The 57,671-nt window shown below is 54.5% G+C and carries 53 protein-coding genes and 2 pseudogenes (1 of these 55 cut by a window edge); 39 read left to right on the top strand and 16 right to left on the bottom strand.

Annotated elements, in window-relative coordinates:
• Positions 1-66: 66 nt before the first annotated feature.
• Entirely contained in the window at positions 67-513 is a 447-nt protein-coding gene (locus tag VE23_RS16375) for a GlcG/HbpS family heme-binding protein (RefSeq protein WP_048748741.1), read from the bottom strand.
• A gap of 286 nt (positions 514-799) precedes the next feature.
• Between VE23_RS16375 and VE23_RS16370 the strand changes: the two genes are divergently transcribed.
• The gene (locus VE23_RS16370; protein WP_048748742.1) at positions 800-1,594 is read left to right on the top strand and encodes an SDR family NAD(P)-dependent oxidoreductase; all 795 of its coding nucleotides are present in this window, start codon (positions 800-802) and stop codon (positions 1,592-1,594) included.
• A gap of 196 nt (positions 1,595-1,790) precedes the next feature.
• On the opposite strand, the gene VE23_RS16365 is transcribed toward VE23_RS16370, so the two are convergent.
• The 5 genes from VE23_RS16365 to VE23_RS16345 all read right to left on the bottom strand — a co-directional run bounded on the left by VE23_RS16365 (position 1,791) and on the right by VE23_RS16345 (position 6,514).
• Positions 1,791-2,819, bottom strand: a complete 1,029-nt coding sequence (locus tag VE23_RS16365) for a zinc-binding alcohol dehydrogenase family protein (RefSeq protein WP_048748744.1) — start codon at positions 2,817-2,819, stop codon at positions 1,791-1,793.
• A gap of 216 nt (positions 2,820-3,035) precedes the next feature.
• Positions 3,036-4,058: an LLM class flavin-dependent oxidoreductase gene (locus VE23_RS16360; RefSeq protein WP_049868582.1), complete on the bottom strand. Its 1,023-nt coding sequence runs from the start codon at positions 4,056-4,058 to the stop codon at positions 3,036-3,038.
• Between the two features lie 108 nt (positions 4,059-4,166).
• Positions 4,167-5,174: an LLM class flavin-dependent oxidoreductase gene (locus VE23_RS16355; RefSeq protein ID WP_049868581.1), complete on the bottom strand. Its 1,008-nt coding sequence runs from the start codon at positions 5,172-5,174 to the stop codon at positions 4,167-4,169.
• Positions 5,175-5,204: 30 nt separating this feature from the next.
• Positions 5,205-6,170 (bottom strand): TIGR03571 family LLM class oxidoreductase, encoded by a 966-nt coding sequence (locus tag VE23_RS16350; RefSeq protein ID WP_084781548.1) that lies wholly within the window; start codon positions 6,168-6,170, stop codon positions 5,205-5,207.
• A gap of 20 nt (positions 6,171-6,190) precedes the next feature.
• Complete coding sequence (locus VE23_RS16345; RefSeq protein ID WP_048745102.1) at positions 6,191-6,514, bottom strand: ArsR/SmtB family transcription factor; 324 nt, start codon at positions 6,512-6,514, stop codon at positions 6,191-6,193.
• Between the two features lie 869 nt (positions 6,515-7,383).
• Between VE23_RS16345 and VE23_RS16340 the strand changes: the two genes are divergently transcribed.
• The 3 genes and pseudogenes from VE23_RS16340 to VE23_RS27865 all read left to right on the top strand — a co-directional run.
• Positions 7,384-8,331, top strand: coding sequence for a helix-turn-helix transcriptional regulator (locus VE23_RS16340; protein WP_049868580.1), 948 nt, complete (start codon positions 7,384-7,386; stop codon positions 8,329-8,331).
• Positions 8,332-8,397: 66 nt separating this feature from the next.
• A complete protein-coding gene (locus VE23_RS16335; protein ID WP_049868579.1) occupies positions 8,398-8,982 on the top strand; it encodes a DinB family protein in 585 nt (194 codons plus the stop codon).
• A pseudogene (locus tag VE23_RS27865) lies at positions 8,979-9,107 on the top strand (EVE domain-containing protein); the annotation flags it as partial. The gene VE23_RS16335 and the pseudogene VE23_RS27865, both read left to right, overlap by 4 nt.
• Before the next feature lie 403 nt (positions 9,108-9,510).
• Here the strand turns inward: VE23_RS27865 and VE23_RS16330 are convergent.
• Positions 9,511-9,915, bottom strand: a complete 405-nt coding sequence (locus VE23_RS16330) for a VOC family protein (protein WP_021877668.1) — start codon at positions 9,913-9,915, stop codon at positions 9,511-9,513.
• Between the two features lie 209 nt (positions 9,916-10,124).
• Between VE23_RS16330 and VE23_RS16325 the strand changes: the two genes are divergently transcribed.
• Together VE23_RS16325 and VE23_RS16320 are read left to right on the top strand one after the other, a co-directional pair.
• On the top strand, positions 10,125-10,721 hold the full coding sequence (locus VE23_RS16325) for a TetR/AcrR family transcriptional regulator (protein WP_049868578.1): 597 nt from the start codon (positions 10,125-10,127) through the stop codon (positions 10,719-10,721).
• 375 nt (positions 10,722-11,096) lie between these two features.
• Positions 11,097-14,189: an ATP-binding protein gene (locus tag VE23_RS16320; protein WP_232316980.1), complete on the top strand. Its 3,093-nt coding sequence runs from the start codon at positions 11,097-11,099 to the stop codon at positions 14,187-14,189.
• Between the two features lie 27 nt (positions 14,190-14,216).
• Here the strand turns inward: VE23_RS16320 and VE23_RS16315 are convergent, their stop codons facing one another.
• Positions 14,217-15,380 (bottom strand): response regulator, encoded by a 1,164-nt coding sequence (locus tag VE23_RS16315; protein ID WP_049868577.1) that lies wholly within the window; start codon positions 15,378-15,380, stop codon positions 14,217-14,219.
• Between the two features lie 298 nt (positions 15,381-15,678).
• Between VE23_RS16315 and VE23_RS16310 the strand changes: the two genes are divergently transcribed.
• The 4 genes from VE23_RS16310 to VE23_RS16295 all read left to right on the top strand — a co-directional run bounded on the left by VE23_RS16310 (position 15,679) and on the right by VE23_RS16295 (position 21,826).
• On the top strand, positions 15,679-19,647 hold the full coding sequence (locus tag VE23_RS16310) for an S-layer homology domain-containing protein (RefSeq protein ID WP_049868576.1): 3,969 nt from the start codon (positions 15,679-15,681) through the stop codon (positions 19,645-19,647).
• 327 nt (positions 19,648-19,974) lie between these two features.
• A complete protein-coding gene (locus VE23_RS16305; RefSeq protein WP_049868575.1) occupies positions 19,975-20,814 on the top strand; it encodes an alpha/beta fold hydrolase in 840 nt (279 codons plus the stop codon).
• Between the two features lies 1 nt (position 20,815).
• Positions 20,816-21,289, top strand: coding sequence for a PAS domain S-box protein (locus VE23_RS16300; RefSeq protein ID WP_069202488.1), 474 nt, complete (start codon positions 20,816-20,818; stop codon positions 21,287-21,289).
• A gap of 189 nt (positions 21,290-21,478) precedes the next feature.
• Positions 21,479-21,826 carry a VOC family protein gene (locus tag VE23_RS16295; RefSeq protein ID WP_048745108.1) on the top strand — a complete coding sequence of 116 codons (348 nt, stop codon included), beginning with the start codon at positions 21,479-21,481 and terminating at the stop codon, positions 21,824-21,826.
• A gap of 81 nt (positions 21,827-21,907) precedes the next feature.
• Here VE23_RS16295 and VE23_RS16290 read toward each other — a convergent pair whose 3' ends face one another.
• On the bottom strand, positions 21,908-23,260 hold the full coding sequence (locus tag VE23_RS16290) for an MATE family efflux transporter (protein WP_048745114.1): 1,353 nt from the start codon (positions 23,258-23,260) through the stop codon (positions 21,908-21,910).
• Between the two features lie 138 nt (positions 23,261-23,398).
• On the opposite strand from VE23_RS16290, the gene VE23_RS16285 reads away from it, so the two are divergent.
• From VE23_RS16285 to VE23_RS16275, 3 genes are all read left to right on the top strand, one after another.
• Positions 23,399-24,079: a TetR/AcrR family transcriptional regulator gene (locus VE23_RS16285; protein WP_048745109.1), complete on the top strand. Its 681-nt coding sequence runs from the start codon at positions 23,399-23,401 to the stop codon at positions 24,077-24,079.
• A gap of 89 nt (positions 24,080-24,168) precedes the next feature.
• Positions 24,169-24,771, top strand: a complete 603-nt coding sequence (locus tag VE23_RS16280) for a class I SAM-dependent methyltransferase (protein WP_049868573.1) — start codon at positions 24,169-24,171, stop codon at positions 24,769-24,771.
• 83 nt (positions 24,772-24,854) lie between these two features.
• The gene (locus VE23_RS16275; RefSeq protein ID WP_048745110.1) at positions 24,855-25,319 is read left to right on the top strand and encodes a hypothetical protein; all 465 of its coding nucleotides are present in this window, start codon (positions 24,855-24,857) and stop codon (positions 25,317-25,319) included.
• A 166-nt stretch (positions 25,320-25,485) separates the two neighbouring features.
• On the opposite strand, the gene VE23_RS16270 is transcribed toward VE23_RS16275, so the two are convergent.
• Positions 25,486-26,574 (bottom strand): MBL fold metallo-hydrolase, encoded by a 1,089-nt coding sequence (locus tag VE23_RS16270; protein ID WP_049868572.1) that lies wholly within the window; start codon positions 26,572-26,574, stop codon positions 25,486-25,488.
• Positions 26,575-27,042: 468 nt separating this feature from the next.
• Here VE23_RS16270 and VE23_RS16265 point away from each other — a divergent pair, with 468 nt between their 5' ends.
• The 4 genes and pseudogenes from VE23_RS16265 to VE23_RS16250 all read left to right on the top strand — a co-directional run bounded on the left by VE23_RS16265 (position 27,043) and on the right by VE23_RS16250 (position 29,675).
• Positions 27,043-27,531 (top strand): MerR family transcriptional regulator, encoded by a 489-nt coding sequence (locus VE23_RS16265; RefSeq protein ID WP_049868571.1) that lies wholly within the window; start codon positions 27,043-27,045, stop codon positions 27,529-27,531.
• A 12-nt stretch (positions 27,532-27,543) separates the two neighbouring features.
• Positions 27,544-27,987, top strand: coding sequence for an SRPBCC family protein (locus VE23_RS16260; RefSeq protein WP_021878138.1), 444 nt, complete (start codon positions 27,544-27,546; stop codon positions 27,985-27,987).
• A 119-nt stretch (positions 27,988-28,106) separates the two neighbouring features.
• Positions 28,107-28,523: pseudogene (locus tag VE23_RS16255) on the top strand (TMEM175 family protein); the annotation flags it as partial.
• Positions 28,524-28,811: 288 nt separating this feature from the next.
• Positions 28,812-29,675 (top strand): type II CAAX endopeptidase family protein, encoded by an 864-nt coding sequence (locus VE23_RS16250; RefSeq protein WP_069202487.1) that lies wholly within the window; start codon positions 28,812-28,814, stop codon positions 29,673-29,675.
• Positions 29,676-29,821: 146 nt separating this feature from the next.
• Here VE23_RS16250 and VE23_RS16245 read toward each other — a convergent pair whose 3' ends face one another.
• Positions 29,822-30,805 (bottom strand): nucleoside hydrolase, encoded by a 984-nt coding sequence (locus tag VE23_RS16245; protein ID WP_048743552.1) that lies wholly within the window; start codon positions 30,803-30,805, stop codon positions 29,822-29,824.
• 150 nt (positions 30,806-30,955) lie between these two features.
• Here VE23_RS16245 and VE23_RS16240 point away from each other — a divergent pair, with 150 nt between their 5' ends.
• Both VE23_RS16240 and VE23_RS16235 read left to right on the top strand, forming a co-directional pair.
• The gene (locus tag VE23_RS16240; protein ID WP_049868570.1) at positions 30,956-31,225 is read left to right on the top strand and encodes a hypothetical protein; all 270 of its coding nucleotides are present in this window, start codon (positions 30,956-30,958) and stop codon (positions 31,223-31,225) included.
• A gap of 135 nt (positions 31,226-31,360) precedes the next feature.
• Positions 31,361-32,368, top strand: a complete 1,008-nt coding sequence (locus VE23_RS16235; protein WP_048743551.1) for an SDR family NAD(P)-dependent oxidoreductase — start codon at positions 31,361-31,363, stop codon at positions 32,366-32,368.
• 133 nt (positions 32,369-32,501) lie between these two features.
• On the opposite strand, the gene VE23_RS16230 is transcribed toward VE23_RS16235, so the two are convergent.
• Positions 32,502-33,362, bottom strand: coding sequence for a hypothetical protein (locus VE23_RS16230; protein WP_049868569.1), 861 nt, complete (start codon positions 33,360-33,362; stop codon positions 32,502-32,504).
• Positions 33,363-33,614: 252 nt separating this feature from the next.
• On the opposite strand from VE23_RS16230, the gene VE23_RS16225 reads away from it, so the two are divergent.
• The 3 genes from VE23_RS16225 to VE23_RS16215 all read left to right on the top strand — a co-directional run bounded on the left by VE23_RS16225 (position 33,615) and on the right by VE23_RS16215 (position 35,537).
• Positions 33,615-34,112 carry an RNA polymerase sigma factor gene (locus tag VE23_RS16225; protein ID WP_048743549.1) on the top strand — a complete coding sequence of 166 codons (498 nt, stop codon included), beginning with the start codon at positions 33,615-33,617 and terminating at the stop codon, positions 34,110-34,112.
• Complete coding sequence (locus VE23_RS16220; RefSeq protein ID WP_049868568.1) at positions 34,093-34,647, top strand: hypothetical protein; 555 nt, start codon at positions 34,093-34,095, stop codon at positions 34,645-34,647. The genes VE23_RS16225 and VE23_RS16220 overlap by 20 nt, the downstream gene beginning before the upstream one ends.
• A 146-nt stretch (positions 34,648-34,793) precedes the next feature.
• The gene (locus VE23_RS16215; RefSeq protein WP_198156184.1) at positions 34,794-35,537 is read left to right on the top strand and encodes a FlxA-like family protein; all 744 of its coding nucleotides are present in this window, start codon (positions 34,794-34,796) and stop codon (positions 35,535-35,537) included.
• A 90-nt stretch (positions 35,538-35,627) separates the two neighbouring features.
• Here VE23_RS16215 and VE23_RS16210 read toward each other — a convergent pair whose 3' ends face one another.
• The 3 genes from VE23_RS16210 to VE23_RS16200 all read right to left on the bottom strand — a co-directional run bounded on the left by VE23_RS16210 (position 35,628) and on the right by VE23_RS16200 (position 38,529).
• Positions 35,628-36,857 carry an MFS transporter gene (locus VE23_RS16210; protein ID WP_049868566.1) on the bottom strand — a complete coding sequence of 410 codons (1,230 nt, stop codon included), beginning with the start codon at positions 36,855-36,857 and terminating at the stop codon, positions 35,628-35,630.
• A 72-nt stretch (positions 36,858-36,929) separates the two neighbouring features.
• Positions 36,930-37,529: a TetR/AcrR family transcriptional regulator gene (locus VE23_RS16205; RefSeq protein WP_048743543.1), complete on the bottom strand. Its 600-nt coding sequence runs from the start codon at positions 37,527-37,529 to the stop codon at positions 36,930-36,932.
• A gap of 244 nt (positions 37,530-37,773) precedes the next feature.
• Positions 37,774-38,529 carry an SDR family NAD(P)-dependent oxidoreductase gene (locus VE23_RS16200; RefSeq protein WP_021878151.1) on the bottom strand — a complete coding sequence of 252 codons (756 nt, stop codon included), beginning with the start codon at positions 38,527-38,529 and terminating at the stop codon, positions 37,774-37,776.
• Positions 38,530-38,677: 148 nt separating this feature from the next.
• Here VE23_RS16200 and VE23_RS16195 point away from each other — a divergent pair, with 148 nt between their 5' ends.
• The 8 genes from VE23_RS16195 (at position 38,678) to VE23_RS16160 (ending at position 46,183) form a co-directional block, all read left to right on the top strand.
• The gene (locus tag VE23_RS16195) at positions 38,678-39,928 is read left to right on the top strand and encodes a helix-turn-helix domain-containing protein (protein WP_049868564.1); all 1,251 of its coding nucleotides are present in this window, start codon (positions 38,678-38,680) and stop codon (positions 39,926-39,928) included.
• 107 nt (positions 39,929-40,035) lie between these two features.
• Complete coding sequence (locus tag VE23_RS27760) at positions 40,036-41,250, top strand: isochorismatase family protein (protein ID WP_198156183.1); 1,215 nt, start codon at positions 40,036-40,038, stop codon at positions 41,248-41,250.
• Between the two features lie 328 nt (positions 41,251-41,578).
• Positions 41,579-42,388 (top strand): SDR family NAD(P)-dependent oxidoreductase, encoded by an 810-nt coding sequence (locus VE23_RS16185; protein WP_049868563.1) that lies wholly within the window; start codon positions 41,579-41,581, stop codon positions 42,386-42,388.
• A 43-nt stretch (positions 42,389-42,431) separates the two neighbouring features.
• Positions 42,432-43,697 carry an MFS transporter gene (locus VE23_RS16180; protein WP_049868562.1) on the top strand — a complete coding sequence of 422 codons (1,266 nt, stop codon included), beginning with the start codon at positions 42,432-42,434 and terminating at the stop codon, positions 43,695-43,697.
• 24 nt (positions 43,698-43,721) lie between these two features.
• Positions 43,722-44,471: an SDR family NAD(P)-dependent oxidoreductase gene (locus VE23_RS16175; RefSeq protein ID WP_049868560.1), complete on the top strand. Its 750-nt coding sequence runs from the start codon at positions 43,722-43,724 to the stop codon at positions 44,469-44,471.
• Between the two features lie 11 nt (positions 44,472-44,482).
• Positions 44,483-45,217 (top strand): SDR family NAD(P)-dependent oxidoreductase, encoded by a 735-nt coding sequence (locus VE23_RS16170; protein WP_049868558.1) that lies wholly within the window; start codon positions 44,483-44,485, stop codon positions 45,215-45,217.
• 66 nt (positions 45,218-45,283) lie between these two features.
• Positions 45,284-45,703 carry a MarR family winged helix-turn-helix transcriptional regulator gene (locus tag VE23_RS16165; RefSeq protein ID WP_048743559.1) on the top strand — a complete coding sequence of 140 codons (420 nt, stop codon included), beginning with the start codon at positions 45,284-45,286 and terminating at the stop codon, positions 45,701-45,703.
• An 84-nt stretch (positions 45,704-45,787) separates the two neighbouring features.
• Positions 45,788-46,183, top strand: a complete 396-nt coding sequence (locus VE23_RS16160; protein WP_049868557.1) for a VOC family protein — start codon at positions 45,788-45,790, stop codon at positions 46,181-46,183.
• A gap of 142 nt (positions 46,184-46,325) precedes the next feature.
• Here VE23_RS16160 and VE23_RS16155 read toward each other — a convergent pair whose 3' ends face one another.
• Positions 46,326-46,922 carry a TetR/AcrR family transcriptional regulator gene (locus VE23_RS16155; RefSeq protein ID WP_048743530.1) on the bottom strand — a complete coding sequence of 199 codons (597 nt, stop codon included), beginning with the start codon at positions 46,920-46,922 and terminating at the stop codon, positions 46,326-46,328.
• Between the two features lie 201 nt (positions 46,923-47,123).
• Between VE23_RS16155 and VE23_RS16150 the strand changes: the two genes are divergently transcribed.
• From VE23_RS16150 to VE23_RS16110, 9 genes are all read left to right on the top strand, one after another.
• Positions 47,124-47,885 carry an SDR family oxidoreductase gene (locus tag VE23_RS16150; protein ID WP_049868554.1) on the top strand — a complete coding sequence of 254 codons (762 nt, stop codon included), beginning with the start codon at positions 47,124-47,126 and terminating at the stop codon, positions 47,883-47,885.
• Between the two features lie 532 nt (positions 47,886-48,417).
• Positions 48,418-49,917, top strand: coding sequence for a malate:quinone oxidoreductase (locus VE23_RS16145; RefSeq protein WP_232312966.1), 1,500 nt, complete (start codon positions 48,418-48,420; stop codon positions 49,915-49,917).
• Between the two features lie 227 nt (positions 49,918-50,144).
• On the top strand, positions 50,145-51,263 hold the full coding sequence (locus VE23_RS16140; RefSeq protein ID WP_084781545.1) for an SGNH/GDSL hydrolase family protein: 1,119 nt from the start codon (positions 50,145-50,147) through the stop codon (positions 51,261-51,263).
• Between the two features lie 171 nt (positions 51,264-51,434).
• Positions 51,435-53,255 (top strand): adenine deaminase, encoded by a 1,821-nt coding sequence (gene ade / locus VE23_RS16135; protein WP_049868550.1) that lies wholly within the window; start codon positions 51,435-51,437, stop codon positions 53,253-53,255.
• 332 nt (positions 53,256-53,587) lie between these two features.
• Positions 53,588-54,583 carry a beta-ketoacyl-ACP synthase III gene (locus tag VE23_RS16130; RefSeq protein ID WP_049868549.1) on the top strand — a complete coding sequence of 332 codons (996 nt, stop codon included), beginning with the start codon at positions 53,588-53,590 and terminating at the stop codon, positions 54,581-54,583.
• A complete protein-coding gene (locus VE23_RS16125; protein WP_157053980.1) occupies positions 54,573-55,793 on the top strand; it encodes a hypothetical protein in 1,221 nt (406 codons plus the stop codon). The genes VE23_RS16130 and VE23_RS16125 overlap by 11 nt, the downstream gene beginning before the upstream one ends.
• Positions 55,790-56,788, top strand: coding sequence for an NAD-dependent epimerase/dehydratase family protein (locus tag VE23_RS16120; protein WP_049868545.1), 999 nt, complete (start codon positions 55,790-55,792; stop codon positions 56,786-56,788). The genes VE23_RS16125 and VE23_RS16120 overlap by 4 nt, the downstream gene beginning before the upstream one ends.
• Positions 56,778-57,644: an MBL fold metallo-hydrolase gene (locus VE23_RS16115; protein WP_049868544.1), complete on the top strand. Its 867-nt coding sequence runs from the start codon at positions 56,778-56,780 to the stop codon at positions 57,642-57,644. The genes VE23_RS16120 and VE23_RS16115 overlap by 11 nt, the downstream gene beginning before the upstream one ends.
• A protein-coding gene (locus tag VE23_RS16110; RefSeq protein ID WP_049868543.1) for a F390 synthetase-related protein crosses the window boundary here: on the top strand, positions 57,641-57,671 show its start. It continues 1,325 nt past the right edge of the window; only the first 31 of its 1,356 coding nucleotides appear in the window; it begins with the start codon at positions 57,641-57,643; the stop codon falls past the right edge of the window. The genes VE23_RS16115 and VE23_RS16110 overlap by 4 nt, the downstream gene beginning before the upstream one ends.

Raw genomic sequence — 57,671 nt, 5'->3', positions numbered from 1 at the left:
TGTTTAGCCGATCTTTCGTCAATATTGGCGGGACCTAGTTTCGTTATAGGGCTAAAACCGCCAGGTTTACAGCAAGCCCCCGGAAGACCCGATCCGCGCCTTTGGATAGGTTGCGTAAGCCCGCACCGCCGCTTTCGCAACCTCCATGTCGTTTGCGACCGTACTGCCGCTTGCGCCGACCGCTCCGACGATTCTTCCTTCGTACGCCAACGGAATCCCCCCTCCAAACACGACCACGCGTCCGTGGTTGGTCGTATTGATCCCGTACAGCTCCCCGTTCGGGACCGCCAACGGAGCAAGGTTCGCCGTGGGCATTTTTAGCGCTACCGCCGTCCATGCCTTATTAAGGGCGATGTCGACACTGGCCAGCCAGGCATGGTCCATCCGATGAGAAGCAACGAAATTCCCGCCATCGTCTACGATGGCGATCACTTCCGCGATCCCGAGCTCCCTTGCCCGGAGTTCCGCTGCGTGAATCAACACTTTGGCGACTTCCAGTGTGATTTTCAACATCTGTGTCCTCTCCCTCTCGACTGATTCGATACATGATATGAATCATGCGCTTTAGGTATGCTTTCGATCCCGTCATCATAGCATTCGTACATCCATGAATGGAGCGGGTAAATTTCCGCTTCTTTTCTTGCTCTCATGCGAAGATGTCGGGTTTCCTTTTTTTGGTAACCTGGGCATCTATGTCGGCGAGCAGTCCGGAAAAACGAAATTGGCTCTTTCGAAATCAATGCGAACTTTTTGAAATTGTTCCACGGAAAGAAAGCACTCTAACGAATGAGGTGAAAGAATGGTAAAAGCATTGGAGAATGTCCATGTTATCATTACCGGTGCCTCCGACGGCTTAGGTTATGCCATGGCAGAAGCCCTTCTTGATAAAGGGGCAAAAGTAGCAGTAGCATCCCGTCCAGGGCCAAAATTAACTGAAGCCGTAAAAAAACTTAAAGAAAAGGGATATGCGACTGTTTTTGAACTTCCACTGGATGTGAGATCAGAGGGATCGGTAGAAGATGCGGTGAAATGGGTAAAAACGGAATGGGGGAAAATGGATGTCCTTGTAAACAATGCCGGCATCGGGATGCGAACGGTCAACCCGCGTTTTCTGGCGGATCCGCAACCCTTTTACAAGGTAACGCCGGCAGGCTTCCGGGATCTTATCGAAACCAATCTCACCGGTTATTTTCTGGTAGCGCGAGGATTCACCCCACTCATGATCGAACAAGGAAAAGGGCGAATCATCAACATTTCCATGAATCATGAGACCATGAAAAGAAAGGGTTTTGTTCCGTACGGTCCGTCGCGCGCCGCAACAGAATCGCTGTCGGCGATCATGGCGGAGGATCTGAGGGAAGTTGGAATTTCGGTCAACCTGTTGCTTCCGGGCGGAGCAACGGCGACAGGAATGATTCCGGATGATCTGCGCAGCGAGATCGAGGCGAAATTCCGGCTGATGCAGCCGGAGGTTATGGCGGAGCCTATTGTCTTTTTGGCTTCACCGGAAGCGGAGGGCATTACGGGGGAACGCATTGTGGCCTCCGAATTTGAAAGCTGGTTAAAGGATAAAAGTGAAAAATCAACTCATTGAAATAATCGCCTCTCAGCATCAAGTCATTGGAATCGAAAAAGTGCAATTAACGCACGTCGCTCGTGCGGTTAACCTATATGGAACCCTTTCAAGGGTACTCAGAAATGTATTGAAGCCGACTACAACCAGCAGTCGGCTTATTTCTTCTCTTATTGGGCAATGGAATTCTATTCTGTGCTTTTCCAAGAACAGATGTTCAAACAAAATTCTCTAGAACAACCTTGCCAATCGTCCTATTGCTCTCCAATAGCTTGTGGGCTTGGCGAAGATGCTCTGCTGAGATCGGTCCAAGCACTTCGGAGAGCGTCGTCTTCAATTGTTGATGATCCACAGCATCAGCTATCAGATTGAGCAGCAAGTGTTGCTCGATCATATCATCCGTTTCATAAAGCGAGCGAGTAAACATAAACTCCCACACGAAGGTGGCGCTTTTTTGCTTAAGCAAATTGAGGTTGAGCGGAGAGGCAGGATCATCAATTGCGCAAACGACTCCTTGGGGAGAAACGGCTTCGCTGATGCCGGCCCAGTGTTTTTCCAAAGCATTCAGGCAGAAAATATACGGCACGCTTGAAAACCCAATCGCTTCAAGCTGCGGAAGGAGCGGCTCATGGTGGTTAATGGTATAGTCGGCGCCCATTGATTTAACCCAATCGACGGTTTCCGGCCGGGAAGCAGTCCCGATTACAATGAGCCCCGCTTGTTTTGCAAGCTGGATGGCAATGGACCCTACACCCCCAGCTGCCCCGATGATAAGCAGGGATTTTCCTTTGTTGGCGTCCGAATCCGGAGAGATCGACATTCGGGTAAATAATGCTTCCCAAGCTGTGATAGAGGTTAAAGGAAGAGCCGCCGCTTCCGCGAAATTCAATGAAGCTGGCTTGCGCCCTACAATCCGCTCATCAACGAGATGGTATTCACTGTTTCCGCCTTGTCTTGCAATGCTGCCCGCATAAAAAACTTCATCCCCCGGACGGAACAAAGAGCAGTCCGGTCCGACCTCTTCAACAATTCCTGCAACATCCCAACCTAGAATTTTAGGAACTTCTTCAACTCTGTCTTTAGGCGCACGTACCTTCGTGTCAACCGGATTGACCGATATGGCGATGACTTTGACCAAGATGTCACGGCCCATCGCTCTCGGTTTCTCCACAACTACATCTACTAAGCTAGCTGGATTTTCAATTGGAAGGTATCGAGTTAGTCCTACCGCCTTCATTGTAGCCATAATAAACCACATCCTTTCGTTCCTAGTATACCCTTTGCAAGGTAATGACTAAAACACGGTTCGCCGTTACAAACAGCGCGGGGAACCATACCAAGAAGAGAAAATATCACATTCTTATTTTTAACCTTTAATAGGACCGTAATTAATTGTGTGCCGCCGTATTGCCTTAAGGGAAGCTGTAAACATAAGGAGAAAAAAGGATCGGCCGGTTTTGACCTATTTTAGCGGAGTAATTTCTGCCAATAGTTCATAGGAATGAAGGCGGGCCTTATGATCGTAGATCTGGGCGATTGCCATGATTTCATCGGCTTGACTTTCTTCCAGAAACTTTTCCAGCTTTTCTTTTACGATTTGAGGACTGCCGACAATCGAAGTTCCTAATTGATTCTGAAGGGCAGCGATTTCATTGCCGCTCGCTATATCATTCATATTGTCCACTGGCGGCTGCAAGGGGACTTCCTTCCCGCGCATCAAATTCAAGAATTGCTGCTGCAATGTTGTAGCGAGCCGCTCAGCTTCTTGATCGGTGTCGGCCGCAATGATGTTTAGCCCTACCATTGCATGCGGCTTGTCCAGTACTTTAGAAGGCTTGAACGAACGGCGGTACAGCTGGATAGCCGGCAGTGTGTTATGCGGGGAGAAATGGCTCGCAAATGCAAACGGCAGTCCAAGCTCTCCTGCCAGCTGGGCGCTGAATCCGCTTGAACCCAACAGCCAGACAGGTATGTTTAATCCCTCACCCGGAATTGCTTTGACATGACTATATTGTGCCGGGGAAGGGTCAAAGTAATTCCGGAGCTCGGCCAGCTGCTCAGGAAAATCATCGCCTGAACTTCTCAAGTCGCGTCTTAATGCACGTGCGGTAAGCTGATCAGTGCCTGGCGCACGGCCCAAGCCAAGATCAATACGTCCTGGATATAAGGATTCCAGAGTACCGAATTGCTCAGCAATAACAAGAGGTGCATGATTCGGCAGCATAATGCCGCCTGAACCTACCCGGATTTTTGATGTTCCTGCGGCAACATGGGAAATGACTACCGATGTTGCAGAGCTGGCGATAAATGGCATATTGTGATGCTCAGCGAGCCAGTATCGGTTATACCCCAGCTTTTCGGCGAGGCGGGCCAGCTCCAAAGTATGGCGAAAGGAATCAGCCGGCGTACTTCCAGCTGCAATTGGAGACAGATCCAGGACCGAGAATGGAATATCCGTAAGTTGTTTTCTATTATTTTCAGGCATATGCTCATCTTCTTTCTTTGTCTTCTTATACGGCTTCAATTTAAATCACATGAACTCAACTGATTTAATATCTGCTGAAAATACATCCTTTATTAAACTAGACCCTGTTTAATTTACGGCAGCCTGAGCCAAAATTTCATAAGAGCGCAGCCTTGCCTTATGATCAAAAATCTCAGTATGAGCCATGATTTCATCAGCGCCAGTCTTTTCTATCAACTCATGGAGCTGCTGCTTCACACCTGCAGGGTCCCCGATGATGGAGGTGAATAGCTGTTCTTCAACAGCCCTGCGTTCATTATCGTTCCAAAGCTCGTCCATATGATCAACAGGAGGCAAGATGGGCGAGGGCTGTCCGCGGGTCAACAAAAGAAATTTTTGATACATCGAAGTGGCAAGCCTTTGTGCCTCCTGTTTCTCATCAGCAGCCACCGCCTGAACGGATAACAGTACATAAGGCTCTTCCCAAAATGGAGACGGACGGAAAGAATCACGGTACAGTTGGATGGCCTCCATCATGTTGCCTGGAGCAAAATGTCCCGCGAAAGAGAAAGGCAACCCGAGTAATCCAGCCAATTGGGCACTATAGGACCCGGAACCTAACAGCCAAATCGGCACATTTGTTTTTTCGCCGGGAATGGCGTGAAAGCGAAAGGAACCATCCTTAGTGGCTGTTCCTGTACCATAAAGATAAGCGATAAGCTCATGGAGCTTGGCATCAAAATCAGGTTCACCAGCAACCCGCTGCCGTAAGACATTTGCGGTATATGGGTCGGTGCCGGGTGCCCGCCCCAATCCAAGGTCGATCCGGCCGGGGAAGAAGGTTTCCAATGTTCCAAATTGCTCCGCCACGGAAAGAGGGGAATAATGGGAAAGCAGCATTGCGCCTGACCCAATACGCATTTTTTCCGTGACAGAGGCTACTCGTCCAATGACAATCGGGGATGCTGAGCTCGCCATTCCTGCCCAGTTATGATGTTCAGCAAGCCAAAACCGTTTATATCCCCATTGTTCTGTTTTCTTTGCGAGATCAAGCGTGTTTTGAAGGGAAAGCTCGGCTGATCCTCCCTCGACAATTGGGGAGGGATCGAGTACGGAAAGGTCTATTTTCTTTGTCATACATTTTTCTCCTTCTATACAATCAACTTCTTAAAGCTGGCCGGTACCTTTATGGGTTGGAAAGTAGGGTAAAACAAATTCTCCAAGCTCCTGAATGACTTCCTCTGGAGGGCGTTTGGAAAAATACAGAACAAACGCCAAATGGTTGACGCCAATCGTTTGAAACTGATGAAGCAGATCGACCAAACGGTTTCTTCCCACGGAATAGCCTAAAGGTATGGGAACAGGCATTTCATCGGGATTTTCCGATAAATCGATGAATAAGCTTTGAGAGAAGGGTTTAAACTCTCCTGGAGCATAACCATCAGTTAAAGCACGATAATCCTGGATAAGCTGAGCCTGTTCATTCATGCTGCGCGGGTATTGAAGCCACCCATCCCCATTCCTGGCAATCCAATTGATGGACTGATTGCTGAATCCCGTCACCATGGTCGGAATCGAAGATACAGGCTTTGGGATTAACCTCATATCTGTACCATCGATCAGCCCGGCGCGGCTGTGGATTGTCGGCTGATCCTCTTTCAACAGCCGGTCGAGAATTTCGAAATTTTCTTTAAATAACGGACCGCTTTCCTGCTTAGATATCCCTAAAGCGGTAAAGTCTTTTTCCCTGTCCCCTGAGGCCACTCCCATAATCAATCGACCTGGGAACAATTGATCGATCGATGCCGCTTCCTTGGCTACCCTGACGGGGTGGCGCAAAGGGAGAACCACACTTCCTGTCACTAACGCAATGTGCTTCGTATAAGCAGCAAGATAGGTCAAATAAATCCATAAATCGTACTTTTGGCCGTTATCATCAATATTCAAATTCTGCATCGTAATATCGCGGAGCCATAATGAAGCAAAGCCATATTCCTCCATTTTACGGGCAAGCTCCAGCTGATTCTCCATAATCGGATTTTTAGACATCCTGGCAGTCGGGAGGATAAATCCGAGTGTCATTTTGCCTTTCCGGTACATGCTGTTATAGGCGCGATGATGTTGAAAACTCACCCTTGGTCCTCCTTAAAAGGTCATATTTTCAAGCCTATATACTTTTCAAACTGTTTGATGGTTTCCTCATTGCGTCGATAATAAGTCCATTGTCCGATTCGTTTCATTTCCACCAGACCGCTTTGCAACAGGATAGATAAATACTGGGAGGTGGTGGACTGAGACAGTCCTACTTTGCTGTGAATATCACTCACACAAACCCCGCCATCAAAGCCTTTTTCTTTGATAACATGGGCCTGAGTGGAAAAATGATGATCAGGTTCTTTCAACATTTGCAGAATATTTACTCTTATTTGATTGGACAGAGCCTTGAAAATTTCAACTGCCTGTTCGTCAGTTATCATCGTTGATTCCCGATTCAACGGCGCTCTCCCCTTTCTGAGCTTATTGAAATCCATTTTGATTGGAATGAGTAAAGACTAATCGAACAAAAGGATATTGATAATTCTCGATATATAAATATTACTTTACTTTTTACCCAAAATCAATTGGTATGCTTTTAACAGGGGTGGAAATCGTTGGTCCAGCAATGGATTGAATCTCATGCCCACGTATTTATTGCTATTCAACTTGTTCTTTATTGGAAATATCGGTGGTAACCTGGAACACCTTGATTCCATACGACTTCCTTAAAAATTCTGAAGGCTCGCCAAATCGGCAGCGCGAAGATTCAGCCTTCTTTCGCAAGCGTAATGGAAGCGGCTTAAAGGTTGATACCGTACTTGCTAGGTCATGAACTTGGCAATCTGATAAGATTGAATCAAGGTAAAACGTATAAAAAAGGATCTAGGAATATGATTAGGAGAGGAAGGGAACGGCTATTGAGCGAATTCAAAAACAGGAGTAAGGTTCAACCTTGGTTGCGATTTTGGCGCTGGCGAGCTCAATATGTCTTCTTTATTTTAAAATCAAGAGTGATGATGAAGGCTCTCCCTCCAGGAACAAATTAACCACGCATTCCAGGGTCAATTATATCGGGTGAGCGAATGCTTCGGAGTTGAGTTAGACGATTCCGCAAATACCCGGTGTATAGCTGCTGTCGCCGCTGCTTCTTCTATACCGGATTCCATTACGACATTTAAAAACAGCGAAGTATAACGTATGGCTTCACCATGAATCAGTTTTATCAGGCTATGTTAATTCCAAAAAATCGCTTGGGTAGTTCGGAATGCATTGAAGTCATTTTGAAGCTTCAGAAAAGGAAGAGGATGATGTGAACAAAACCGATCGGATGTTGGCCATCGTCATTGAGCTGCAGCGGAAAGGCGTGCTGCGAGCCGAGGATTTGGCTGCCAAGTTCGAGACGAGCATCCGCACGATTTACCGTGACGTTCAAGCGCTAAGCGAAGCGGGCGTTCCGGTGGCGGGTGCGCCAGGGGTAGGCTACTCCTTGATGGAGGGCTACTTTCTCCCACCTGTCGGCTTCACGGCGGAGGAAGCGGTGGCGCTGCTCATCGGGGCGGATTTCGTCCGAATAAGGCTAGACGCCGAGTACGGCGCGAAGGCCCGCAGTTCGCAGGAGAAGATCGAGGCGATTTTACCGGAGAACGTACGCGAAGAGACCGAGCGGATCCGATCGGCGATTCGGCTGCTGAACGAAAGAGAGGGGAAAACGCGCGGGCAGGAAAAAGAGACGTTCGAACAGTTGCGCCAAGCGATTCTGGGGAAGCGCAGGGTTCGTTTCCGCTACTCCAAAAACTTGCCGGATTCGGACGGATATCGTCATGGCGAGCGAACGGTTGATCCTTACGGGCTCGTATTTTCCCAAGGGGTGTGGATGCTTGTTGCGTTCTGCGGGCTGAGGCACGCCATCCGGCACTTTCGGCTGTCTCGCATGAACGAGCTTGCCTTACTGGAAGATTCGTTCCTGCTCGTTCCGGGTTTTCGCTTTCAGGATCACCGGTCTATAGATGATCGGAATGTGACCGTCCACATGTTGGTCGACGAGGCCATTGCGGACCGGGTTCAGGAATCGGACAATTTCTATATGGAGTCGTTCGAGCCGGGGGAAGAAGGCTGGCAGGCGACGTTCCGCGTCCGGCGGGTGGAGGATCTCCTTCAATGGACGCTCGGATGGGGGGCCGCGGTGCGTGTGCTGGAGCCGGAATCGCTGCGGAAACGGGTACGCGAGGAAATCAAAAAAATGCTTGAACGCTACTGACAAACTGCTGTCAGTAGCGTTTTTGTATGCTGGATTCAGCTTAAGCAAAAGGAGCTGGGTCCGGCAATGGATACGAAAGAAACGTTGCATAAATTCGAGGAGACGGTCCGTGGATATATTCGAGAGCTGGATGGCTCCAATTTTGATCAGCTGCTTTGGAAGCCGGCGGAGGACGAATGGTCGCTTGGTCAGATGTACATGCATTTAATTCGTTCCGCGCAGTTGATGCAGTTGAGGAACGCCGCATTGTGCCTTGAACCGGGCGGCAGTCCGGAAATCTCCCAGGCGGGAAAGACGAAGCCGGGTGAGGAGCTGTTCAAGACGGGGAGCTTCCCGCCGGATCGGATCCGAGTTCCCCCGTCCCCTCAATACACGCCGCCGCAACCGGAAAGCAAGGAACAACTTGTCGACGGATTGCGGGATACGGTACGTCGGATGGTCGAGATTGAAGCGAAAATTGCGTCGGAGTTTAATCCGGTTGCCCAAGCGCGATTAGAACCGGGTAAGGAAATCGTTCGAAATACGGTTCTCCATCCGCGATTAGGGGGATTGAACGCGCTGGAATGGTTCAGACTGATCGAGATGCACTATCGCCATCATTTGCTCCAGAAGATGCGTCTGGACGACGCTTGGAAGCAGGCGCATGGGTGAGACCTGGGCCGGCAAGCGGAACGCCCTCTTATTGGATAGGCGTCGTCTCGGCGTCGCATGTGCAGCGGGGGGGTAGTGGCGGCTTCGCCCAGATGTGCCACGGAAAATCCTTGCCTTACCGCCGGAACATCGAATATATTCCCTGCCGGGAGGCGAGAATCGAATGTCAACGAGATCAGGAAGATTTTGTAACCGATAGAGAAACTCTTGACGGGAATTCATCTGGAAGATTTGAAAATCGTTCGTCCAATTATTGCCTCAAGGCAATTTGCTATTGCTGCGGCTCATTAAGCTGAACACGGCGAAATTTAGATTCTGTTCCTGGCGCGGAATGAGGACCTAATTGAACGGAAAGCAGCGTGCTGCCAACATGGGCCGTGCCTTCTTCGACGCCGATGTCGCAATCATGATGACCGCCGGTGACCCCGGCTCATCACGACATCAGCGTCTGGTTGCATCACGTTCCGCGGCAAGCAGAAGAGTTCCAGGGCCTATTCCATTGGGACGCTTGCGTAGGAGCGCTGTCCGTCAAGGCCTGCCGCTGAACCGCTGGAGCGCTTCCTCCGTAACGGGGGCGAATAGGTTGACGAGGTTGCCGTCGGGGTCGCGAAGCAGAGCAGAGCGGTTCCCCCATGGCATTGTGGTCGGTGCCTGCACCCACTCGTCGACAAGCGGCTTCAAGCGCGCGCACTCGGCATCGACGTCGTGGACGCGAAACTCGATGATGACGGTGTGGTTGTCGGCCGCGCGCGCGGAACCGGCGCCGAACAGCGGTACCGTCTGGGAGTGGCCGATCGCCAGCGTACACGATGGCAGAACGAACTCAGCAAAGACAGGCGCGGGGCGCATCGCCGAAATTCCTGTGACTTTCTCATAGAACGCGACAAGCCGATCCAAGTCGTCGGTAATGATGCGTACAGAAGCCAAATTCATGAGAAATCAACCTTTCCTAATGGAATGTAACGCTACGATACGGTATCGTATCATATTGATCTGAAAAATACAAGTGAACGGCAAAATCGTCTCTGGGCGCTGGCGCGGTCACAGTCCCGGCGGCAAGGATGCCGCCATGGTATAATGGGAAGAATCGGTTCTGTTAAGGCAACGAATCTCTGTTTAAGTCCATTTATGTTGGAGGGAAGATGGTGACAACGTCCAAGAAGTCTGAACGAGTGCCGTCGGCCAAGGTGAATGGACGCGTCGAGCGTTCGCGCCATACCGTCCTGACCACTGCGTTTGAACTGCTCAGCGAAGGCGGTGTGGCCAGCTTCACCGTCGACGAGGTGTCGCGTCGTTCCGGGGTCGCGAAGACGACCATCTACCGCCACTGGCCGACGCGGGAAGCCCTGGTGATCGACGCCTGTTCACGGATGATTGCCGAGCAGGAAGTACCCGACACCGGCACGCTCGAAGGCGACGTCACAGCTATCCTGGAGGAAATCGCGCACCTGCTGCCGACGGCGAACTGGTCCTTTGTCCTGCCGTCAATCGTCGACACCGCCGAGCGTAATCCGGAGTTCGCGGAAATCCACAGTCGGATTCAACGCGGACACGCTGCACCCCTGCGAGAAGTTCTGCAGCGCGCGGTAGACAGGGGCGAGCTGTCGGCCGATGCCGACATGTCAACGATCGTCGCGGCCCTGCTGGGGCCGCTCTTCTACCGCCGCTGGTTCTCGCGCGAACCGATCGACGTCCCGTTCGTAAAGGCGATCATCAAGCGCGTACTCGCTTCACTATAGGACGAGACGCCTATCGCTGCTTGGCCCGCCATCAGCGGCGGATCAGCGAATATCTGGTTTGAGCGCCCACATGCTTCGGCATCCCGGCGCAACGCGATCGAGTCCTCGAAAAAAGGACCTCAGTCTCCACGTTACAGTGGAAGTTGAGGTCCTTTTTGGTGAAAAAGGAGATGCTTCCTCTTTCACGGGAATGCGTTTGGGAAAGCACTCTTTACATACTTTGTTTAGCGATGTGAAATCAAGCAGTTTCAATATGTCCTGACCTTTAAATTTCGCTCTATAGATGTTAGGGGCATTTTTTTCATTATCAGCATATGTTCACGATTTAATCATCATGATCAAAGGAATTGCCTCGGTTTTGTCGAAACAGGTTGGATGATGATGACAAAACGAAAAGCGGTCCTGATTACAGGGTCATTCTTTATCACCTTAATCCTGATTCGAATCATCTGGGCTTTTCTTCAGGCGTCGCCGGATCACCCTCGTGCGGTTCGGGGCGAGTTGGATTTGCGCGGCTTCGACTTCACCAAGGATCGCACGGTTACATTAGATGGAGGGTGGGAGTTCTATCCAGGCAAGCTTGTAATGCAAAGCGACTCCAGCACAATCTCATCCGGAGAGGGGAGGTTGTTCATTCAAGTTCCCGGAAAGTGGGACTCGTCTATATCTTCGCATAATTCCCCATATGGCTATGGCTCCTATCGTTTGCGCGTCATGGTCAACCCGGATAAAGAACTAACCTATGGCGTCCGCGTTTCGAATGTGCGCACTTCGTCCGAACTATATGTGAACGATCGTCTTTTGGCAAGAGAGGGGCAGCCGGCAAAAATCAAACATCAGTATACAGCCCGAAGCTTGCCTTATACCGCCGCTTTCAAGGCGGATACAGGCGAAATCGATATTGTCATACAAGTTGCGAATTATGACAACAGTTTACAAGGCGGTTTGGTAGGATCGATCAAGTTTGGCAGTGAGCATGCGGTGGACAAAGAAGTAGGGTTTTCCATCAACATGCAGATAGTCGTATGTGTCGTTCTGTTGATTCATGCCTTGTATGCGCTAATTCTGTATCTGATCGGCACCCGACAAAAGACTTTGATCTATTTCTTCATGCTCGTTATTAGTGCCGTTGTCATGACACTGCTCGACGATGATAAGCTTTTGCTCGTTTGGCTGCCGGCCATCAACTACGAGTGGTCTATTAAACTCGTTCTTCTGTCCTTTATTGGAGCAGGCGCCTTCCTGCTGCAATTTGCCAAAAGCCTCTTTCCGGAGCATGCGCAAAACAGAGTGTTTCGCTGGTTTCTCGTGCTCTGTGTGATTGCGGCGCTGCTGATTGTGTTTTTGCCAGCCAGGTACGGGCTGAGCGCATTAGCTGTCTACTATACCCTGGATTTGCTCGCTTGCTTGTACTTTCTGATGTTGTCGCTGCGTACGGCTCTGAAGAGCGATAAAAACGCCATTTATTTGGTCATCGGTCTAATCAGTGTTTTGACTAATATCATTGGAGGTTATCTTAAGGGTCTGCTCGACATGGGTTATTACCCGATCGACCTGATCGTTGCGTTCCTCGCTTTTGCGTCTTTCTGGTTCAAACGCTATTTCCATAATTCCAACCAAACGGTGAAGCTCGCCGAGAAGCTGCAGAAAGCGGACAAGCTGAAAGACGATTTCCTGGCCAACACGTCCCATGAATTGCGGAATCCGCTGCATGGAATTCTTAACATCGCCCAGACCGTTCTGGATACCGGAATTAAAGATCAGGACGACAAAAACAAAGAGAACATGAAGCTGCTTATTTCCGTAGGCAAGCGGATGTCATACATGCTCAACGATTTGCTGGACATGACGCGGCTTCAGGAGAATGGCATCTGCTTGCACATAGAGAGTGTCCGCGTTCAGGGAGTCGCATCCGGTGTGACCGATATGCTTCGTTTCATGACGGAAGGCAAGCCGATTCGCATCGTCAACGACATTCCGGCCAACTTTCCCAGTGCCATGGCCGATGAAAACCGGCTTACGCAAATTTTGTTCAACTTGCTTCACAATGCGGTGAAATATACAGATCAAGGACATATCACAATAAAGGCCGAGGTCAAGGACGGCAAGGTGAACATCATCGTCGCCGACACCGGGATCGGGATAGAGCTGGAAACGCAGCAAAGGATGTTTGCGCCCTACGAGCAGGGGGACTCTGGCATAACGGCGATTGGAGGCGGGCTCGGGCTCGGGCTAAGCATATGCAAAAAACTGGTGGAGCTGCACGGAAGCACATTGGAGGTCGACTCTACTCCGGGCCAAGGTTCAGTATTTAGCTTCATGCTGCCGTTATCGGATGCTTCCTTCAGGCAATTCGATCCGGAAGCGATTGCTCCGGGATCGGCCGTGTATGCAGAAGCGGCTGTTGCTGCTGCCTCTGAACCTTGCGGCGATTATACCGGACTTGAATCGGAGACCGATTCGGACCGGCCAAACATTCTGGTCATAGACGATGATGCGGTCAATCTAAAGATATTGAGCCATCTTCTTGTTTCGGAAAAGTATACTGTCGTCACAGCTGCAAGCGGACGTGAAGCACTTGCCGTTCTGGATACCAGAGAATGGGACTTGATCATTGCCGACATTATGATGCCGCATATGTCTGGATATGAATTTTCCCGTTTTATTCGTGAGCGCTTTTCCGTTTCGGAGCTCCCCATCCTGCTCTTGACCGCCCGGAGCAGACCGGAAGATATAGAGATGGGATTTTTGCATGGCGCCAACGATTATGTGACGAAGCCTGTTGATGCGATGGAATTGAAGTCCAGGGTACGGGCATTGACTGGATTGAAGCAATCCGTGCGGGAAAGGCTGCGCATGGAAGCGGCATGGCTTCAGGCGCAAATCCAACCGCATTTTTTGTACAACACGCTCAATTCGATAGCTGCTCTCAGCGAAATCGATCATGATAAAATGAGCGCGTTGCTTGAGGCATTCGGCCGTTACTTGCGGGCAAGCTTTGATTTTCGGAACTTGCAGAGGTTCGTTCCGCTTGATCATGAGCTTGGTCTTGTCCGCTCCTATTTGTATATCGAAAAGGAACGATTTGAGGACAGATTAACCATTCGCTGGGAGGCCGACTCAGGGCTTCATTTGTTGGTCCCCCCGCTCTGCATCCAGCCTCTAGTCGAAAACGCAATACGACACGGCCTTCTGAGTCGCGATGAAGGCGGAGAAATTCATATCCGAATTACCCAAAAAGAACATGAGGCGGAAATTTCGGTTGCGGATAACGGGATAGGAATGGATGAGGAAACGGTGAAGCGCGTCCTGGACAGTCGGTTGGAAGGAAGGGCGGGAGTCGGCTTGTTCAATACGGATCGGCGACTGAAACAAATATACGGCACAGGATTGCAAATCCGGAGTGTCCCCAATCAAGGCACTATTGTCCGTTTTATTGTGCCGAAAATCAGGGGAAAGAAAGGCTAAGCCTAAATTCGTGAAGACAATGCGGAATCATTTGGATTTGATCAGTCCCTGCACCGCTCTTTTATCGGATTCTTTCCATTGTGCATACCATTCCAATATGCCGGGGCCGGGATCGGCCTCTGCTTCTTGTTTCAAGACTTGAACCATAAATTCATACTGTTTAGTAACGGAAACCGTGTCATTCAGCCGAGCATATATATTCATTAGCGCCAGGTAACTATCTTCATTCAGGGGATCCTTCTTTTGTATTTGATGATAAACTCCCAGCGCTTCGATATTCATGTCATGAGAACAATAGAATTGCCCCAGCTGCCGAGCATGCTGCAGCCAAAGTGCCTTGAGCCGTTGGCGTTCGCTCTCCGCCCACGCATAATTATCCTCATCATAAAAATTAGCGCGATACATATCGGCCAATCGCTGATGTTCAGGGGCTAGTTCAATTGAAACAGGGCTTAACCTGCGAAGCTCTTGCTCCCATTCTTCCGCATCAATCCGCAGCTGATTCGAATCAAGGACATATCCGTATTGAGAATATCGGATGGTGACATAGCCTTCTCCGGCTGTATCCTTCCATGCGCTTCGAATCCGATTAATACTCGTCTGCAGGTTGGCGAGCCCTTTTCGTTCATCCATTTCGGGCCAAAATAATTCCAGCAATATATTCTTGCTAATGACTTTTCCGCGATGATGCAACAAGTAGGCAAACAACTCTTTCGCTTTCGTCGTTCTCCACTTCAAAAACTCCAGTTCCCCGTTTGGCTTCCGGATTTGCATGGCACCCAAACAATGGTACAACAATCCTTCTTCTTTCGAAGACTCCAATTTATGCTCAACAACGCGCTCCCGTAGACGCTGTATTGTTCGGCCCAAGCGTTCGCGCCTTAACGGCTTCATTAAGTAATCGGTCGCATTCAGTTCGAATGCTTCAATCGCGTATTCGTCATAGGCTGTCACATAGATGATTTTCGTGTCCGGCGAGACAGGACGTATTCTCTCTGTTGCCCTCAAACCATTCAATCCCGGCATCTGAATATCCAGAAAGACGGCGTCGGGTTTGAATTCGCCAATATGATGAATCGCTACCTCTGCCTTCGAGAAGGATCCGATTACTTGGCAATCGTGAAATTCCCCCAGCATTTTTTCCAGCCTGACTAACGCCAGCCGCTCATCGTCCACCAGCATGACTTTCATTCATACGCAGCCCCTAATTGTCGAACATTGAATCCATTCTAATGCTGTATCTATATCGGTAAAAGCTGATATCTATTTAATAAGAAAATGGTTGGATTTCGGATCCGAAATGGAGATGGGGTTCACTTCCTTCAGACCTATATTAGTTGTGGTTAGAGTTTGGTTAGATGTTTTGTCTATGATGTTGTGCATAGAAAACCGCGCATTACGGTCTCTCCGCTAGATGTCTTGTGGCGGGGAGAGGTGATGAAGCTGTGCGACCATTTCAATAGCTTTCTTTAGGAGGAATGAACGAAAGATGAAATTGAAAAGTTCAAGAACGTTATCTTTTCTCATGGCAATCGTCATGGTATTGACGATGATGCCGTTTCACGCGTCACAAGCTAGAGCAGCGGAGACAGCCATACTTAATCTTGGCACTCCTATTCGATTATCCGAAACAAACTATCAGCTATCAAATGCAGCCTTTGAAAGCAATGGCATCGTTAATGAAGGGGGCGGATATTTTACTGTAGCTGTAAATAATGGATCGATTGCTGTTGGAACTCTTTCAAACGGTATTACCGAGTTGACCAATGGCATAACAATCAGCGGCGTTGTTACGGACAAATCCACACCTAAAAATAGAGTATTCAATTTTTCAAGCGGCACTGTTTATGAAGAAATTCAAGCTGTTATTCGAACGATGACATTTACACAAGATTCAGGGCAAACCCAAAGCGTCACCGTGAATGTGACGCCGGGGGCGCAATTAAGCAATGGAAAAACCTCTGTGCGTACCTACAATGGCCGTCACTTTGCATATGTGGAAAGACTGAGCACCATGACTTTCAATGATGCTGTGACGATTGCAAAAGCCAATAACGGACATCTTGTAGAGCCGACAGCCGACCATCCTGAAGAAATGCTGGCCATTGCTAGATTGTTTCAAGAGCTTAAGACTCCTTGGACAGGAGGCTGGAGCTTTGTAAGCTTCATAGGCGCCACTAAAACTACGGAGGCATCCAGCTGGAGCACTCCTGCTTATACGGAGACAAGGTATGTAACAAACGCTCAGCCAACCGGTCTTGAGCTGACGAGCAATTATGTACAAAACGGAGCTCTCATCCATCTCACACTTGTACTGGATACAAATAATACCAAAATAGGCTACGTAGCCGTAAATAATACACACGGCGGGACTAGTGCCTACAAGGATCCGGGCGTTATTGTCGAGTATAGTCCCGGTGCCATAGGCGACATCATTACAGCCCCCACGGATGTTGCAAGTTTTACGGACGGTATCAAAAGCGTAACGTCAGCTGTTTATGAAGGCTCAGGCGCAATCATTGCCACCCCTCTTGACGTAAGTACGGTAATGAGCGTCACCGATCTGGACGGTAACCCGGTTACGGGATATAAGGCATATGATCAAAACGGCGATGAAATTACGGCCGATGCATACGGGTGGTATCCAAGCAACGGAGGTCCGATCGTATTTAAGCCCTTAATGCCGGGTGGGACTTACAAAGTAGCCGCTTCGACGACATTTAATGCAAGCATTACAACTCCAAGTACGGCCGCTGAGACAAAAGCCATTACTTTGCCGACAGTAGGCGATCATAACGTTGCAGTTGGAAAAGATACGGGAAATCCCGGTAAAACAACAATTACGATAAATCCATCATCGACTTTGGCTAAATATGCTATAGCCGATGCGCAAGGCAACGTGGTAAGCGATTGGAAAACAGGTACGGATTCCGAATTGACTTTTGAAAACCTTGATCCAGCTACCGAGTATCAAATCGTGACGGTTCCTGCCGACACGACCGGCCCTCTTCCTACAACGGGCGTAAGCGGCACAAGCGTTAGAACGCCGGGATATTCGACGATGGGAGGCAGCGTGGCGATCAGCGGCACAGCCCAGGCTGGTCAAACGTTGACGGCGGATCTGTCGGGTATCACGTATACGCCGGACACGACGGAAGACGTTCCGACGTACCAGTGGTATCGGGACGGAGTCGCCATCTCGGGAGCGACGAGTGCCAGCTACGCGTTAACTGAGCCCGATATCGGCAAGCCCATTGCCGTAAAGGTTACAGCCGACGGCATGCATGCGACTGGCGCCGTGACGAGCGACGAGACAGCGCCGGTCACGAAAATGGACGGACCTGCAGCACCAAGCGCGCCGGTAGAGGCTGGCAAAACCGCAACGAGCATCTCGTTGGAGGCCGTTGAAGGTCAGGAGTACAGCCTGGACGACGGCTTGACATGGCAAGACAGCGCGACATTTGACGGGTTAACGCCGGGAACGGATTACACGTTTGTAACGCGGGTGAAAGGAACGGCCACGCAAAGCCCGTCCGCTGTCAGCGAGGCGACAACGATTCGCACTTCGGACGCTGATCTTCCGAAAATGGGAGGCGTCGTCTCCATCAGCGGGACCGCTAAATACGGCGAGACGCTGACGGCAGACTTGTCGGCGATCACATATACTTCGGGCACGACTGAAGACGTGCCGGCCTATATGTGGTATCGAGACGGAGTTGCCATTTCAGGAGCGACAAATGCGAGCTACACGTTGACTGAAGACGATATCGGCAAGGCTATTACCGTGAAGGTTATAGCTGATGGCACGCATGCGGCTGGTAGTGTAACAAGCGCAGCTACGGCATCTGTTGCAAAAATGGAAGGTCCTAAAGCACCGAGCGCGCCGGTAGAAGCCGGCAAGACTGCAACGAGCATTACATTGACAGGCATAGCCGGTCAGGAGTATAGCAAGGATGGCGGTTTGACGTGGCAAGACAGCCTGACGTTCAACGGACTGACGCCGGATACGGAGTATGCCTTTGTAACACGGGTGAAAGAGACGGCTACGCAAAACGCGTCCGCTATCAGCGAAGCAGCGCGGATTCACACGTCGGCTGCGGCATCTAACGGAAACAATGGCGGCAATAACAGCGGAAGCACACCGACGCCAACAACACCTGTACCCTCGACAACTCCGGCAACGCCAACAAATCCGGTAGAGTCCGGGATCAAAACTTCCGTGAACGACAAGGACGGCGCGTTTGCGACCGGGAAAACGTCAACTTCGGGAGACCGTACGACAACGTGGGTTCAAGTGGATCTGAACAAGCTGAACGAGACCTTGGCACAGGGCAGCGGGCAGAAGCTCGCGATTCGTTCTCCGAAGGACGGCGATGTGAAGGTAGACGGCTTGACGGCAGAAACGGTTAGGCAATTGGCCGATAAGGGCGCAAGCCTTGAGATCGGCAACCCGCTGGCCGTTTATCCGGTTCCTGGCGGAAAGATGAACCTTGATTCGGTGTCCAAGCAATTGGGGAACTCCGCATTAAACGAAATTGCCGTTCAAATCAACATCTCCCGTTCCGCGGATACATGGATTCAGAACGCTAAGAATAAAGCGGCAGAGCAAGGCTACGAACTGTTGGTTAACCCGGTTGATCTCGACCTGACCTTCACGAATAGCGGCAAGACGGCCAGATTCGGGCAGCTGAGCGGATATGCGCCTAAGTACATCGCCCTTCCGGAAGGCATCGATCCGAACCGGATTACGACAGGCGTCGTTATCAACCCGGACGGCAGCGTTTTCCATGTGCCGACAGCGGTGACGAAGATCGATAACCGTTATTTTGCAAGGATCAATGATCTGCGCAGCAGCGGTACGTACTCGGTCATCTGGAATCCTCAGGATTTTGATGATGTACGACAACATTGGGGCAAAGAGGATGTCAACAATATTGCTGCAAGACTTGATCTTGACGGTACGGGCAGCAATACTTTCTCGCCGAACCGCAATGTTAAGCGCTCTGAATTTGCTGACATCGTTGTTTTGGGTCTGGGCTTGATGCGTCAGGATGTGCCGCAAAATATATTCCCGGATGTTGCGGATTCAGCATGGTACCGCGCTTCCGTAGCCATTGCGAATGAGTTCGGCATCGTTCGCGGCTACAACGATGGAAGCTTCTACGGCAATCGGGAAATGACCAGGGAACAAGGATTTTCGATGATTGCCCGCGCATACCGTTTGATAGATTCGGGAGCCCAGTTGAGCGATGAACAAGCAGCTGCGGCACTGGCGGGATACAAGGATGCGTCTGGCGTATCTGCTTGGGCAAAGGCAGACGTTGCTCAATTGATTGCAGCGGAAATTATCCAGGGGAATGGACCTGCGGTGTTGAGTCCGAAAGCACCAATGACGCGTGCGGAGGTCACGGCATTAATCGCAAGGATGTTGAAAATAACGAACATTATTGATAAGTAATCGTGCCAATCAAACAACCTTTGCTGACTTCGATGTCAGCAAAGGTTGTTTTTTTGCTAAAGGCATCTCTTTTTCGCCGGAAGACAATTCTCTTAATCCGGGACGAATTGAGGTCCGGCATGACCGGGAGCCGTTGTGCTTCTCCTATGCATATGCGTCCCTTAGTGGCCTGGAGCAGAACCGATTCGCGCTTGTTTGTGAGTTTTTCATTGGTATGGATTGTTAATCTTTTATTCAGCAGGTTTGATATACTAGCATAATGAGATTCATTTTCCGAGCGGTTCACCCTATGAATTCGAAGAAAATTTGTGAACGGGAGGAAACAGCATGGACCATCAACAGATTTTTGTCCGCAACAACGTTCAAGTAACAGGCAGCGGCACCCAACATTTGATTTTTGCCCATGGCTTCGGCTGCGGTCAAAACATGTGGCGGTTCGTCGCACCTGCGTTCGAAGAACAATACAAGGTAGTCCTGTTTGACTTTGTCGGATCGGGCAAGTCGGACATCCGGGCCTATAACCCGGTCCGCTACGGCGATCTGGACGGATATGCCCAGGATGTATTGGATATATGCGAGGCGCTGGAGACCCGTGACGCTATTCTCGTGGGCCATTCCGTAGGCGCCATGATCGGCATCCTCGCTTCGATCCGCAGACCCGAATATTTTGAACGGCTGATATTGATTGGCCCTTCTGCCCGATATATAAACGACCTTCCCGATTATATAGGAGGGTTTGAACGCGAGGATCTGCTCGCTCTGCTGGATATGATGGACAAAAACGATCAGGGATGGGCCAGCTATCTGGCACCTGTCATTATGGGCAATCCGGGCCGCCCCCAATTGTCCGCCGAACTTGAGCGGAGCTTCTGCGCAACCGATCCGAAGGTGGCCCGGCGGTTTGCCGAAGCGACATTTCTCTCCGATTACCGGGGGGAGCTGGGACAGGTGAAGGTGCCTTCCTTGATTCTGCAATGCGCCGAGGATGTGATCGCACCGCTGGAAGCGGGGGCTTACATCACCCATCATATGCCGGGAGGCGAATTTCAGCTCATGGATGCCACCGGCCATTGTCCGCACATGAGCCATCCCGAGGAAACGATCAGGCTGATCCAAGCCTACTTGGCATCGGCCGGGAGCGCCCGAAAAGCCGAGCTCAGACGATAGCATGGACGAACAACTGGATCGTGCACCTTGCGGATATGTGTTGATGGACGACAATCGTGACGTTCGGGAGGTCAACGCCACGCTGTGCCGATTGCTGGGATATGAGAAACAGGGAATTTGCGGAAGCAGCTTCGAATCGCTGCTGACCCGTTCCAGCCAGGTTTTTTTCCAACTATATTTCCTTCCTCTCATCAAGCTGAACCGGAGCGTCGAGGAGATGTATTTGACTTTGAAAACGAGCAGCGGCGGGGTCCTTCCGGTGCTTCTGAACGCTTCGGGCGCGGAACGGGATGGCGGATGGGTATACGATTTCATTCTAATGCCCATATGCCGGAGGATGGATTATGAACAGCAGATTCAACAGGCCAAGAACGCTTCGCGCCAAGCCAGGGAAGAACTCGAGCGGATCGAGAAACTTCTGAAGCTGAAGCGTGATGAGCTTGCCAGGATACAGGGATCGACTCCTGTGGAATAAATGCAATACAGAAGCATCCCAAAAAAATGGCTGGACGAAAAAGCCGCCGGACTCGGTCAGAGGTCCGGCGGCTTTGATGCTTCCGGGACGGCACGGGCGTCTTGCCTGTAACAGGAACTTGAAATTTAAGCTCGAATATCTATTGCAATCGGATAGCAGAAAATTTCATGACAGAGGAGTATGATAACCATGATAAAAGGTTTTGGAGGAATATTTTGGAGAACTAAAAATCTTGAAGAAACAAAAAAATGGTACAGTGAAGTGTTGAAAATTGAGATTGAAAATTGGAATGGGACTGTGATAAAACCCCAATCAGGAAATGAGACGATCTTTTCTTTCTTCACCGAGAATGACAGCTATTTTCCAACAGAACAACAAGTGATGTTGAATTTCCAAGTATATCATCTAGACGAGACTATTGAGCATCTTGAACGTATTGGTGTACCTCTTGCAAAGAAAAAAGAGGCTAGTGAATTTGGAAAATTTATTTGGATTGAAGATCCCGACGGTCGACTTGTCGAGCTTTGGGAGAAATAACGAGTTGTCATTCATTTGCTATTGAGCTGACGGGGAAATTGCTTGATTGCGGCAGCTTCGCCCAACAGCGGCATAGCTCTTTTACTGTACCAAAGATTCCAAATCCGGCTGCAGCTTGGTCCGCAGGACATACAGCATGACGGCGCCGACAAGGAAAGCGACGGCATCCGCGATGACGAGCGACCAGACGACCCCGTGGAAGCCGTTCATTCGATTGGCGATATAGAGCACGGGAATCAGAGTGATTCCTTGAATAATGGACATAATAAACGCTGCCGTTCCTTGCGCTGTTGCTTGGAAGATTCCCGTGAACAACGTGGTCATTCCGGTAATGAACAAGGATAGGAACGTCACATGCAGAATGTAGCTGCCCATTTCAATCAATTGCGGGTCATTCGTAAACATGCCGATCAAGTGGTCGGAAATCAGATAGACGATGACGCCAAAAACGACTGCCAACGCCACAATCGCTTTGATTGTAAATCCAATGGCATGCTTCATGCGCAGTTTATTGGCTGTAAAGGTGAAGGCGATCAACGGTACGACTCCCTCGCACAGGCCCATCAGAATAAATTCGGGAAATTGCAATAAACGGGACGATACGCCATAAGCCGCTACGGCCTGATTCCCATAATCCACAAGATAATGGTTGAAGATGAGCGACATGGCTCCCAAGAAGATGCTCATGATAAAGACGGGGACTCCGATTTTGAATATATTGCCCAGAATGTCCATCGTCACCTTGAACCATTTTACGGAAATGGTTAAGAAGGAGCTCTTGTATCTGATATGAAAGGCAAAGAATACACCTGCCGCGAGGTTGGAAATGACCGTAGCGGACGCAACGCCGATCACACCCCAATGGAAGACGAAGATAACGAGCGCATCGAGAATAATATTGACGACAACACTGAGAATCATGCCGATCATCGACGTGACGGCTGCTCCTTCGGAGCGTACGATATTTTCCAATGTGAAGAATAACACGACGAAGGGCGACCCCATAAGCATGACGGTGACATAGTCCTTTGTGAAGCCGAAGGAGTCAGGCGTCGCCCCCAGCCCATGAACGATGGGATCGATTATCGGGAGGCCGACGGCCATCACAATTAGGCCGAGAAATAGACTGCTGTAAAAGGCGAATGAGGACACATGCTTGACAACATCATATTTTTTCTCGCCCAGCAAGCGGGAGATGAACGCGCCGCTGCCTATGCCAATCAAGTTGCCCAGCGCCATAATGGCCGCGAACAACGGCAAGGTCAGCGCGAGTGCGGTCAGCATGGCCGTATGGTGGAGGGTGCCGAGGAAATAGGCATTCAGGATGGAATAGATGACACCCATCGACGTGCCGAGCATCATCGGTACGGCGAAGTGAGCGACGGCTTTTGCGATTGGCGCTTTTTCGAAGTAGTGAAGGTTTTCTGCCTCCATGGAGATCACTGCTTTCTTCCTTTATTTTTTCTTGCACTCTAACGGTGTTAGATTGAACCTTACAGTGTTAGATGATATCATGAACCTATGCACCTGTAAAGCATAAACTTACACTGTTAGATAAAAGGGCGGATAAGGATGAAAAAGCAGCAGCCTCAAATTTCGGAGGATAAGATTTTGGCAACCTCGTGGGAGCTTCTGGGAGAGGATGGCATCGAGAAATTCAGCATGAGGCGATTGGCCGACCGGCTGGGAATCCAGGCTCCCTCTCTGTACTGGTACTTCAAGAGCAAGCAGAATCTGTACCAGCGTCTGGCGAACCAGGTTTCGAGAATGATTCTGGAGGAGTTCCACTCCGACGGAGACTGGAAGGAGCAGTTGACGGATCTTGCGGCAACGGTACGGAATGTGCTCAGCCGGTATCCCTGCTCCACGCAGCTCATGATGATGACGCTGCCCCACGAACCGGACATCATCCGGTTCACCAACCGCATGCTGCTCTGCGTGGAATCGACGCCGCTTGAGCAGGAGCAGAAGATGCAGGTGGTTACTACGCTAGTGAACTATGTCTTCTACTTTGTTCTGGACAATTATCAGCATGAGCGCAATGTTTCCGCTGTCCTTAAAGAACAGGAAGTGCTTCCGGGCGAGGAGATGGCTGCGCTGCTTGACTCCATGAGCGAGACGGAAGCGGGGCTGTTCCGGAGGATGTTCACGAACGGGCTGTTCGAGCTGATGGGGACCGACCGGGCTTTTGAGTTCGGATTGAAGCTGATTTTGCTGGGGATCGAGCAGGTCATTGTGGAGCAGGAGAAGTAGAACGCCGTAGTTTCGAATGAGCGGAATTCGCCAAGCAACGGCAAATTTTATGATGCGAAGCCTTTTTGAGATCGATTGGAGAGGTGAACATGGGAAATACGGATAAGTTTGAAAGGATAGCGGGCACATATGACACGCCGGAGAGAATCCATATCGCCAAGGTATCATCGGATGCCATTCGTGAACATTTAGCTGACGCTAAAAGCAAGAATGCAATCGATTTTGGATGCGGCACCGGTCTTGTCGGCATGAATTTGCTGAACGATTTTCATTCCATGCTGTTTCTGGATGCTTCACCGAACATGATGAATCAAATCCAGCAAAAAATTTCCGATTCCAATCTTTCGAATGCACATACACTATGCTTTGATTTTGAAAAGAGTGAGTTAACGGATTTACGTGCGGATTATATTTTCATGGCTCAGGTGCTGCTTCATATCGAGGATTACGAATTCATCCTATCCCGGTTATTTGACGTTCTCCATGAAGGAGGACATTTGCTTATCGTCGATTTCAATAAAAATGAACATATCGTTTCAGATCTCGTTCATAATGGATTCCATCAAGAGGAATTAATCGGCAAAATGACGAAAATGGGGTATGGAAACATTCAATCCAAAACTTTTTATGCCGGAGATAACTTGTTCATGGGACAGGATGCAACGATGTTTATACTTGATGCTCAAAAGTGACTTGCCGTGCAAGCAGTGCTGTGAGCCACACCGAAAATACCCGCGTTTTTTTGGGAATAATGAGATGAAAAGGAGAGATGGAAATGTCCTATATCGTTGACTTCAATCATGTGTCCACGGTTGGTCTAGAGTCTTCACCTGTAGCCGACGCGCTTGCTGGTCTGCGTGCCAATGAGGCCCGTTACTTTATGAACAAATACAAGCATGAATTTACGGTTGTTCCGGCAAGCGAAAGCCGGGAGACGCTGGATTATGTGAACCGGATTTTAAAAGAGGAACGGGGTATCGAGTTTGCGGCCAAACCGTTGGAAACGTCGCGTTTCCAAGTGGAGAACATCAAATTTGCCTACGTCTTTTATGAGGACGGTCTTTCGATCAATGTCATGTATACCGTAGATGACCCTAAGAAACGGGCCGTTGGCTTCAAGCTCTCAGAGGGGATGGACATACCGAAGGAGCTGGAAGAGAAGTTCAAGTTTGCCAGGCAGAAGTCTAAACTAGCGGGCACAATCCGGGGTTCGTTTTTCGTCATTAAGGGAGAATATTAAAGGTTCATGTCGTTCGGCATCCCACACGCAGCCAATGAGAAACAGTGGCATGTCCATGTGTGGAAGCCGTATTTCTCGTAACAACATCGGATAATCCATTCACGGTTAATTAAGAAGAGAGCAGCACGGAGCGGCAAGCACTCGTGCTGCTTTCGGTTTGATTCGCCTATTTCCACCAGGCCGACGATTGCGGAGCGCCGACAAGGACGGTTTGACCGAGCCTTGGCGTTGCGATCGCCACGCCTTGTTGGCTTGCTGCTGCAACGACACGCTCGATTGGATCGGTCCATTCGTGGAGAGCCAATGTAAAGGCGCCCCAGTGGATTGGAATCAGCAGATTCGCCTGCACATCAAGATGCGCCTGCACCGTCTGCTCCGGCATCATATGGATTGCTTCCCAGCTTGCATCGTACTGGCCGCATTCCATCATGGCAACGTCGAAAGGTCCGTACCGATCGCCGATTTCTTTAAAGTGGGGACCGTAACCGCTGTCTCCGCTGCAGAAGACGCTCTTGTGCCGACCTCTCACGACCCAGGAACACCAAAGAGTCGCATTTTGATCGACTCCGCGCCTGCCCGAGAAATGGCGCGCCGGCGTACAAGCGAGCTGCAGTCCTCCCAAGGCAGCGGTATCCCACCAACCGAGCTCCTCGATTTTGTCCGGATCTACGCCCCATCGAATTAAATGAGCCCTTACGCCGAGCGGTACGAAGAAGCGGCCGACCTTATCCTTGATCCGTTTGACGGTGCCGTAGTCGAGATGATCGTAGTGATCGTGGGTGATGAGTACGGCGTCCAGCGGCGGCAATTGCTCGGCATCCAGCGGCGGCCGACCGCTGAACCGTTTGCCTCCGAATAGCGGAAAGGGCGACGGTGCGCGGCCGAGCATCGGATCGACCAAGAGGGTCTGCCCCTCCATGTGCAGCAGAAACGTCGAATGTCCAAACCATACGATGCTCGTCTCATCGGAGCCCGTGAATTCAGCGGGATCGACCCGGTCGATCGGGAGTGCTGCAGCGGGCTTGCGATTATTCCCGCCTTTGATAAATTCCTTCGCCACGGCAATCATAGCAGCAGGACTGGCAGCGGTAGAGGTTGGAATGATGTTGTTGAATTTACGGCCGGAATATAAAGCTCCCTTTGCAACGAACGCCGAGCGCTCTTCACGGGATATCCGTCCGCCTAACGCCGGATAGAGTAGAAACGTTACATAAAGGGCGGCAATGACGCCAAAAGGAATAATGAACCACCACAAGCTGCATACCACCTTCGCTCCAGCATTCTTCAGTAGAACGGCAACAGACCCATCCGCAAATTCCGCGACTCGCTTTAGCTTTCATGCTGCCGTCATGGGACTCTCTTCCGATTCGGGGTGGTTTGAATCCGCCTTTGTTAGAACAACCTTATTCATCATAACCCTTCCGGCGAGAATTTGCGAAGCGGTCCTCTGCGTTCGTTCTTGGCTGGCCGAACCGCTTGGTTTCACAACAGCATTCAAACGCCATGGAAATAACCCTCAAGCTGTCTGGAAACTGCGATGCGGAGCAACTGCCGCCTCTAATCCAGCAAAGCCCATTTGTTACCGATGTCGAGTTTCAATGAATCCTCCGCGCCGAAAAAAGATCTTGGCAGAATGCCGGTTTTTCCGCTTGCACCTTACGCTGCGTCATGGTTCACAATAAAGATACCGGTAGAAAGCTAGCGCCAAAGAATGGAGAGGGGAATGAAGAGACAGTGGAAGACCGGGGATCTCGCCACTCTGACGGGGCTTACGGTTCGAACCTTGCGTTATTACGACCAGATCGGATTGTTCTCTCCATCGGGTCAGACGGAATCCGGCCACCGGCTGTACAGTGAAGCGGATCTGTCGTATTTGCACCAGATCTTGTCGCTGAAGGAGCTGGGGCTGTCTCTGGAGGAGATCAAGTCCGCTCTCGGCGGCGGGTGGATCAGTCCACTTGAGATCGTCCAGCTGCAGATCGGCCGGATCAAGGAGCAGATTCAAATGCAGCAGAAACGATTAGAGCTGCTGGGACATGCATCCAAGCTTTTGCAAGGCAAGGCGCCATTGACGGTTGAAGATTTCACGAGCCTTCTGCAAGCGATGAAGACGGGATTCGAGAAGCCCGTCCTCGAGCGGCAGATGAGCTGGGAGCGTAATCTGGATCAGTTGGGGGACTTTCTTGCCGAGAAGCAGAGTGACGAAACCTAAGGAGGAAGAACAATGAACGAACGATTTGTGAAGCATGCGACCTTTGTCGTCGAGAGGACTTATGCCGCTTCGCCGGAGCGGGTGTATCAGGCTTGGTCGGACCCGGTTGCGAAAGCCCGATGGTTCTCAAAGCCGGACATCTTCGATTTTCGGGTTGGCGGGCGAGAGTACAGCAGGGGCGGGCCGCCGGAAGGGCCTATTTTCACCTTCGATGCGAGCTACCAGGAGCTGATTCCGGAGCGGCGCATAGTGTACACCTACACCATGGATTCGAACGATATACGGATCTCCGTCTCGATGACTACGGTCGAGCTTATCGAGGTGGATGACGGCACCAAGCTGATCTTCACCGAGCAAGGCGCGTTTCTTGACGGACACGATACGCCGGAAATACGGGAACATGGGACAACCATCATGCTGGACGCTTTGGGCAAGATATTCCAAGGAGAGGCGTAAGCATTTCGTACGGCCAGCCTAGCCGCTGCTGGAAGTCCGGACGCCGCCATCAAGGCGCGGGCCGCATCGGGAGCATCGCTTTCGCACCTGAAAGAGTCGAATGAGCGCGGGAAGCGAGCATCTACTGGAACAATCATCATCATCTGCTGCACATGGTCCGTACGATGAACGGGAGGCTGATGTGGCTGAACCTGCTGCTTCTCTTCTGGCTGTCTCTTATTCCATTCACGACAGCCTGGATGGGAGAAAGCCATTTTGCAGCCACTCCGACAGCGCTGTACGGGATAATTCTATCGCTGGCGGCGCTCACCTACTGGCTTCTTCAGCGCGCGATTATGAACCAGCATGCCGGCGATTCCTCCTTTGTCATGCAGATGGGCAAAGACTGGAAAGGCAAGCTATCCCCTTTGCTCTACTTGCTCGCGGTCTTGACCGCATATGCGAGTCCGTGGATATCCGGCTTTTTTTTCGCGCTCGTCGCGGCGATCTGGTTCGTGCCGGACAAGCGAATCGAGCAGGCTTTGGGAGACCGCTGAGCGACGATCTTCAAATCTTGCTTGGGGCCGAGCTGTAACGATGTGTGTGGACCTGATTGCTTTCCAGCCGAACCGGCTTTGGAAAGCTTTTTTTCGTTGTTGAATGGCCTGCGCGTCTTGACGGTCCGCTTCCGCTTGCTGAGGCTCCGGCAGCAGATTTAGGCTTAGGTCGCATTGCGGCGGGTCTTTGGTCGGGGGGGAATACTGCACCGGGGTCGGTTCTGCTGAAGATGGAGCCATTGCTATAGTTCTAAATAGATTTATACATAAAAAAAGGAGCTGTCATTCATGAACCCGAATTTCCACCATGCACCCGCTGCAGGCACAGACAGAGAGAGGGAGCGTATTCGACTTGCCAGAAGGGGACTTCTCGTCTTCTTCTCCATGCTCATCCCGCTGTCCACGCTCGGCTACATCCTGGCTTTGAAAATTCCGATCTTTGTCCTGTTCCTTATGTGGACGCCCGGCTTGTCCTCCATCCTCGCGCGTCTGCTGCTGCGTGAAGGCACAGCGGACATCTCCTTGAAGACAGGGGGGAGGCGGACGTGGAGGACATTGCCTTTTATTTTGTTGTTTCCTGCCGTCATCGGCCTGTTCGCCTACGGGACGGCTTGGATTGCGGGACTGGTGGATTTCGCGGCCCCGGATTTCTTCATCAAGGCTCCGCCTGCAATTGTTTTCATAGGGCTCTTGCTGCTGCAGATGGTTGCCGGCACGGCAGTCGGGCTGATCGGCAGCGTCGGAGAAGAGCTCGGCTGGCGCGGGTATATGCTTACTAGGCTGATCGACGCCCGCGTTCCGCGCCCGATGCTCGCCAGCGGGATGATTTGGGGGGTATGGCATCTTCCCGTGATGATTGCCGGGCTGTATTATTCCGGTCCCTACCCTGTGCTCTCCGTAATTTTATTCATGGTATCGGTCACCTCTTTCGGCTTCATCATCGGACGCCTGAGGCTGACAACCGGCAGCATATGGCCTGCGGTCTTCCTGCATGCATCCTGGAATGCCATCATTCAGGACGTCTTCGATGCCTCCTCCAAAGGCGGAAATGCGCTGCTCTGGACGGGAGAATCGGGAATTTTGGTCGCTATTGCCTTGCTGGCAGCGGCATGGTTCATGTCGAGGAGGCCAATGAGCTTAAGGCCGTTCTGAAGAGAGGCGATGTTTAGGTTCGCAGCGGAGCGGTCCGAAGCTTCAACCGCTGAGTCGGCCGCATCTTTTTCTGTCGAATCGGTTCGCAAGCGAAAAGCTGGTCTCGGTTCGGACATTTCAAAGAAGTGTCCGTCCGTCGATAACGGCTACACGAATTCCCGATAGTCGCCGCTCAGCATCGCCGTCAGCATGCGGTAGAACAAGCCGTAGTCGGCCTCCAGGCATACCTCGGCGCTCGTCCTTTCGCCGCCGCTCCATGCGGGGGTGTTTTCGGGAGCAGGCCGCGTGTCGACGGCGCTGAAGCCGCGGTTGCTCTCGCTATGGCACTCGATCTCGACATGGCAGCGCTGCGAGCGGAGCATGAGCTCCGGCCGGATGCACATGGCGATCGTGACCGAGTCGGGATGGGTCACGCCGTTCAAGCCGTTTGCGAGGTTGAAGGCGAGCGCTTTGCGGTTGACTTGGCGATAGAAGCGGGCGATCGGCGTATCGATGCGTTCGAGCTTGGCCAGATCCTCGCCGCCGACAAGGGCGTAGCGGCAGCAGATGTCCCATCCGATCATGACGATAGGGAAACCGGCTTGGAAAACCATTTGAGCGGCATCCGGATCGACATAGAAGTTGAACTCCGCCGTTGCCGTAATATTGCCCCGGAAGTGGCAGGAGCCGCCCATGACCCATACTTTTTTGATTTTATGGACAATAGAGGGATCGAGCATGTAGGCGACTGCCAGATTGGTCAGAGGACCGTGCGCGACCAGCTCCAGCTCTCCCGGATGCTCGTTGATCAGCCGGACGATGGCGTTTGCCGCATGCTCGTCCTCGGCCTTGAGCGCAGGCGGCGGGAAGCCGGAATCTCCCATGCCGTCCGCTCCATGAACGTATGCGGCCTGTACCAGCGGGCGGAGCAGAGGCCGATCGCAGCCCTGGAACACAGGCACCTTTCCGCCTTTCCCCGCCTGTTCCACGGTTGTCAGCGCATTGAGGGTGCATTGCTCGACGGGAATATTGCCCATTACGGTCGTGATCGCTTCTACGCTCACGCCGGGCCAGAGCATGCCGAACAGCAGGGAAGTGACGTCGTCGCCGGCCGTGTCGGTATCGATGATCAAGCGGAGGTTCGTATTCATGGATGGGTTCGTTCCTTCCTGTCGGTCGATAGGGTCGTCCTTGTTGTCCACTTAGTATACGGTGTCCTTTCAAACCGATTCAAGCGGCGAAGGCTTTCGGGGCAGCCTGTTGTTCGTTTGTTCCCGGCATGAATTGCTGGTACCCTTTGAATGGTGATTGATCCATCATTCGAGAAGCTGGAAAGGGAACTGATCTCCGCGTATGAGCAGATTCTTTCTTCCCACCGACAGGAGACGCTCCTTCAGATGCAGGCGCTGACGATGCGGGAGAAGCCGATTCGGACGGCCATGAAGGCAGGGCTTGGGGAAGTCCGCCGCTTGGTGCAGGAGGCGTTCCGCTCTGCGGGGATTCCGGACCCGGAAGATCGAACGATTCTTTTTTGGCTCGGGGAATGCTTTGCAACGTATCCATGGCTTTGAATATGCCGAAACGGATGAAGGGCTGAGCAATCGGCCCTTTCTTTCCTGAAAATTGTGATTGACCAATCACTAACAAAGCGGTATAGTGGATTCAATAGTAAGTGATTAATCAATCACAAATAAGGAGGAAGCGAAATGAACAAGGCCATTGTCATCGGAGCTGCTGGAGGAACGGGTGCGGCAGTCACCGAGGAGCTGATCCGGAGGGGGATCCCGGTCATTGCCTTTGGCCGTTCCCTTCGCAAGCTGAGCCGCCTGGCGGAGCAGCTCGGCAATCCCGCTGCACTGACGCTGGCGACGGGAGACGCCTTTTCTGCCGATGAGGTTGAAGCAGCGTCGAAGGAAGCGGATGTCCTCTTCCATTGCGCCAACGTTCCCTATGAGGATATGGCCGAGCGCTTGCTTCCGCTGGGGGAGGCTGTCATGGAGGCAGCGAATCGGCTGCGTCTGAAGGTCGTCGTCATGGACGGCATTTACCCTTACGGGAGGAGACAGTCCGAATGGGTGAGCGAGTCCCATCCTAAGGAGCCTCATACCCGCAAAGGGCGGATCAGGCTGATGTACGGACAAATGATATTCGACCGGCGGTGGGAACATGCCCGTCCCTTGATCGTTCGGCTGCCGGATTATTACGGACCGTCGGCGAACCAGGCTTCCTACCTGGGCTCTACGATGGAAGCCGTCGCGGCCGGCAAGCCGGCCCTGTTTATTGGGAACATGCATGTGCCCCGCGAATACGTGTATTTGCCGGACGCGGCCAAAATGACCGTGGAGCTTGCGCTCAGGGACGATGCCTACGGAGAAGAATGGAACCTGCCTGGCGGAGGAGAAATCACGGGCTCTGACATCGTCCGCATCGCCAGACTGGCGAGCGGCGTATCCAAGCCTGTCATCCCGCTCGGCCGGATTGGGCTGTCCTTGCTAGGACTATTCGTGCCGGCCATGAAGGAAGTGGTGGAAATGCTCTACCTGACCAAGGAGCCGCTGCGTCTCAGCGGGGAAAAGTATGCGAGACGAATCGGTCCGATCACGGCCACGAGTTACGAGGAAGGCATCACGGCAACGATCGGCAGGCTCAAAGGAGCCAGTTCAGCGTCCCAGCCAATTCGTTTCAAGAGCATATCCCCTGGCAACACAAAGTAATCCTAGGTAATACAATCTTCCATATAATTGTTGAGGTGGACTTTCCTGGCGATGTTTCTAAGCCCTCCGCCGCTTTCTCAGCCGCTGCGTGAAGCGCTAATGTCAGAACGGATTCTGAAGCTGTACGCTGCTGCTAGTACGAACTGGATGTCGGGCTGCCCAATGTGCGCATAAATGCCTCTATAGAATCGGATAGCAACTCTGGATGCTTGAATCCGGCACTGGCAATGACGGCCTTGATATCGTGGACAAACTCCGCCATGCTGGCTGTAGAGGCATTCCCGAACCGGCTCTCCTCGGCAATGTCCCCGGTCTGCCTGCCTGCAGCTTCCCGGTATTCCTGCACCCAATCCTTGCGGGCCGAAGCGGTCTTGGCGAACGATTGCAGGATGCTGTTCCAGTCTTTTCCGCCGGTTATCGCTTCTTGCAGCTTGTCCATCGTTTTCGGTTCGAATTTCTTCATCATAGACGCCAAGTCGATATAATCGTCCGGAGCTCCAACAGGCCTTTGCGGCGGCGTTTCATAACGGATTTCATTCGTTTCAGGGTCTACGGTACGGGTTTTGGAGATCGCTCCGATTTGACGGATGGTCTGCATGAATTCAGCCGCATCGTTCTCCTTCATGTAGTTGTCCGCCATATACTTGGCTTGAGCAAAGCCTAATTCCGATAAAGCTGCCCGTTCCTCTTCTCCGGATACGTCGGTAATGAAATTGGATTGAATGATGCCGTATGCGGCCTCCCTCACCTCTGAGGGCTGACCGTCGAGAAGGCGATTCAGCGAATCATTGATTTGGGCGGTTCCAAAATAGATGGCCGAATGGTTCACCAGATCGGATGCCGCCAGTTCTCTGGCAGCCGGGCTGATCGCCACGGTATCCGTGTCATGCGACAGTTCGGGTATCGTGCCTGCGACCAAAGCCGGTTTATCGGCAGGCTGCTTGGAATTCAGGTACAAATTCACGTCATACGGGCTTGAGCTGTAGATCTTCATCCGACATGCACCCCTATCTCGATATTTATTCCGATTGTCCTCTACTTTTCTAATCTCGGATCGACATTCCATATTCTTAATATTAATGGACAAAAATAGAAATAAACTTTCCGTCTAGGCCTGCATTCATCTGCGGCCTTTTTGCGTTCATAGCCATGAAAGGCTTGGAATCGCCTTTCGCCAAAATAAAATGGGCCCCAATGAAAAATAGAGGGACCCTCAGTTGTATTCAAAGGGAAAGGGGGTGCGGATGTGCACCATTCATTTGAGCTCAATGAATCTGTGCGGCGGGCCTTGGACTTATATTCGCAAAGCTTGATTAAAATCGCCTTTGCCTATTTGAAAAATATAGCGGATGCAGAAGAAGTGGCGCAGGAAGTGTTTCTCGCCTATTTGCAAAAGCGCCCTGTATTCGAAAGCGGCGAGCATGAAAAAGCGTGGCTGATTCGAACCGCGATCAATAAAAGCAAAAATATGCTTAAAACGGGATGGTTCAGGAGCAGAAATCCGGTTCCGGAAAACCTGAGCTATCTCCCAAAGGAAGAAAACGAGATTTTGCAGGCGGTGCTCGCCTTGGACAAGAAATATCGGATCCCGATTCACTTGCACTATTATGAGGGGTATTCGATCCAGGAAATTGCCGTCATTATGCAGTCGAAATCCGCAACGGTAGGTACATGGCTGGCAAGAGGACGCTCCCTCTTGAAAGAGAAGATTGGAGGCCTGGAAGATGAAAAAATCGGTTTATAAATCGGCTATGTCCGGTGTGAAGACGAGCGGGAATTTTAATGAAGCCACGTATGAGAAGCTGATGCGGGAAATGGATAGGACCACGAAAGCCAAGGAGAACATTCAAAAAGGGGAGCTGCACATGGAAAAAGCGAAGAAAAGAAAGGCAGCAGGCTGGGCCGTTGGAATCGCGGCGTGCGCGGCGTTGTCGGTCGGCATCCTGACGATGAACCAACCGGCCCCAACGACTGCCCCCGAGCCCACGCAGGTTGCAACTAAGCCTCCTGTCATGGGGAAAGTCGCCGTCAATATCGATGGTGTCATCTCCGAAGTGAGCGCTGACGGCAAAAGCTTCAAAATAGGCGACCTGTGGGTAACGGTAACGGATCAAACCAAGCTGGGCATCGACGGTCCAACGGCCGCCAAGCCATCGGAAGAGCTGCTGCAGAAGGAATTTAAAGTCGGGAATGCCGTGTCCGGCTATACTTCACAGGATGTCGGCGCCGGCAAGGTGACGGCTGATGTGATCTACAACAATATAGCCCCGCAACATTAACTCCTTAGTTGGCAGAATAGACGCTGATGGGCGGCAACTTGCCGGGATGGGAAGGCCTAATTCATTCAGGTTCTTCTTCCGATATTGGGTTGGAAACCCAATTTCAACTTTAATTAGGAGAGGTTCCTATGTCGTCTATTTCCGCTGTGCCGAAAACGGATAGAGGGTCGAATAAAATCACTTCAAGCCCCGCACAGGATAAGGAAATCCAGCAGCTCAATAAACAAAGGGCAAAAATACAGGAAGAGCTGGCCAGCGTCAGCAGCAACAAAGAGATGGATTCCAAGCTGAAAATGGAGCGGGTAAAGTCGCTGACAAGCGGCATGCAGCAAATTGACTCCAGAATTTCTGAAATCAGGATGGAGAATCTGAAGAGGAGCGCTCCTGAAACACGGTCGCCTGAACCGGCTTCTCCTCCGGCCAAAACGGCCCATGATCCACACCTTGCCGTTATTATCGAGAAGAGCTCTTCTCTGACCGAGTTGAACAAATCGGTTGGGTTGCGAGCCAAGATGGGCGGTGAAATCAAAACCTTGGAGGGCGGAGTCCGATCCGACCGCACCATGCTGGAGGCGGGTCCCTCGGATGACGGGGGAAGATCGGCAATGCTCCAGAATGCGGAAGAAACCGTCTATAAGATGAAGCGGGAAATGGTGCAGGAAATACATTCTCAGATCCATGTCGTGGATAAAAAAATGGATGAGCTTATTTCCGAGATCAATGACATCTCCAATAGCAGCGAGGACAACATGAAATCGAATGGCGCGGTCCTTCCGGAAGATGAAGACGAGAACGGCAGCCCTTCGAAATCCAAGGAGCTGCAGGCTGCCGACGTTGGTTCTGCCGGCTCGCTGCGCCCGGCAGCAGCTTCCATCGATATCCGAGTATAAGCCATGAATGCCCAGGAAGCCCGACGATCAGGCTGAGCCTCAAAAAACCGTTCCGGCAAGCCGGAACGGCTTTTTGCTGCGGGTGTCCGATCAGCTCGGCAGCCGTCCGGATTCCGGCGTCTCCCGCGGCCGTCCGCGCTCCATCCGCAGCGACATGACGAAGCAGAGCAGCAGGACAATGCTGGCGAGCGTATACGGATAATGAATATTCACATCGAACAGTACTCCGGCGATGATCGGTCCGGCAATGTTGCCGAGGCTGGTGAACGCTGAATTCAAGCCGGCTACGTAGCCCTGCTCGTTTTTGGCGAGCAGGGACATCTGGGTGCTGATGGCGGGCCGCAGGATGTCGATCGCCAGAAAGACGATGAACGTCACGGCGAAGATGAGCCAGAACGTATGCACGAACAAGGTCATCAGGATAAAGAAGCCGGCAAACAGAAGACAGGTGGTAATGACGCGCTTCTCGCCGAATCGATTCAGAATCCGGCCGAAGGCCGTAACCTGGACGACGGCGCCGGCGATGGAGCCGAACGTGATGATGAAGGCGATGTCCTTCGGCCCGAAACCGAACTGCTGGTCCACGAACAGGCCGAACACCGTTTCGAAGTTGGCGAGTCCGAACGACAAGGTGAACACGATGATCAGACTGAGGAAATAAGACTGGCGATGCGCCGTCACGAGCTGGGCGGCCAGGCCCTTCTGCGGATTGCCCGAAGAAGGGGCTGCATCGGTAGGCGCCTCGGCCTCGGCAGCCGGATTGGATTCCTGCAGGACGAAAAAGGTAAGGCAAGCGGCGGCGAGTCCCGCTGCGGCTGCGGCATAGAAAGGAACGCGCAGGCCGAACTCGGCGATGTAGCCGCCGATTCCGGGCCCGATAATGAAGCCGGTCGTAATGGCCGCGTTGATGTAGCCCATCCCGGCTGCGCGCTCTTCGCGAGTCGTGACATCCGCCGCATAGGCCATGACCGCCGGCATGATCAAGGCGGCGCTGACGCCGCCGAGCAGCCGGGAGGCGAACAGCAGCCATGGCTGCTCGGCCAGGCCGAACAAAGCCTCCGACACGGCGAACACCGTCATGCCGGCGACGATCATCCTTTTGCGGCCGAACGCATCGGCCAGGCGGCCCGCCAGCGGCGAGAACAGCAGCTGGGTGAGCGAGAAGGCGGCTACAAGCAGCCCGACCATGCTGCCCGTGATGCCAAGCAGCTCCATGAACTTCGGCATGATCGGAATGACGAGGCCGATTCCCGTAAACACTAAAAACAGATTGAGCATAAGGAGCAGGATGGCTCCGCGTTTCTTCAGCAATAGAGTCATGATGTTGATCCCCCTGTGTAAGTGCGCTTGAATCCTGAATATTCGTTCTAGATTATGGCGAAAAAAAGGCGGCTAACGGGCCGCCTTGGCGATGCCGTGCAAGAGCATCTCCATAGCTGTTCGATACGCCGCAAGCGCTTCGTCGCGCTGCATCCGCCGGGTATGCTGGCTGAGGCCGTACAGCAGGCTGTCCAGAATCATGGCCGCGGCACCCACGTCCGCGACGGCAAATTCTCCGCTGTCGATTCCTTTCTGAAGCAGCTGGCGGTTGAAGAGAAGATACCCCTGGACGATCTCGTTCATCCGTTCTTCCACATCCGATGTTTTGTCCGAAAGGTTGAAAAATTCGTCGACGGCTTTGGCCAGCGGGTGGTTCCACTGATCGAGAGCCAGATGCTCGGCCATCCCGTACAGCTTCTCGATTGCGGTCTCGTAGCGGTGCTCCTGCGCCAGCCATGTTTCTTCCCATTCCAGGTTCCATTCATCCAGCAGATGGAGAATAAGGCCTTCCTTGTTCTTGAAATGGTAATAGATGTTGCCGGCGCTGCAGCCGGTCGCCTTGACGATCTCGTCGATCGACGTGGCCTTGTATCCTTTTTGAATGAACAGCGTCCGCGCTGCTTCGGCGATCTTTTTCTTGGTCTGCTCGGTCTGCTGCTGCTTTTTGTTCATCGCGGCGTCACCTCGATTCGGGCGGTGAAATAATACTGAACATTTATTCAGTATTATAGAAGAATAGGCGCACAGGTTCAACCCTAGGATGCCGATTCCGCTCCTGGTATATTCCGGCCGATGGCGGCGGGATGGGCGAACCGTGGCAGGTGGGGCGGATATCAGGGCCAGACGGGAGAAGGATGCACAGGCGCAGGCGAAAAAAAGCCGAAGCGGTCAAGCCGCTTCGGCTTCTCCTCCTCAATTACAGGGTCAGTCCGCCGTCGGCAAGCACGATCGAGCCGGTCATGTAGCTGGCGCGGTCGGAGGCGAGGAAGCAGACGACCTCTGCCAGCTCCTCCGGCTGGGCGTAGCGTCCCATCCGCATGTTGGCGACTTCCTCCGGCACGTAGCCGCCGGACATGAACGCCTGCTCCACGCCCTTGGTCAGCGCCGTCTCGACTCCGCCCGGGCAGATGCCGTTGACGCGGATGCCCTTCTTCACGTATTCCATCGCCGCGCCTTTTGTCAGGCCGACGACCGCATGCTTGCTGGCGGAATACGCCGAAGCGCTGTGCTCGCTTTTTACGCCTGCGGTGGAGGCGGTATTGATGATTGCGCCGCTCTCCTGCTTCTCCATGACCTGGAGGACGTATTTCAGGCCGAGGAATACGCCGCGCACGTTCACGCTCATGATCCGGTCGAACTCGCTCTCCTCGATATCCGCCAGCTTGGAAAATTTCTGCACGACGCCTGCGTTGTTGAAGAACACGTCGATGCGGCCGAAGGCGTCCAGAGCCGCCTGCACATAGCGCCGGACGTCCTCGGCTTTCGACACGTCGGCCTGCACGAAGACCGCTTCGCCGCCTTGCTCCTGAATGAGGCGCACCGTCTCCCGGCCTGTCGCCTCGTTGAAGTCGACGACGACGAGCTTCGCTCCGCAGCCTGCCATCTTCAGGCTGGTGGCGCGGCCGATGCCGCTTCCCGCTCCCGTAACAACCGCAATTTTATGGTCCAACATATGCGTTCATTCCTTTCCGGAGTGTAGTTCCATCGGTTCTGCCTCTATAGTGTAAGGCGCTTACATGGACGATAATTGTAGTTTTCTCCGATTTGTAGTATTTTCTACTCATTCTATTGGCTGAGATTCTCGGGAGGTGGACGCACGCATGAACAAGCTGCCGGAGCTGGCCGTTTTTGGCCGGCTTCTCCATGATGCTCTGGGGGTGCCGGTTTTTGTCATCCATCCGGGGAGGAGGATCGAAGCCGAATACGCCGGCGATCCGCTTCGGACAAACCCTTATTTCGCTTCCTTCGTCCGCGAACAGGTATCCGGCTACGAATACGCGCTGTTTGCCGCCGACCAGCCGGTCCACTTCACCCGCTCCCGGCTGCAATATTTCTTCGTGAACGCGCTCGACGAGGAACGCCTGGCCGGCACGCTCGTGCTCGGCCCTATCGTGCAGGAGCGCCCCCATGACGGCCAGTGGAGCGAAGAGCTGGAGAATCTCCATGCGGCCAACCGCCGTCCGCTGCTCGACCTGTACGAGGAGGTGCCGCTCCTGCCTCCGGATCGCGCCCGCGCGCTCAGCCTGATGGTCCACTATGCCATCCGCCGGCAGTCTGTCGACCCGGCCGCAAGCCTGCCGGCCGAAGCTCCCTTGCAGGAGCCGGCAGCCTCGAAGGGAGAGTCGGACGCGGAGCTGTCCCGCGGCCGCCGCAGCGGGCTGCTTCATGCGAACCTGGCCCATGAGCGCGTCCTGCTGCATTATGTGCGGACCGGGGAGAGGGAGCGGATGCGCACCTTCGCGATGGAATTCATCATCGGCGAGGATGAGTTCGGCGTGCTGGCCAAGCGCAGCCGGCTCCGCAGCGAAAAGAACCTGATGATTACAGGCATCGCCCTTATTTGCCGGGCTGCGGTCGAGGGCGGCCTGCATGAGGAGGACGCGTTCACGCTCAGCGACTACTACATCCAGCAGCTGGAGGAGATGGGCTCGCTGCAGGAGGTCGGAGCCGTCATGACGAAGGCGCTGTTCGACTTCGTCGACCGGGTGGCTCAGGTGCGCCGGGGCCATTACTCGCCTTCCGTGCAGGACTGCCTGCATGAGATCGCGAGCCAGCTGTACGGCGATCTGTCGCTGGGCCGTCTCGCCGAGCGCGTCCATCTCAGCCCCAATTACCTGTCCGGGCTGTTCAAGAAGGAGGTCGGCCTCACCCTCTCCGAGTACATCCAGCGCGAGCGGATCGGGGAAGCCAAAAAGCTGCTGGCCCTGACCGACTATCCGGTCGCCGACATCGCCGCGTGGCTGAGCTTTCACGACCAGAGCTATTTCATCAAGGTGTTCAAGAAATGGGAAGGGACGACCCCGCGCGCCTACCGTCGCTCGGAACGGCGGCCGATGCGGAAGCTTCATTAGAGCCGCTCCCGCCCCAAGGGGCATGATCGCCTTTCGTTTCGCCGGCCGGGCAGGAGAATGCAATCGGCAGGTTGAATTCGGTACGTGGAGAAAAGGAGGATGAGCACATGCACAGTTCAGGGGGCCAAAGCGCGCTGCTCGTCATGGATATGCAAAACAGCGTCGTATCTCGTTACATCAAACACGAGAATGCGCTGCTCCCATTCCAAAAAGCTCTTGAAACCGCGCGCCGGCACTCGATTCCCGTTATTTTCGTGCGGGTAGCCTTTCGCGAGGGCTATCCCGAGATCAATACACGCAATAAAATGTTCGGCGGCATTGCGGGCCGTGCCGGAGCGGCCGTGCCGGAAGCGGCTACGGACATTCACTCCTCCCTGCAGCCTCGGCCAGGCGAGCCGATCGTGACCAAGCTCCGGGTCGGCGCATTCACCGGAAGCGACCTCGAAGTCATCCTCCGCGCCAATGGGATCGATACGCTCATTCTCAGCGGCATCGCAACAAGCGGAGTCGTTTTATCGACGTTGCGGGAAGCGGCAGACAAGGATTTTGCGCTTAAGGTGCTTGCCGATGCATGCCTGGATGCCGATCCCGAAGTCCATCGCGTTCTCATGGACAAGGTGTTTCCTCTCCAGGCCGAGGTGATTTCTGTTGACCAGTGGGCGGACTCGCTGGCTGTGCGGCCGGAAGCGCTGGACGAGAAGAAGGAGAAGGCGAGAAAGTACTCGATGCTCAACCGGCTGGCCCGTAAGGGGCAAACGGTGTTTGCAGGGTCGTCGCTGATGGAGTTTTTCCCGATCAACGAGCTGCAGCAAACGCTGGATCGCAGCTGCTGCCTGTATAACCGCGGCATAGCCGGCTTCGTGACGGCAGAGCTGCTGGAGTCGTTGGAAGCATGCATCTTCGAGCTGGAGCCCTCCAGCCTCTTCATCAACATCGGAACCAATGACATCAGCGCTCCGGATTACAAGCTGGAGCGTCTGCTTGCCAACTACGACGAGATTCTGACTCGGATTGCCCGGAGATTGCCGGAGTGCCAAGTATATGTCATGGCTTATTATCCCGTAAATGCCAAGGCGGAGTTTCCATTCGTTCCGAGAGAGTCGATGGAAGAAGTGTTCCGCAACCGGACGAACGAGGCGATCCGCGAAGCGAACGAAGCCATCGAGCTGCTGGCGGCCAAGCATGGCTATGTCTTCATCGACGTGAACGAGGGATTGGCCGACGAGGAGGGCAACCTGAACAAGGAGTATGCGGTCGACGGCATCCACATGCTTCCCAGCGGATATGCGGTCGTGTGGAACAACCTGAACAAATATTTGTAGGCCATCGCCGCCCAGCGGGGAAGGGCAATCATCCTCACCCGATTCTTGATAACCGCCTGCAGCCATCCAGGGCTCCGACCACGGAGCTTTTTTTGGTTTTGATGCGCGGTCAGCGGCGGCGGAGGACAAGAATCCGTTTGGCGCGGAACACAAGGGCCGGGTTCCATTTTATTGCCTTGCTCCCAGTATTTAAGCCATTTCCAGTCGGAGTTTCCATTGCGCCGGGAACGATCTTTTGATACTATTTAGACGTCTAATAATTAAACATCTAAATATAGATGATGCGGCATGCGTCATCAAACGTTTCAGAGAGAGGAGCCTGAACCAAATGGAAAGAATGAACGGAAAGGTTGCGCTTATTACCGGAGGGGCTTCGGGAATAGGCTTGTCCGCCGCCAGCTTGATGGCGAAGGAAGGGGCCAAGGTCGTCATTGCCGACTTCAACGTCGACGGGGCGAAGGCGGCGGCTGAGAATATCAAGGCTCAAGGCGGAGAAGCGGTCGGCATCTTCCTGGATGCCGGCGACGAGGTCTCGATTCAGGAAGCCGTTGAGTTCACCGTCAAGCAGTACGGCATGATTGCGGTCCTGTTCAACAATGTGGGGCTGACAAATCTGAAGAAGGATCTGGATGCTGTCCACGTCGATCTGGATGAGTGGGACCGGCTGATGAATGTCAACCTGAAGAGCGTGCTGCTCGGCTGCAGGTTCGCGATCCCTCACATGATCGAAGCCGGCGGCGGCTCGATCATCAACACCGCTTCCATGGCGGGCTTCGCCTCCGATGCCGTCCGCGTTGCCTACGGCGCTTCGAAGGCCGGTGTCGTCAACCTGACGAAATATATCGCGACCCAGTATGGCAAGCATAACATTCGATGCAATGGCGTCGCGCCTGGACTGATCTTGACGCCGGCCGCCAAAAACAACATGCCGCCGCAGGTATTGGATCTGTTCGCGAAATACAACGCGCTGCCTTACCACGGAGAACCGGATGATATCGGCCATACCGTGCTGTTCCTGGCATCGGACGAATCCAAGTTCATCACCGGACAGACGATCCAGGTTGAAGGCGGACATTATATCGCCAACCCGACCGTTCCGGATTTTGAGCAATTCATGAAAGCGGCGCAGAGCGGCTAGCGCTCGCGCAAGGAACCTTAGCATTGGGGAGAGAAAAAACGCGATGAATCACGCCAAAAAGAAAATCCACTACGCGTGGTGGATTTTGCTGGGGCTTTGCATCATGGTCGGATTGGGAAAAGCTGCACTCAACAACTCCGCGGGCCTCTTTTTAAAGCAAGTATCGACCGATCTGGGAGTCGGAATGGGCAGCTTGTCCTTGTACTTCAGCGTCTCGGCTATCGTGACGATGGTGTTTCTGCCTATCGGCGGCAAATTGATGGCCAAGTACGATACCCGGTTCATCTTGAGCATCGCCATCATTCTGCAGGCTGGAGCGTTCGCTCTGTTCGGGCTCATGAGCTCCGTATGGGGATGGTATATCCTTGCCGTTCCGCTGGCCGTAGGCGGAGTGTTCATCACCGTGATCGCCGGTCCCGTCCTGATCAATCAGTGGTTCAAGAAGAGCAAAGGGCTGGCGCTTGGAATTATGGGCGCGGCAGGCGGCCTGCTTGGAGCCTTCACCCAGCCGGCTGTCGGCAGCCTGATCGCGCATCAAGGCTGGAGACAGTCCTATATGATCGTCGGCATCGCGGTCATCGTCATCGTGGTTCCCATCATTATTCTTTTGCTGAGGAAGTCGCCTCAAGAAAAGAAAGCGCTTGCGTATGGGGCGGGTGAAATGGCGGGCACAAAAGGGAGCGCTGCCGCAGCGGTGGAAAATAAAGGGGTCACCTTGGCTGCCGCCAAAAAATCCTCTGCTTTTTATGCGCTGATCGCCTTTTTCTTCATGATCACTTCCGCGGCAAGCTTTTCGATGCACATTCCGACGTACTTGATGAACAAAGGCTTCGATGTGTCGTTCGCGGGCAATGTCATGGCGACCAATATGATCGGCGTGCTGATCGGCTCCTTGGTCATCGGCTACGCGAGCGATAAGATCGGCACCCGCAACACGGCGATCGCCACGATGCTTCTTGGCCTGCTGTCGATCGGCTTGCTGCTGTTCTCGGCTTCCAGCACGGCCGTCATCTCGATTGCGGTCGGCCTCTTCGGCCTTGTGTCCGCCTCGATCGGAACGCTCGGACCGGCTCTGACTTCGGCTCTGTTCGGCAATAAGGAATACAGCCAGATCTACTCCAACGCCTCCATGGGGCTGGCGATCTCGTCGATCGTGGCTCTGCCGGCCTATGGGTACGTGTTCGACTACACGGGGAGCTACACCCCGGTTCTGTATGCGATCGGCATCATGCTGATCATTAATATCGCCTGCATCGGCCTTGCCTTCCGAGGAAAGAAAAGGCTGGAGCAAGCCGGATCATGGAATTAATCCAAACCGAAGAGAGGGATTTCAATGAGATTGCAAGGAAAAGTCGGGATCATCACCGGCAGCGCATCGGGTATCGGACGCGGCATGGCGCTCGCCATGGCCAAGGAAGGAGCGCATATCGCCATCGTCGACGTGAACGAGCAGAAGGGGCGGGAGACGCTCGCCGAGGTCAACCGCTGCACGGAAGGCTGCCTGTTCATCCGGGACATCTCGGTCAAGGACAATGCGCATGACATCGTGGCCGAGGTCGTCAAGAAGTTCGGCAAGCTGGATATTCTGGTGAACAACGCCCATGCGTCCAGACAAGCCAGCTTTATCGAAACGACCCAGGAGCAGCTCGATCTATCGTTCGGAACGGGCTTTTATCCGACCTTCCATTTCATGCAAGCAGCTTACGCCGAGCTGAAGAAATCGCAAGGCAAGGTGATCAACTTCGCATCGGGCGCCGGCATCGACGGACAAGCGACCCAGACCTCCTATGCGGCCGCCAAGGAAGCGATCCGGGCGATCTCCCGCGTCGCGGCGAATGAATGGGGACCGGACGGAATCAACGTCAACCTTATCTCTCCGATCGCGCTGACGCCGGGTGTCGAGCAGTGGCGCGACAGCGCTCCGGACATGTACGAGGCGATGATCAACCGGATCCCGCTGCGCCGCCTTGGCGACCCGGAGCAGGATATCGGCCAAGTCGCCGTATTCCTGGCGAGCGAAGAAGCGAATTACATTACCGGCCAGACGATCATGGTCGACGGCGGTTCCATCAAATTACGTTAGGAGCAATCACAATGGGTAAATTGGATCGGAAAGTAGCCATCATCACCGGCGGAGCATCGGGAATCGGCGAATGCATGGTGGACCTGTTCGCACAGGAAGGCGCCATCGTCATTGCGGCGGACATCAATGAGGCCGCGCTAGAAAGGGCCAGCCAGAAAACGAATGTGCATGGAATGAAGCTGAATGTCGCCTCCGACGAGGACTGGCAGGCGCTGGCCAAGGAAGTGAGCGAACGCTTCGGCAAAATCGATATCCTCGTCAACAACGCCGGCATCTCCTCGGAGAAGCCTTTCGCCGAAACCGATGCCCAGGACTGGCAGAAGATGCTCTCCATCAACGGCTTCGGGCCCTTCGCCGGCATGAAGCATGTCGCTCCCTATATGGCGGCCCGGAACAAAGGGTCGATCGTCAATATTTCTTCCTACACCGCCTTGATCGGCCAAGGCTTCAATCCCTACTCCGCCTCCAAGGGAGCGGTGCGGGCTCTGTCCAAAGCGGCGGCTACGACGTTCGGCCGCCAAGGCGTCCGGGTCAACGCCATCTTCCCCGGCATCGTCGAAACGCCGATGACCCAAGCGCTGAGCACGTCCAAGGATCTGCTGGGACGCCTGATCCAGGCCACGCCTCTCCAGCGCCTCGGACAAGCCATCGACATCGCCCAAGCGGCGCTCTTCCTGGCTTCCGACGACTCCTCGTACATCACCGGCTCCGAGCTGGTCGTCGACGGTGGATACTCGGCCCAATAACGTGTAAGATGATGACAGCCCTTAATTTCCATTAGGGGCTGTCTCTTTTTGTTCAAGGAGGAGCTTATGGAAGAGCAGACCATATTCGAACTCATCCGCGATATGGATCAATTCACCAATCAATTGATCGTCCAGTGGAATAAAACCTTTTCCGAAGATCTCGGCGTCTCCCATGTTCTCGTGCTCGGCCACTTGAAGCAGAACGGGAAAAGCCGCCCTTCGGACATCGCCAAAATATTGGGGCTCACCCCGCCGACGCTCAGCTACCTGTCGGAAAAGCTGGTCGGCAAGGAACTGGCTGTCCGCAAGGTGGATGAAACCGATCGCCGGATCGTTTACTTGGAAATCACCGAGAAGGGCGCATCCGTTCTTAGGAAGGCGACTCTGGAAGGCCAAAGGCTGCGCAGGGAGCTGTTCCAGAAGCTGACCGAGGAGGACCGGGCCCATTTGGCGAGAATATATAAGAAGATGAACAGCGAAGACTAAGAGAGCGATCGATCGGCGGGCGGAATGGGGATCCGAAGGAGCGGCCTTGGCTTTGGAAGCAGGAGAATAAGGAGGGAGCGGATCATGAAAAAGGTTACGCCCTTTTTGATGTTTGAAGGAAACGCGGAGGCGGCGATGAAGGAATACATCTCTGTCATCGAGGATTCGGGAATCACGAGCATCACCCGGTATGGGGCGGATGAACCCGGTCCGGAGGGAACCGTCAAGCAGGCGGCGTTCTCCTTGAAGGGCCAGGAAATCATGTGCGTAGACAGCTTTGTCAAGCATGCCTTTACGTTCACGCCGTCTTTCTCTCTGTTCCTTGCTTGCGACACCGAAGAGGAAGTAGAGCGCGTCTTTGCGCGCCTGTCGGAGGGCGGGGAGGTTCTGATGCCTCTGGGCGAGTATCCGTTCAGCAGGAAATTCGGCTGGATCGTGGACAAGTTCGGCGTTTCCTGGCAGCTTTCGCTGCCTCGGTAGACGCGCGCGGCATCATCATGGCTGGCCGCCGGGGCCGCTTCGTCTTCTTCCGAAGTCGTCTTGGCGTGAAGGATGAGCATTGCAAGGGGAACCCGGATGATCCGGGTTCCTTTTCTTTTGCCTGACTTTCGACATTGCGGATTCAGAACCTGGGGGCTCTGCCGTCCGCTCGATCGTACGGATACGTCAGAATCCGGATCAGCTGCTCCGCCATATGATCCGGAGTATATTTGTAGCCTTCCTTGACCCACTCGACGATGAGTCCGAAGAGCGCATAGGCGATATAGCTGGCGAACAGATCCGGATTGATCTTCCCGTCGCTGCTTCCCATGATGTCCTGCTCCTGCATGACCAGCTGCTTCAGCGTGCCGCAGATGCGGTCCTGGAAGCCGGGGAGCGCATTGGAATTGATGATGATCCGGTAAAAGTCGGAGTAGGAATCGACATGCTTGAAAATGATCACAGAGGATGCCGTCAGCTCGCCGATTACGAGCTTGTCCGTATGGAGATAGGGCTCGTTGTAAGCCCGGATCAGATCCTCCATGACATCGTTCATGAGCTCCCCGAGGAGCTCTTCTTTCGTCTGATAATGCTTGTAGAACGTCCCGCGGTTCAGCTCCGCCCGGGTGACGATATCCGTGACGGTGATGTGCTTGAACTCCTTGGTCTCCATGAGCAGGATCAAGGCGTCCTTCAGCTCGCGTTTGGTCTTGCTCACACGCCGGTTGGGTACTGGCAACAGATCACCGCCTAAATGTCTACTTCGCGCATGAAGATGAACAGATTGTGGGACGAGCATCCGTTTTTCGACAGTCGGGAAGTTTTTTGCATATTGATCCTTAAATTATAGAGGACTACACTGGTGGTGTACAAATTCGCGAATGATGGATAGGCCTATCCGCCAGCTGACATCCTAGTAGATAAAAGGAGCGATCCTGTCATGAAACTCCACGATCAAGTTGCCGTCGTAACCGGCGCCGCCTCCGGCATGGGCAAAGCCATTGCCGAGCTGTATGCCAAGGAAGGCGCCAAGGTCATTGTCGCCGATCTCAACCTCGAGGGCGCGGAGCAGGTCGCCCAGGGAATCGTCGCCCAAGGCGGCACGGCCAAGGCCCTTCAAGTCAACGTATCGAAGCTGGAAGACATTGAAGGCATGATCGACACCGCCGTGAGCGAATACGGCACGCTGGACATCCTCGTCAACAATGCGGGCATCATGGACGGCTTCGAGCCGGCCGGCGACATTGCCGACGAGCGCTGGGATCTGATCTTCGACATCAACACCAAGAGCGTCATGCGGGCCATGCGCAAAGCCATTCCGATCTTCCTGGAGAAAGGCAAGGGCGTCATCGTCAACACCGCCTCCACCGGCGGATACAACGGAGCGCACGCGGGCGCGGCCTACACGGCATCCAAGCACGCGGTTGTCGGCTTGACCAAGAACACCGGGTTCATGTATGCGCAGAAGGGCATCCGCTGCAATGCGATCGCTCCGGGGGCGGTCATGACCAACATTCAGTCCTCGATGAAGAACATGAACGAGTTCGGGATCAGCCGCACCCAGCTGTCCCAAGGCTTGATTCCCCGCGCGGGCTCGCCGGAGGAGATCGCCAAGGTAGCCCTGTTCCTGGCCTCCGACGATTCCAGCTTCCTGAATGGAACGGTCGTCACCGCCGACGCGGGCTGGACTTCCGCTTTCTGAACGTTCCGCGCCGCCATTCCGGCCCTATCTGAATGCCAATCGCCTCTGCTGGTTCAGCGGAGGCGATTTTTTTCTTGTCGACGAAATGGAGGAAAAAGACCGCTTCTCAAGGCGCGATAGAGGCGTGAAATGGCGCGAATCGGGGCATTAGGAGCCGTCGCCCGACGCTGTTCGGCAGGCTGCTGCGAATTTTGCCCTATTAGCGTGATTCTTTTATAGACATTATGCTCGACTCCTACTGGGAGAGTCCGTATAATTGTATACAATGCCAACTTTCCGACATGGGAATCTATATTCAAATGCCCGGGTTGGAATACTAAGCTAAGATGGGGAATACCGTCCGCTAAATCCACATTTAGCGGCCTGCTTATCGCCTCCCATTATTATATAATAGTAAATATCTTAATCTGCAGATAATCTTGGTCACGGTGTTCAGAACTGGCGGCGGGACTCTGTTCGCGCCTTGCTTGCTATGCAATTTGTCCGAAAGAGCTGCTTTTTCTTCAAATATCAGCGTGTAAGGAAGGTTAAAATGAGTAAAACACAAACCCAAACAGACGTTATCTTAATTGGTGCAGGCATCATGAGCGCGACTTTAGGGGCGCTGCTCAAGGAATTAGCGCCCGACTGGAACATCTCCGTGCTCGAAAGGCGGGCGACCGCAGGCGAGGAGAGCTCCAACGAATGGAACAATGCGGGGACGGGACACTCCTCCCTGTGCGAGCTCAACTACACGGTCGAGAAGCCGGACGGATCGATGGATATCAGCAAGGCGATCGGCGTCAATGAGGAATTTCAGGTATCGAAGCAGTTCTGGTCCTATCTGGTCCAAAGCAAGCTGATCGCCAACCCGCAGGACTTCATCATGCCGGTTCCCCATATGAGCTTCGTGCAAGGGGAGAAGGATGTCGCCTTTTTGAAAAAACGGTTCGACGCCCTGTCGGCCAATCCGCTCTTTGATGGAATGGAATTTTCCGACGATCCGCAGAAGCTGAAGGAATGGATTCCGCTGATGATGAAGGACCGGACAACGAAGGGGCCTATAGCGGCGACCAGGATTGAATCCGGAACGGACGTCAACTTTGGCGCTTTAACGCGCATGCTGTTCGCCAACCTGCAGAGCCGGAACGTGGAGATCAACTACAAGCAGAACGTCGACGATATCAAGCGGACAAGCGACGGCTTGTGGGAACTCAAAGTGCGGAACGTCGACAGCGGCGCGGTCGAACGCCGCACGGCCAAGTTCGTCTTCATCGGCGGCGGAGGCGGCAGCCTCCATCTGCTGCAGAAGTCCGGCATTCCGGAAGGGAAGGGCATCGGCGGCTTCCCGGTCAGCGGACTGTTCATGGTGTGCCAGAAGCCGGAAGTCGTCGCGGAACACCATGCCAAAGTATACGGCAAGGCACCGCTTGGCGCTCCGCCGATGTCGGTCCCGCATCTGGATACCAGGGTCATCGACAAGAAGGAATCGCTGCTGTTCGGACCGTTTGCCGGCTTCTCGCCGAAGTTTTTGAAATACGGCTCCATGCTTGATCTCGTCACCTCCGTCAAGATGCACAACCTGGTCACGATGATGGCGGCAGGCGTGAAAAACGCATCCTTGACCACGTACCTGATCAAGGAAGTGATGCAGTCGAAAGAAAAGCGGATGGACGCCCTGCGGGAGTTCGTTCCGAACGCCAAAAGCGAGGATTGGGACCTGCTCGTAGCCGGCCAGCGCGTGCAAATCATCAAGGATACGGCAGCCGGCAAAGGAACGCTGCAATTCGGCACCGAGGTCATCAACGCCGCGGACGGCTCGATCGCCGCTCTGCTCGGCGCGTCCCCCGGCGCTTCCACTGCCGTTCCGGTCATGCTGGAGGTATTGGCGAAATGCTTCCCTCAGCAGATTAAATCGTGGGAGCCGAAAATCAAGGAAATGATTCCTTCGTACGGCTTGTCCTTGATGGGCAATCCGGAGCTTATCCGCGACATCCATGATTCAACGGCAAGAACGCTTGGACTGAGCCCTAGTCCTCAAGCAGTCAGGTAAGGATCGATTTAAAATGGTCGTCGCCGCGAATGGTGCGGCATCGGTTTTGTTGACAGCCCCGTCGTCATGACGGGGCTGTTTGTCTAGGTCCGGGGACCCGGCGCATCCGCTCCGCGTGCTCTCCCGATTTTGGCAGGCAGCGGTTTTTTCCTTTTGCAGGGCGACATCAGGCCGGGTCTGGGAGTAAACTGGAGCTAACGACGGAACCGCAGATGGAGGACCAGACGATGAACGAATTACCTGTACAGGCCTTATCCGATCTACCGCATGCCAAAGTGCATGGCCGAACGACGGGGGAACTCTCCCCGCTTACTTTATTTTGGAGCGGAAGCGCTCTTGAGCTCCAGGCCCAGGGGTCCGAGCTATGGGTGGAGCTTGAGGCCGATTACGGCCAATACGAGCCGTGGATCACCATTCTGATCAATTCGGTGCCGGTCGGCAGGCAAATGATTACGGTCGGCAGGCACTGGGTCTGCCTGTTCCGGGGCATGAACGGAGAGACGGCGAAGAACGTCCGCATCGTGAAGGACGTGCAGCCGATGAGCGGCGATCCGCGCTGCTCCTTGCACATCCATGCGGTCAGGTTCGACGGGAAGTTCCTGCCCGTCGAGGACAAGCCCTATAAAATCGAGTTCATCGGAGACAGCATCACTTCCGGCGAGGGAGCGATCGGGGGCAGGGAGGAAGCGGACTGGATTCCGATGTGGTTCAGCGGCACGCGCACCTATGCAGCCCTGGCGGCGGAAATGCTCCATGCGGATTGCCGGATTGTTTCCCAGAGCGGATGGGGCGTCCTGACGAGCTGGGACAACAATCCGCACGGCAATATTCCGCAGCATTACCGGAAGGTATGCGGCCTTCTGACGGGAGAGAGGAATGCGGCTCTCGGCGCCTTCCGCGACTATGACTTCGCTTCCTGGCAGCCGGATGCCGTGGTCGTGAATCTGGGCACCAACGACGGAGGCGCGTTCTACTCGCCCGAGTGGAAGGATGAGGAGACCGGAAAGATCTACAAGCAGCGTCTGAACGAGGACGGGACCTTCAACGAAGAGGATCTGAAGGCTTTCGAGGCGGCGGCGGAGAGCTTCCTCTCGACGATCCGCTCCTGCAACCCGGATGCCTATATCGTCTGGGCCTACGGCATGCTGGGGACGCCGATGATGCCGGCCATCTACCGCGCTGTCGATGCCTACATCAAGCGTTCGGGCGACCGGAAGGTATCGGTGTTCCAGCTTCCCGCCATGACGGAGGAGACGACGGGCGCAAGAAGCCATCCCGGCGCCGCGGCGCATGAACAGGCTGCGCGCGAGCTGGCAGCCTATCTGCGGGGACGGCTGCAGCCTTAAAACGGGCTGCCCGTCCTGGCATTGGAGCAGCTGCATGCCGGCTGACCGCCGTCATGCGATCCCACCGCTCGCCTGCAAGCTGGCGCGGCAGAGAGGGTCGCATAGGGCAGCGGATATCGTGACAAGCTAAATATTTGGAAGGATTGCGTATTGAAGGAGTGGAGGAGCAGGATGAGCGCTGGAAAAAAAACGCCGCTGCATGAAGCAAGCCGGCTGCTGTCCCGGGTAGCCCGGGGCGAGGCGGGGGCCGAGGTCGTCATCCGGAATGGGATTCTGGTCAACGTCCATACGGGGGAGCTGCTGGAGCATGTCGACGTTGCGATTGCCGCCGGCCGGATCGCGTACGTGGGGAACGCGGAGCATGCCATCGGAAGCGGGACGCAAATCATCGATGCAGCGGGCAGGTATATCTGCCCCGGCTTGCTGGACGGGCATATGCATGTGGAGAGCACGATGCTGTCCGTGACCGAGTTCGCCAAGGCAGCTCTGGCCAAAGGAACGACCGGGATCTTCATGGACCCGCATGAGATCGCCAATGTGTTCGGAGCGGAGGGCGTGAGGCTGATGCATGAGGAGGGGCAGCAGCTTCCTCTCAAGGTGTTCACGACCTTTCCCTCCTGCGTTCCGGCGACTCTCGATCTCGAGGATGCCGGAGCCAGGCTGGGCGTCGAGGACATCTCCAAGGGACTGGCCTGGGACAATGTCGTCGGGCTCGGGGAGGTCATGAATTTCCCTGGGGTCGTCTATGGCGATCCCGTCATGCTGGGAGAGATCGAGGCTACGATCAAGAGCGGCAAAACGGTCACCGGCCACTTCCCCAGCGAGGACGGCCGCATGCTGCAAGCCTATCTCGCCGCTGGCGTCACCTCGGATCATGAGACCGTCACCCGGGAGCAGGGGCTGCAGAAGCTGCGGATGGGCATGCATCTCATGATTCGCGAAGGCTCCGCCTGGCATGACGTCAAGGAAGTCATCAAGGTCGTGACCGAGGACAAGGTGCCGACGGGCAACATCTCTCTCGTCACCGACGACGTCAGTCCGCAGACGCTGATGGAGAAAGGGCATCTCAACCATGTCGTCCGGCGGGCCATGGAGGAAGGCGTGGAGCCCGTCACGGCCATCCAGATGGCGACGGTGAATGTGGCGAGGTATTTCAAATGCGAACAGGATCTGGGCAGCATCGCGCCGGGGCGCTGTGCGGATATCCTGCTGCTGGACGATCTGGAGCGGATGACGGCGTCGACCGTGCTGGCGGACGGGGTTGTTGTCTACGATCAAGGACAGCTGCGCAAGGAATGCTTCCCGGCATTCGTGTATCCGCCCCATATCCGCCAGTCCATGCATGTCGGCCGCGAGCTGGCGGCGGAAGACTTCAGGCTGGCCAGCCGATTCGATTCCACGGCTGCCCATGTCCATGTCATCCGCATCATCGAGAACAGCGCGCGGACCGCGAAGGCTGCCGCCGAGCTCCCCGTAGAGAACGGCGTCATCCTGCCGGATATCCGGCAGGACACGATCCGTCTCGCCTGCATCGAGCGGCATCACGGCAAGGGCCAGGTGTCGCTGGGCTTCGTGCAGGGCTTCGGCATCACCCGAGGGGCTGTCGCCTCCACGGTGGCTCACGACAGCCACAACCTGCTCGTCATGGGCGTGGATGAGCAGGAGATGGCGTTCGCGGCCAATGAGCTCGTGAAGATCGGCGGAGGCATGATCGTGGTCGAGGACGGGAAGGTGCTGGCGCAGGTGCCGATGGCCATCGCGGGGCTGATGTCGGAGAAATCGCTGCCGGAAGTCGTATCCGAGGTGGCCGGCCTCGAGGAAGCCTGGAAGGCGATCGGCTGCTCCCTGAATGCTCCTTACATGACCTTCTCGCTGGTGGCCCTGCCGGTCATTCCGGAAATCCGGATTACGAACCGGGGGCTGGCGGATGTGACGCAGTTCAAGCTGATTGAAGTGGAGCGGGATACGGCTGACGGGGACAGAGCTGATTAGGATCGTCTCCTATCGTCTCCGCGACCAGCTCATCCTGCATGCAGGCCATGCGCGCGAGAAGAAATTCGAAAGGCATCCGAGAGGATGCCTTTTTTGGGTTTGCCTGCCGCAGCCGGCAGCTCTCGAATCGCAATGTCGAAACGAAATCCTCTTGCTTGCCGGAGGCTTTTAGGCCGAATTCAAGGACATAAACCGACAAAATGTTCTATTATGGCAATAGATGGGTAAAAAGTAGGATTCATCAGTATGGGCAGAGCGCAGGCGTGCTGCCTGCCCCATAGCTAAAAAGAGAGCGGAAGGGCCATGCGGTCCGAATGCGAGCGGGGGACACCATGACGGATATGAAGGTAAGAATAGCGGGGACGGGGATTTATCTGCCGGAGATTCTCGTGACGGATGCGGAAATGGACCATCGCCTGCAGGTGAAGCCGGGGTGGGTGAGAAAGAAGACCAATGTCCATCGGCGGCGCTTTGTCGGGACCGAAACGGCTTCGCAAATGGGGGCGGTTGCGGCGAAGCGGGCGCTTGAGGCGGCGCAGCTCGAATTCGCCGACATCGACTGCCTGGTATGTACCAGCGCCACGATGCAGCAGCCGATTCCATGTACGGCATCGCTGATCCAGGAAGCTCTCGGACAGGGCAAATCGGGGGTCCCTTCCTTCGACATCAATTCCACCTGCCTGAGCTTCGTGGCCGGCATGGATGTGATGTCCTATATGGTGCATGCAGGACGATACCGGAGGGTGCTGCTCGTCTCAACGGAGGTTGCTTCCAAAGGGCTGAACTGGGAGCAAAAAGAAAGCGCGGCGCTGTTCGGCGACGGAGCTGCCGCGGTCGTCGTCGAGCGCTCTGGAGAAGGAGCCTCCCGCATCCTGCATGCGGCGATGAATACATACAGCGCAGGGGCGCATCATTCGGAGATTCGGGGCGGCGGCAGCGGACTGCATGCCGGCGAGTACAAGGAGGAGAACGACTCCGAGTTCCGCTTCGATATGAAAGGCGAAGCGATCTTCCGAATGGCTTACAAGCTGCTTCCGGACTTCATGGAGGGCGTGCTCCAAGCGACGGGAAGCGCGATCGGCGGCTACCGTCTCGTCGTCCCCCATCAGGGAAGCGCGATGGCGATGAGGCTGCTGAGCCGCAAGCTGGGCATCTCGGACGAGCAGCTGATGAACATTACGCCGGAATTCGGCAATGTGATTGCAGCGTCGATCCCGATGGCGCTTCACGAGGCGATCCGGCAGGGCAGGATGCAGCGGGGCGACCGGATCCTGCTATTCGGGACATCGGCCGGATTTTCGATCGGAGCGATCGATCTTGTCTACTGACGGCCTCAGAGGGAAGAGAGTGCTTCTGACCGGGGGGCGGGCTCCGGCTGCGCTGGAGATGGCACGCCTGCTGGCAGCTGCAGGCTGCGAGGTGATCGCCGCGGAGAGCACCCGGCATCATCTGTGCCGGGTATCGCGGTCCGTGAAGCGCAGCTGCCGGGTTCCCTCGCCCGCCGCGGATCCTGCCGCATTTGCGGACGCGCTGGAGGAGATCATCGCACAGGAGGGAATACACAGCCTGATTCCGACCTGCGAGGAGCTCTTTTTCGTTGCGGCAAGCCGCGAGCGGCTCGGGTCGCAGTGCGCCGTGTTCACGGCGCCGCTGGCCCAGCTGCAGAGGCTGCACAGCAAGGCGGAGTTCATCCGCACGGCCGGCCGTCTGGGCTTCAACGTGCCCATGACCGTACGGATCAGCAAGCCCGAGGAGTGGCGCGATTTCGCGCATTCCTCCTCCTTCCGCGACATGCTCTCCTCGGGAGGCTGCGTCCTGAAGCCGGAATACTCCCGCTTCGCGGCCAAGGTCAGGATCGCGACCAGCCGCCAAGAGCTGGTGGAGGCGGCATCCGAGCTGGGGACGGGCCATTATCCATGGGTAGCCCAGCAATATATCGGAGGACGGGAAATCTGCACCTACAGCATCGTTCACGACGGCAAGGTGACCGCTCATGCGGCCTACGCCTCCGAGCTCTCCGCCTATGGCGGGGCGAGCGTTTATTTCGAGCCTTTGCGCCACCCCGCCGCACAGGCCTGGGCAGCCCGGTTCGCGGAGCTGGAGAGGTTCACCGGGCAGCTCGCCTTCGACTTGATCGAGCAGGAGGACGGCAGCCTGATGCCGATCGAATGCAATCCGCGTACGACCAGCGGCATCCATCTGCTGGCTGGAAACCCCGGCATAGCCGAGGCCTTGCTGCTGCCGCAGGCAAGTTCGGCCTCGGCTCCTGTCGAACCTCGGCCGGACAAGCGCGTCATGCTGGCGCTGCCGATGCTGGCCGCAGGCCTGAGCGGCCGGCTGCGGGGCAAGCCGGGGCGGCACTGGCTGCCGCGCTGGCTCGGAGCGGGCGACGCGACGTTCCGCTGGTCCGATCCCCGGCCCGCCCTGGAGCAGCTGCTGCTGGCGAGGGAGCTGCAGCGGACGGCCCGGAGGAGAGGGCTGAGCCTGATTGAAGCGGCAACCTGCGACATCGAATGGAACGGGCGTGAGCTGGTATGAAGGCATTGGTGACGGGCGGGACGGGATTTCTGGGGAGCCGCCTGGCTGCCCGTCTTCGCGATGCCGGCTGGGAGGTGACGGCGATGGGCCGCAGCGACGAGGCCGGCGCGAGGCTGAAGAAGGAGGGAATCCGCTATCTGAAGGGAGACCTGCGGGACAGCGGGCATGTCATGCAGGCATGCGCCGGCCAGGAGGCGGTGTTCCACTGCGGCGCTTTGTCGGCTTCCTGGGGGCCGTATCGGGATTTCCAGGAGACGAATGTCCAAGGCACGGCGAATGTAATCGCGGGCTGCAGACGGCATGGCACGGCGCGCCTTGTCCATGTGTCGACGCCAAGCGTATGCTTCGGCTCTTCGCATCGCCTGAACGTGCGGGAGACAGACCGTTTGCCGGCCCGCCAAGCGAGCCCTTACGCCGCTACGAAACGGATGGCCGAGGAAGCGGTGCTGGATGCCGCCGCAGCGGGCTTGTCCGCGATCGTTCTCCGTCCTCGGGCTGTTTTCGGTCCCGGCGACACGTCGATTCTGCCGCGGCTGATTCAGGTCAACGCCGCCGGCCGGCTTCCGATGATCGGCGGCGGGCGGGCTTTGATCGACCTGACTTATGTCGACAATGCTGTGGACGCGCTGCTTCTCGCCCGGCAAGCTCCGGAATCTCTATCCGGGCGCGTGTATCACATTACAAACGGGGAGCCGATTCCATTTGCGGAGGCGGCGGAGCGACTGTTCCGGGCGCTTGGCGAGCCGATGCGCGCCAAGAAGCTGCCGTTCCCGGCCGCTTACGCGGCGGCGGCGCTCATGGAGCTCGCAGCGGCTGCCGTTCCCGGCGGCCGCGAGCCGATGCTGACGCGGGCGACTGCCGGCATGATCGGCCGCAGCCAGACGCTGGATATCGGAGCGGCCCGGAGCGAGCTCGGTTACGAGCCGCGCGCAAGCATCGACGAAGGACTGGCTGCATTTGCAGCGTGGTGGAAGGAGCGCGATCATGGACGTTAAGCTGCCGACAACCAAGAAGGTCAAGCTGACGCTGCATGCGGCCGGCTATTGCAAGCACCCGGAATGGGTCACCATTCGCGGCGGCGGAAGGGGCGCCATCCGCATCCCGGCGCTGTTCGCCTGCATCGAACATCCGGATGCAGGCATTCTGCTGTGGGATACCGGCTATGCCTCCCGGTTCCTGACGGAGACGGACAAGCTGCCCGCACGGCTGTACCGGATGACGACGCCCGTCGTCTTCCGCGCCGAGGAGAGCGCTGCCCGGCAATTGACCGCCAGAGGCATCGCGCCGGAGCAGGTCAACGGCATCATCGTGTCCCATTTCCACGCCGATCATATCGCCGGGCTGAAGGATTTCCCGAATGCCCGATTCTATTATGAAGCCGAGGCGTACGAGAAGGTGCGCCATTTGCGGGGAATTTCAGCCGTCCGCCGCGCTTTCCTGCCGGGTCTGCTGCCGGCCGATTTCCTGGAGCGTTCGCAAGCCATCGACCCCCGGAAGAAGGTCAAGCTGCCGGAAGCCTACCCGTTTTCCGATGCCGCAGACGTGCTGGGCGACGGCAGCCTGCTGGCCGTGCCGCTGCCGGGCCATGCCGACGGACAGATCGGGCTGCTGCTGTCGACGGAGGAGAGCGATCATCTCCTCTGCGCGGACGCGGCTTGGTCGAGCGCGGCCATCCGCGGCAACCGGCCGCCCCATCTCCTGGCCGGCCTCATCATGCCGGACCGGAAGGCGTACGCCGACAGCCTGGACCGGCTTGTCCGGCTGCAGCGGCGGATGCCCGATCTGCGCATCATCCCTTCGCATTGTCCCGAGATCTGGGAGAAGGACGTCCAAGGAGGAGAAGGTTCATGAAGCTGCCGGATGCTTGGCTGATCCTGA

It is taken from the genome of Paenibacillus sp. D9 (genome assembly GCF_001188365.1).
Classification (GTDB): Bacteria; Bacillota; Bacilli; order Paenibacillales; family Paenibacillaceae; genus Paenibacillus_O; species Paenibacillus_O humicus.
Note: the sequence above shows the minus strand (reverse complement) of the source record. Positions and strands in the feature narration are given on the sequence as shown.

Coding starts and splice junctions, on each gene's coding strand:
- VE23_RS16375 (WP_048748741.1), bottom strand. CDS start 513: ATGTTGAAAATCACACTGGAAGTCGCCAAAGTGTTGATTCACGCAGCG.
- VE23_RS16370 (WP_048748742.1), top strand. CDS start 800: ATGGTAAAAGCATTGGAGAATGTCCATGTTATCATTACCGGTGCCTCC.
- VE23_RS16365 (WP_048748744.1), bottom strand. CDS start 2,819: ATGGCTACAATGAAGGCGGTAGGACTAACTCGATACCTTCCAATTGAA.
- VE23_RS16360 (WP_049868582.1), bottom strand. CDS start 4,058: ATGCCTGAAAATAATAGAAAACAACTTACGGATATTCCATTCTCGGTC.
- VE23_RS16355 (WP_049868581.1), bottom strand. CDS start 5,174: ATGACAAAGAAAATAGACCTTTCCGTACTCGATCCCTCCCCAATTGTC.
- VE23_RS16345 (WP_048745102.1), bottom strand. CDS start 6,514: ATGATAACTGACGAACAGGCAGTTGAAATTTTCAAGGCTCTGTCCAAT.
- VE23_RS16335 (WP_049868579.1), top strand. CDS start 8,398: ATGGATACGAAAGAAACGTTGCATAAATTCGAGGAGACGGTCCGTGGA.
- VE23_RS16330 (WP_021877668.1), bottom strand. CDS start 9,915: ATGAATTTGGCTTCTGTACGCATCATTACCGACGACTTGGATCGGCTT.
- VE23_RS16325 (WP_049868578.1), top strand. CDS start 10,125: ATGGTGACAACGTCCAAGAAGTCTGAACGAGTGCCGTCGGCCAAGGTG.
- VE23_RS16320 (WP_232316980.1), top strand. CDS start 11,097: ATGATGATGACAAAACGAAAAGCGGTCCTGATTACAGGGTCATTCTTT.
- VE23_RS16315 (WP_049868577.1), bottom strand. CDS start 15,380: ATGAAAGTCATGCTGGTGGACGATGAGCGGCTGGCGTTAGTCAGGCTG.
- VE23_RS16310 (WP_049868576.1), top strand. CDS start 15,679: ATGAAATTGAAAAGTTCAAGAACGTTATCTTTTCTCATGGCAATCGTC.
- VE23_RS16305 (WP_049868575.1), top strand. CDS start 19,975: ATGGACCATCAACAGATTTTTGTCCGCAACAACGTTCAAGTAACAGGC.
- VE23_RS16300 (WP_069202488.1), top strand. CDS start 20,816: ATGGACGAACAACTGGATCGTGCACCTTGCGGATATGTGTTGATGGAC.
- VE23_RS16295 (WP_048745108.1), top strand. CDS start 21,479: ATGATAAAAGGTTTTGGAGGAATATTTTGGAGAACTAAAAATCTTGAA.
- VE23_RS16290 (WP_048745114.1), bottom strand. CDS start 23,260: ATGGAGGCAGAAAACCTTCACTACTTCGAAAAAGCGCCAATCGCAAAA.
- VE23_RS16285 (WP_048745109.1), top strand. CDS start 23,399: ATGAAAAAGCAGCAGCCTCAAATTTCGGAGGATAAGATTTTGGCAACC.
- VE23_RS16280 (WP_049868573.1), top strand. CDS start 24,169: ATGGGAAATACGGATAAGTTTGAAAGGATAGCGGGCACATATGACACG.
- VE23_RS16275 (WP_048745110.1), top strand. CDS start 24,855: ATGTCCTATATCGTTGACTTCAATCATGTGTCCACGGTTGGTCTAGAG.
- VE23_RS16265 (WP_049868571.1), top strand. CDS start 27,043: ATGAAGAGACAGTGGAAGACCGGGGATCTCGCCACTCTGACGGGGCTT.
- VE23_RS16260 (WP_021878138.1), top strand. CDS start 27,544: ATGAACGAACGATTTGTGAAGCATGCGACCTTTGTCGTCGAGAGGACT.
- VE23_RS16250 (WP_069202487.1), top strand. CDS start 28,812: ATGAACCCGAATTTCCACCATGCACCCGCTGCAGGCACAGACAGAGAG.
- VE23_RS16245 (WP_048743552.1), bottom strand. CDS start 30,805: ATGAATACGAACCTCCGCTTGATCATCGATACCGACACGGCCGGCGAC.
- VE23_RS16240 (WP_049868570.1), top strand. CDS start 30,956: ATGGTGATTGATCCATCATTCGAGAAGCTGGAAAGGGAACTGATCTCC.
- VE23_RS16235 (WP_048743551.1), top strand. CDS start 31,361: ATGAACAAGGCCATTGTCATCGGAGCTGCTGGAGGAACGGGTGCGGCA.
- VE23_RS16230 (WP_049868569.1), bottom strand. CDS start 33,362: ATGAAGATCTACAGCTCAAGCCCGTATGACGTGAATTTGTACCTGAAT.
- VE23_RS16220 (WP_049868568.1), top strand. CDS start 34,093: ATGAAAAAATCGGTTTATAAATCGGCTATGTCCGGTGTGAAGACGAGC.
- VE23_RS16210 (WP_049868566.1), bottom strand. CDS start 36,857: ATGACTCTATTGCTGAAGAAACGCGGAGCCATCCTGCTCCTTATGCTC.
- VE23_RS16205 (WP_048743543.1), bottom strand. CDS start 37,529: ATGAACAAAAAGCAGCAGCAGACCGAGCAGACCAAGAAAAAGATCGCC.
- VE23_RS16200 (WP_021878151.1), bottom strand. CDS start 38,529: ATGTTGGACCATAAAATTGCGGTTGTTACGGGAGCGGGAAGCGGCATC.
- VE23_RS16195 (WP_049868564.1), top strand. CDS start 38,678: ATGAACAAGCTGCCGGAGCTGGCCGTTTTTGGCCGGCTTCTCCATGAT.
- VE23_RS27760 (WP_198156183.1), top strand. CDS start 40,036: ATGCACAGTTCAGGGGGCCAAAGCGCGCTGCTCGTCATGGATATGCAA.
- VE23_RS16185 (WP_049868563.1), top strand. CDS start 41,579: ATGGAAAGAATGAACGGAAAGGTTGCGCTTATTACCGGAGGGGCTTCG.
- VE23_RS16180 (WP_049868562.1), top strand. CDS start 42,432: ATGAATCACGCCAAAAAGAAAATCCACTACGCGTGGTGGATTTTGCTG.
- VE23_RS16175 (WP_049868560.1), top strand. CDS start 43,722: ATGAGATTGCAAGGAAAAGTCGGGATCATCACCGGCAGCGCATCGGGT.
- VE23_RS16170 (WP_049868558.1), top strand. CDS start 44,483: ATGGGTAAATTGGATCGGAAAGTAGCCATCATCACCGGCGGAGCATCG.
- VE23_RS16165 (WP_048743559.1), top strand. CDS start 45,284: ATGGAAGAGCAGACCATATTCGAACTCATCCGCGATATGGATCAATTC.
- VE23_RS16160 (WP_049868557.1), top strand. CDS start 45,788: ATGAAAAAGGTTACGCCCTTTTTGATGTTTGAAGGAAACGCGGAGGCG.
- VE23_RS16150 (WP_049868554.1), top strand. CDS start 47,124: ATGAAACTCCACGATCAAGTTGCCGTCGTAACCGGCGCCGCCTCCGGC.
- VE23_RS16145 (WP_232312966.1), top strand. CDS start 48,418: ATGAGTAAAACACAAACCCAAACAGACGTTATCTTAATTGGTGCAGGC.
- VE23_RS16140 (WP_084781545.1), top strand. CDS start 50,145: ATGAACGAATTACCTGTACAGGCCTTATCCGATCTACCGCATGCCAAA.
- ade (WP_049868550.1), top strand. CDS start 51,435: ATGAGCGCTGGAAAAAAAACGCCGCTGCATGAAGCAAGCCGGCTGCTG.
- VE23_RS16130 (WP_049868549.1), top strand. CDS start 53,588: ATGACGGATATGAAGGTAAGAATAGCGGGGACGGGGATTTATCTGCCG.
- VE23_RS16120 (WP_049868545.1), top strand. CDS start 55,790: ATGAAGGCATTGGTGACGGGCGGGACGGGATTTCTGGGGAGCCGCCTG.
- VE23_RS16115 (WP_049868544.1), top strand. CDS start 56,778: ATGGACGTTAAGCTGCCGACAACCAAGAAGGTCAAGCTGACGCTGCAT.